General features: G+C 42.8%; 51 protein-coding genes and 1 pseudogene. 7 read left to right on the top strand and 45 right to left on the bottom strand.

Annotated elements, in window-relative coordinates:
- Positions 1–73: 73 nt before the first annotated feature.
- The 11 genes and pseudogenes from OCV61_RS12680 to OCV61_RS12730 all read right to left on the bottom strand — a co-directional run bounded on the left by OCV61_RS12680 (position 74) and on the right by OCV61_RS12730 (position 8,175).
- Positions 74–238, bottom strand: a complete 165-nt coding sequence (locus OCV61_RS12680; RefSeq protein ID WP_317258464.1) for an ORF6N domain-containing protein — start codon at positions 236–238, stop codon at positions 74–76.
- 176 nt (positions 239–414) lie between these two features.
- Positions 415–762, bottom strand: a complete 348-nt coding sequence (locus OCV61_RS12685) for a TnpV protein (RefSeq protein WP_158422094.1) — start codon at positions 760–762, stop codon at positions 415–417.
- 273 nt (positions 763–1,035) lie between these two features.
- On the bottom strand, positions 1,036–1,425 hold the full coding sequence (locus OCV61_RS12690) for a family 78 glycoside hydrolase catalytic domain (protein WP_262582953.1): 390 nt from the start codon (positions 1,423–1,425) through the stop codon (positions 1,036–1,038).
- A gap of 137 nt (positions 1,426–1,562) precedes the next feature.
- Entirely contained in the window at positions 1,563–1,805 is a 243-nt protein-coding gene (locus tag OCV61_RS12695) for a hypothetical protein (protein ID WP_158422095.1), read from the bottom strand.
- 195 nt (positions 1,806–2,000) lie between these two features.
- Entirely contained in the window at positions 2,001–3,236 is a 1,236-nt protein-coding gene (locus OCV61_RS12700) for a serpin family protein (protein WP_158422096.1), read from the bottom strand.
- A gap of 353 nt (positions 3,237–3,589) precedes the next feature.
- Positions 3,590–3,754: pseudogene (locus OCV61_RS18830) on the bottom strand (TnpV protein); the annotation flags it as partial.
- Between the two features lie 61 nt (positions 3,755–3,815).
- The gene (locus OCV61_RS12710; protein WP_158422097.1) at positions 3,816–4,418 is read right to left on the bottom strand and encodes a cytidylate kinase-like family protein; all 603 of its coding nucleotides are present in this window, start codon (positions 4,416–4,418) and stop codon (positions 3,816–3,818) included.
- A 13-nt stretch (positions 4,419–4,431) separates the two neighbouring features.
- The gene (locus tag OCV61_RS12715) at positions 4,432–5,799 is read right to left on the bottom strand and encodes an MATE family efflux transporter (RefSeq protein ID WP_158422098.1); all 1,368 of its coding nucleotides are present in this window, start codon (positions 5,797–5,799) and stop codon (positions 4,432–4,434) included.
- Positions 5,800–6,146: 347 nt separating this feature from the next.
- Entirely contained in the window at positions 6,147–6,437 is a 291-nt protein-coding gene (locus OCV61_RS12720) for a CarD family transcriptional regulator (RefSeq protein WP_158422099.1), read from the bottom strand.
- A gap of 28 nt (positions 6,438–6,465) precedes the next feature.
- Positions 6,466–6,687 carry a hypothetical protein gene (locus OCV61_RS12725; protein WP_158422100.1) on the bottom strand — a complete coding sequence of 74 codons (222 nt, stop codon included), beginning with the start codon at positions 6,685–6,687 and terminating at the stop codon, positions 6,466–6,468.
- A gap of 207 nt (positions 6,688–6,894) precedes the next feature.
- Positions 6,895–8,175 (bottom strand): hypothetical protein, encoded by a 1,281-nt coding sequence (locus OCV61_RS12730; RefSeq protein ID WP_158422101.1) that lies wholly within the window; start codon positions 8,173–8,175, stop codon positions 6,895–6,897.
- Positions 8,176–8,306: 131 nt separating this feature from the next.
- Between OCV61_RS12730 and OCV61_RS12735 the strand changes: the two genes are divergently transcribed.
- A complete protein-coding gene (locus OCV61_RS12735; protein WP_158422102.1) occupies positions 8,307–8,792 on the top strand; it encodes a GNAT family N-acetyltransferase in 486 nt (161 codons plus the stop codon).
- Between the two features lie 42 nt (positions 8,793–8,834).
- Here the strand turns inward: OCV61_RS12735 and OCV61_RS12740 are convergent, their stop codons facing one another.
- From OCV61_RS12740 to OCV61_RS12760, 5 genes are all read right to left on the bottom strand, one after another.
- Positions 8,835–9,872 (bottom strand): zinc-dependent alcohol dehydrogenase family protein, encoded by a 1,038-nt coding sequence (locus OCV61_RS12740; protein ID WP_158422103.1) that lies wholly within the window; start codon positions 9,870–9,872, stop codon positions 8,835–8,837.
- A 16-nt stretch (positions 9,873–9,888) separates the two neighbouring features.
- Positions 9,889–10,791 (bottom strand): alpha/beta hydrolase, encoded by a 903-nt coding sequence (locus tag OCV61_RS12745; protein ID WP_158422104.1) that lies wholly within the window; start codon positions 10,789–10,791, stop codon positions 9,889–9,891.
- 26 nt (positions 10,792–10,817) lie between these two features.
- The gene (locus OCV61_RS12750) at positions 10,818–11,783 is read right to left on the bottom strand and encodes an ABC transporter permease (protein WP_262582958.1); all 966 of its coding nucleotides are present in this window, start codon (positions 11,781–11,783) and stop codon (positions 10,818–10,820) included.
- Positions 11,784–11,846: 63 nt separating this feature from the next.
- Positions 11,847–13,340, bottom strand: coding sequence for a sugar ABC transporter ATP-binding protein (locus OCV61_RS12755; RefSeq protein ID WP_158422105.1), 1,494 nt, complete (start codon positions 13,338–13,340; stop codon positions 11,847–11,849).
- Positions 13,341–13,521: 181 nt separating this feature from the next.
- Complete coding sequence (locus OCV61_RS12760; protein ID WP_158422106.1) at positions 13,522–14,523, bottom strand: sugar ABC transporter substrate-binding protein; 1,002 nt, start codon at positions 14,521–14,523, stop codon at positions 13,522–13,524.
- Positions 14,524–14,939: 416 nt separating this feature from the next.
- Here OCV61_RS12760 and OCV61_RS12765 point away from each other — a divergent pair, with 416 nt between their 5' ends.
- Positions 14,940–16,073 carry an ROK family protein gene (locus tag OCV61_RS12765; RefSeq protein ID WP_158422107.1) on the top strand — a complete coding sequence of 378 codons (1,134 nt, stop codon included), beginning with the start codon at positions 14,940–14,942 and terminating at the stop codon, positions 16,071–16,073.
- Between the two features lie 94 nt (positions 16,074–16,167).
- Here the strand turns inward: OCV61_RS12765 and OCV61_RS12770 are convergent, their stop codons facing one another.
- Positions 16,168–16,755 (bottom strand): 50S ribosomal protein L25, encoded by a 588-nt coding sequence (locus OCV61_RS12770; RefSeq protein WP_158422108.1) that lies wholly within the window; start codon positions 16,753–16,755, stop codon positions 16,168–16,170.
- 380 nt (positions 16,756–17,135) lie between these two features.
- Here OCV61_RS12770 and OCV61_RS12775 point away from each other — a divergent pair, with 380 nt between their 5' ends.
- The 4 genes from OCV61_RS12775 to OCV61_RS12790 all read left to right on the top strand — a co-directional run bounded on the left by OCV61_RS12775 (position 17,136) and on the right by OCV61_RS12790 (position 20,280).
- Positions 17,136–17,663: a UBA domain-containing protein gene (locus OCV61_RS12775; protein WP_158422109.1), complete on the top strand. Its 528-nt coding sequence runs from the start codon at positions 17,136–17,138 to the stop codon at positions 17,661–17,663.
- A 9-nt stretch (positions 17,664–17,672) separates the two neighbouring features.
- Complete coding sequence (locus OCV61_RS12780) at positions 17,673–18,374, top strand: response regulator transcription factor (protein WP_158422110.1); 702 nt, start codon at positions 17,673–17,675, stop codon at positions 18,372–18,374.
- A gap of 3 nt (positions 18,375–18,377) precedes the next feature.
- Positions 18,378–19,637 (top strand): sensor histidine kinase, encoded by a 1,260-nt coding sequence (locus tag OCV61_RS12785; protein WP_158422111.1) that lies wholly within the window; start codon positions 18,378–18,380, stop codon positions 19,635–19,637.
- A gap of 109 nt (positions 19,638–19,746) precedes the next feature.
- Positions 19,747–20,280, top strand: coding sequence for a prolyl-tRNA synthetase associated domain-containing protein (locus OCV61_RS12790; RefSeq protein ID WP_158422112.1), 534 nt, complete (start codon positions 19,747–19,749; stop codon positions 20,278–20,280).
- Positions 20,281–20,322: 42 nt separating this feature from the next.
- On the opposite strand, the gene OCV61_RS12795 is transcribed toward OCV61_RS12790, so the two are convergent.
- From OCV61_RS12795 to OCV61_RS12815, 5 genes are all read right to left on the bottom strand, one after another.
- Positions 20,323–21,477, bottom strand: a complete 1,155-nt coding sequence (locus OCV61_RS12795; RefSeq protein ID WP_158422113.1) for a YibE/F family protein — start codon at positions 21,475–21,477, stop codon at positions 20,323–20,325.
- Positions 21,474–23,036 (bottom strand): purple acid phosphatase family protein, encoded by a 1,563-nt coding sequence (locus OCV61_RS12800; protein WP_158422114.1) that lies wholly within the window; start codon positions 23,034–23,036, stop codon positions 21,474–21,476. The genes OCV61_RS12795 and OCV61_RS12800 overlap by 4 nt, the downstream gene beginning before the upstream one ends.
- Positions 23,037–23,337: 301 nt before the next feature.
- A complete protein-coding gene (locus OCV61_RS12805) occupies positions 23,338–24,063 on the bottom strand; it encodes an HAD family hydrolase (RefSeq protein ID WP_158422115.1) in 726 nt (241 codons plus the stop codon).
- A 226-nt stretch (positions 24,064–24,289) separates the two neighbouring features.
- Positions 24,290–25,774: a S1C family serine protease gene (locus OCV61_RS12810; protein ID WP_262582962.1), complete on the bottom strand. Its 1,485-nt coding sequence runs from the start codon at positions 25,772–25,774 to the stop codon at positions 24,290–24,292.
- 183 nt (positions 25,775–25,957) lie between these two features.
- The gene (locus OCV61_RS12815) at positions 25,958–27,055 is read right to left on the bottom strand and encodes a CdaR family transcriptional regulator (RefSeq protein ID WP_158422116.1); all 1,098 of its coding nucleotides are present in this window, start codon (positions 27,053–27,055) and stop codon (positions 25,958–25,960) included.
- Positions 27,056–27,224: 169 nt separating this feature from the next.
- Between OCV61_RS12815 and OCV61_RS12820 the strand changes: the two genes are divergently transcribed.
- Positions 27,225–28,376 carry a glycerate kinase family protein gene (locus OCV61_RS12820; protein ID WP_158422117.1) on the top strand — a complete coding sequence of 384 codons (1,152 nt, stop codon included), beginning with the start codon at positions 27,225–27,227 and terminating at the stop codon, positions 28,374–28,376.
- A gap of 51 nt (positions 28,377–28,427) precedes the next feature.
- Here OCV61_RS12820 and OCV61_RS12825 read toward each other — a convergent pair whose 3' ends face one another.
- From OCV61_RS12825 to OCV61_RS12935, 23 genes are all read right to left on the bottom strand, one after another.
- Positions 28,428–29,258: an energy-coupling factor transporter transmembrane component T family protein gene (locus OCV61_RS12825; protein WP_158422118.1), complete on the bottom strand. Its 831-nt coding sequence runs from the start codon at positions 29,256–29,258 to the stop codon at positions 28,428–28,430.
- The gene (locus tag OCV61_RS12830; RefSeq protein ID WP_158422119.1) at positions 29,248–30,972 is read right to left on the bottom strand and encodes an ABC transporter ATP-binding protein; all 1,725 of its coding nucleotides are present in this window, start codon (positions 30,970–30,972) and stop codon (positions 29,248–29,250) included. The genes OCV61_RS12825 and OCV61_RS12830 overlap by 11 nt, the downstream gene beginning before the upstream one ends.
- A gap of 187 nt (positions 30,973–31,159) precedes the next feature.
- Positions 31,160–31,711 carry an ECF-type riboflavin transporter substrate-binding protein gene (locus tag OCV61_RS12835; protein WP_158422120.1) on the bottom strand — a complete coding sequence of 184 codons (552 nt, stop codon included), beginning with the start codon at positions 31,709–31,711 and terminating at the stop codon, positions 31,160–31,162.
- 183 nt (positions 31,712–31,894) lie between these two features.
- Positions 31,895–33,370, bottom strand: a complete 1,476-nt coding sequence (locus OCV61_RS12840; RefSeq protein ID WP_158422121.1) for a carbon starvation CstA family protein — start codon at positions 33,368–33,370, stop codon at positions 31,895–31,897.
- 202 nt (positions 33,371–33,572) lie between these two features.
- Positions 33,573–34,553: a LacI family DNA-binding transcriptional regulator gene (locus OCV61_RS12845; RefSeq protein WP_262582963.1), complete on the bottom strand. Its 981-nt coding sequence runs from the start codon at positions 34,551–34,553 to the stop codon at positions 33,573–33,575.
- 84 nt (positions 34,554–34,637) lie between these two features.
- On the bottom strand, positions 34,638–35,183 hold the full coding sequence (rpiB, locus tag OCV61_RS12850) for a ribose 5-phosphate isomerase B (RefSeq protein WP_158422123.1): 546 nt from the start codon (positions 35,181–35,183) through the stop codon (positions 34,638–34,640).
- A gap of 68 nt (positions 35,184–35,251) precedes the next feature.
- The gene (locus OCV61_RS12855; RefSeq protein WP_158422124.1) at positions 35,252–35,755 is read right to left on the bottom strand and encodes a heme-degrading domain-containing protein; all 504 of its coding nucleotides are present in this window, start codon (positions 35,753–35,755) and stop codon (positions 35,252–35,254) included.
- A 1-nt stretch (position 35,756) separates the two neighbouring features.
- Positions 35,757–36,626 carry a shikimate dehydrogenase gene (gene aroE / locus OCV61_RS12860; protein ID WP_158422125.1) on the bottom strand — a complete coding sequence of 290 codons (870 nt, stop codon included), beginning with the start codon at positions 36,624–36,626 and terminating at the stop codon, positions 35,757–35,759.
- Positions 36,627–36,694: 68 nt separating this feature from the next.
- Positions 36,695–37,690 carry a substrate-binding domain-containing protein gene (locus OCV61_RS12865; protein ID WP_158422126.1) on the bottom strand — a complete coding sequence of 332 codons (996 nt, stop codon included), beginning with the start codon at positions 37,688–37,690 and terminating at the stop codon, positions 36,695–36,697.
- 129 nt (positions 37,691–37,819) lie between these two features.
- Entirely contained in the window at positions 37,820–38,779 is a 960-nt protein-coding gene (locus OCV61_RS12870) for an ABC transporter permease (RefSeq protein ID WP_158422127.1), read from the bottom strand.
- Between the two features lie 16 nt (positions 38,780–38,795).
- Positions 38,796–40,277 (bottom strand): sugar ABC transporter ATP-binding protein, encoded by a 1,482-nt coding sequence (locus OCV61_RS12875; RefSeq protein WP_158422128.1) that lies wholly within the window; start codon positions 40,275–40,277, stop codon positions 38,796–38,798.
- A gap of 21 nt (positions 40,278–40,298) precedes the next feature.
- A complete protein-coding gene (locus tag OCV61_RS12880) occupies positions 40,299–41,390 on the bottom strand; it encodes a M24 family metallopeptidase (protein ID WP_158422129.1) in 1,092 nt (363 codons plus the stop codon).
- Positions 41,391–41,681: 291 nt separating this feature from the next.
- Entirely contained in the window at positions 41,682–43,547 is a 1,866-nt protein-coding gene (locus tag OCV61_RS12885) for an alpha-amylase family protein (protein ID WP_158422130.1), read from the bottom strand.
- A 36-nt stretch (positions 43,548–43,583) separates the two neighbouring features.
- Positions 43,584–44,678, bottom strand: coding sequence for a Gfo/Idh/MocA family protein (locus OCV61_RS12890; RefSeq protein ID WP_158422131.1), 1,095 nt, complete (start codon positions 44,676–44,678; stop codon positions 43,584–43,586).
- Positions 44,679–44,765: 87 nt separating this feature from the next.
- A complete protein-coding gene (locus tag OCV61_RS12895) occupies positions 44,766–45,662 on the bottom strand; it encodes an aldo/keto reductase (protein WP_158422132.1) in 897 nt (298 codons plus the stop codon).
- Positions 45,663–45,699: 37 nt separating this feature from the next.
- Positions 45,700–46,539, bottom strand: a complete 840-nt coding sequence (locus OCV61_RS12900) for a carbohydrate ABC transporter permease (RefSeq protein ID WP_158422133.1) — start codon at positions 46,537–46,539, stop codon at positions 45,700–45,702.
- 10 nt (positions 46,540–46,549) lie between these two features.
- Positions 46,550–47,449, bottom strand: a complete 900-nt coding sequence (locus tag OCV61_RS12905; protein ID WP_202188983.1) for a carbohydrate ABC transporter permease — start codon at positions 47,447–47,449, stop codon at positions 46,550–46,552.
- A 220-nt stretch (positions 47,450–47,669) separates the two neighbouring features.
- Positions 47,670–48,956 carry an ABC transporter substrate-binding protein gene (locus OCV61_RS12910; protein ID WP_158422134.1) on the bottom strand — a complete coding sequence of 429 codons (1,287 nt, stop codon included), beginning with the start codon at positions 48,954–48,956 and terminating at the stop codon, positions 47,670–47,672.
- A 262-nt stretch (positions 48,957–49,218) separates the two neighbouring features.
- Complete coding sequence (locus OCV61_RS12915; RefSeq protein WP_158422135.1) at positions 49,219–50,235, bottom strand: LacI family DNA-binding transcriptional regulator; 1,017 nt, start codon at positions 50,233–50,235, stop codon at positions 49,219–49,221.
- Between the two features lie 552 nt (positions 50,236–50,787).
- Positions 50,788–51,438, bottom strand: coding sequence for a DUF624 domain-containing protein (locus tag OCV61_RS12920; RefSeq protein ID WP_158422137.1), 651 nt, complete (start codon positions 51,436–51,438; stop codon positions 50,788–50,790).
- Between the two features lie 264 nt (positions 51,439–51,702).
- Positions 51,703–52,302, bottom strand: coding sequence for a cytidylate kinase-like family protein (locus tag OCV61_RS12925; RefSeq protein ID WP_158422138.1), 600 nt, complete (start codon positions 52,300–52,302; stop codon positions 51,703–51,705).
- A gap of 16 nt (positions 52,303–52,318) precedes the next feature.
- On the bottom strand, positions 52,319–53,674 hold the full coding sequence (locus OCV61_RS12930) for an ArsB/NhaD family transporter (protein ID WP_158422139.1): 1,356 nt from the start codon (positions 53,672–53,674) through the stop codon (positions 52,319–52,321).
- A 61-nt stretch (positions 53,675–53,735) separates the two neighbouring features.
- The gene (locus tag OCV61_RS12935; RefSeq protein ID WP_262582966.1) at positions 53,736–54,137 is read right to left on the bottom strand and encodes a hypothetical protein; all 402 of its coding nucleotides are present in this window, start codon (positions 54,135–54,137) and stop codon (positions 53,736–53,738) included.
- Positions 54,138–54,362: the final 225 nt, after the last annotated feature.

The following is a 54,362-nucleotide window of genomic DNA, read 5'->3' on the forward strand; positions in this document are numbered from 1 at the left end:
AAGAACAAGTGTTCTTTTTGCTTTTATGCAATTCATCTCCCACCTGTAGAGGAAGGAGAATTCTTGCTATATATTATGTTAAAGCTTTTGTTTCTACTTGATAAAGCATTGACAGATCACTATCCACCATGACTTGTTTGTTTCTTACTACATAAATCAGATTTTCAATGTCCGGTGGCATGATTTCAACTATTTGTGTTTCCACTGGTTCCATTTCTTTTGCTTTCTGATCCGCCATTCCATCTCCTCTATAACTCGAAATGCCAAACTGGCATTTCAAGTTACTTTATCGCACAATCATTTCTTATGAGTTCCCAAAATCCATGTTCCCATTTTATCCTATTTTTCTCATCCTGCCTACTGCTATTTTTCATACAATAATGAGGTCGCAATTCACGACCTCATCACCTTCATTTAAACATAAATCAATTCCTTGAGAATAATCTCTTCCGCAATCGCTCTGTGCTGATTAGCAGCTCTTACCCATGCCATCTGATCTTTCTCTTTATCCAGTAATGGTTCTTTTTCTTCCAACTGTTTCAGGATCACTTCTTCCCGTTCTCTGGCTGCCTTATCTACTTCCAGAAGATGTTCTCCAATTGTATCCTGTAAAAGCATCACCTGATAGGTTGAATTTCGATGGTTTTTCAGATAATCTCTGCGAAGAAAACCATACTTGCCAAGTTGCTCCATCTGCTCACCGGATTTATAGGTGAGATTCGGAATCAGATATCCATTTACATTCGTATACCTTATATAAATAGGACATTCGCAATCCGCTTTCGCTACTTGCTCATGAACGCAGTTGCTTCGCTGCCTGCGTTCATTTTATTAGCACTCTCCATTTCTCATCATTTTTGACCACAAATTTACGACATTTACGACAAATCTGACACTGCTTTACAATACCAGGCATAATGACTGATGCACCGGAAAGCCTATAAAACAGGCACTTCTAAGATACACAAGACAGGACAAAAATCGACTTCCATTATCAAGAAGTGAGTGCTAATTTTTATGAAGAATTTGTTATCGCTACAAGCCATGAAAAATAAGGAAGTTATCTCTCTGACTCCATATAATATTACTTTGCAGTTTATTTACTTTTATATTAGAACAGGGGAAATCACCTGTCTTTTCCATATCAGAATGTATCACACAGGCGAAAAACTGATCTGCTGTAAATTCTTCCATTCCTTCTACGCTGATATAACGGAATCCATGGAATGTAAAATGCGGTCGAAAAACCTGTTCTTCTCCATTACAGATAAATGTATCGATTGATTTTGCCTGACGAAGTGTCTCCGGATAGAAGTTTCCATCTTTGTCCAGTACCTCTGCATGACGGAGCACAATCTTCTGTCCTTTCTCGCCTTTCACATGAACCTCTACAACGCCAGTCACAATCTGTCCGAAGTCATTCAAGTCGAGCAGCCGCGAGACTTGGCGCGTGATTCTGCTCAGCGTAAGCTGACATATTCTTTGCAGAATCACTGTGCATCCTCGCGGAGCGTTTATCTCAGTCGGAGATTGGACTCCCACTAAGACTAACTTGCTGTTACTCACCACCTGAAAGAGGTGGGAGTCTTCTCGACTGAGATAAACTTTTCACCTTTTGATGTCACAATCAACTCTTTACCCACAATTTTCTCTGTGATACGAACAGGTTCATTCTCCTGTGCTGTTAATACTGCTTTGTCAAAATCTTTAACAATAACATTTCCTTCTGTGATTTCCGGCGCATCTGTATCGATTGTCGATTCTATTTTCCAGGAAAATCTTGGTGCTTTCTCTGTAAGCCCCATTGGATTTTCTCTGTATTCTGTCCAAAAAAAAGATTTGAAAGGTATCAGCCAGAAGGTTCTCACTGACAGCCTAAGATTAATGGAAGAAGATGGAATCTGCCCAATACCACCGCAGATACTGTCGGGGTCCATATGCACCCGGGCGTCAAATCCCACGAAAGGGCGGCCAGAGTCTTGATCGAATATTTGCCTGTATCAGGAAATAGATATTACTTTTCCAATGAACAGAATTTCATCATTGTTTCTGTCATAGATCAGAAATGCAAATGGGCGAGTAAGCTCCACGGTTTTGATAATCGGTTCATTTTCCACCGCAGCAGACATACATTCCATGGTAACTGCCGTCACTGCTGCTGCCTTCGTGCCGTTTTCATCCAACTCCAGTTTTGTTTTCTGCAGTATCGTATCCACATTTACATTTTGGTCTACAATACCGGAGAGATCAGAATTGCTGGAAAATAGATTGTCCAGCCCCATGCTTGAGAGCATATCGTTTAGAACAGTGCTCGTCTCAAAGTTAAGTTTTGGCATCTTGCAATCAACTTCATCATATTCTGGATTGGATTTCAGAAGTCCGCCAATATCCAGATCCTCAAGGTTGAAATCACCTTCATCATTTGGCAGGATGCCTATGAAACTTAGCCCGTTGGCATAATCCCTGCCAAAAGCAGTAGCCTTGTCATTTTCATAATACCTGTCTCCTGTACAGGTCATGTATTTTGTTTTTTCTTTTTTTCCAAAACTTTCTTCTGTATCAGAAACATTCCAAGGTTCCCCACTCCATCCGGACTCAAAATACAGGGAATTGGTCAGGCACAGTCCCGTATTGTCATTGATCAGATCCGGCGTAATGATCTTCGGGATCAGCCCTTCTGTATTTTTGTCACACCAGGAATTGATGACATCACATGTTTTCTCCGCGGCAGAAAAATCCACAGCTTCCACTTCTGCCCCAAAACTATCCGATACCGTATTCTTGAATTTCTCCTGAAGTGTTAACCCATTATCCAACCAAATCGCATCTGCTATCTTTACTTTTGACTGATATCCGTAACTCTCATCTTCAGTATTATATGCCTTAATTTTGTCCAGATACTCCTTTGCATAGGTGGCAAAATCATTGGTTCCCAGGTAATCATCCAAAATTTCTTTTGTCTCTCCTTTCGCACCTTCTGCAATCATGCCGAGTGCAAAGTTCAAACTTGTCGGACTGAACATGATGTTTTTACCGAAAGCTTCCGCTGAGAGCATGTCTGTCATTTTTACTGAATTTTGTAATACTGTAGTTTTGTTAATATTGGTTTCATTTTGCATGTATTCATCTGAAGTAAGGATTTCGCTGGCTGCTGCGGTATCAACATATACGTTGACGACTGGCATCACTGCTGCCATCGCTGTCATTATACCAGCCAGAAGTTGGTTTCTTCTCATAAGGCATTTCCTCCTTTGGCATTTCCTCCTTTGGCATTTCCTCCTTTGGCATTTTCTCCTTTGGCATTTTCTATAGTTTAACATGCTAGTCTTCTTGCTGTGTAATTTCGGAAAACCAAATATCTGAAGCCTGTTTCATGACAGCCGAAATTTAAGCCGAATCAAGTAAGTCCAACTTTCGGTGATGCGTTGACTGTATGTATTTCATAGGGTCTGATTCTGATGTTTCCCCAAGTCATATTTTATGTTCTCACAGCTGAAATATCCCCTGTCCAGAATGAATCCGATCTTCTTATAACCATATCCAAATGCTTTATCCAGCATGAACCGAAGCTGGGAGATATTTCAGGAAATTCACCAACACTATCTTGCAGGAACATTATCTGATACAGTGAATTTCTATGATTTTTCAAATAATCTCTGCTTGAAAATCCATACTTGCCAAGTTGTTCTATCTGCTCGCCCGATTTATAGGTGCGATTGGAAATCAGATATCCATTCACATTTGTATAAGTCAGTTTCCAGGATTAACTATCTTTTCTCAAAATTTAAAAATGTCTCAACACGCTTTCTTTAATATTATTTTGTCATTGGAAGTTTATTACATTCTATAATTATTTTCTCACATCTGTCATAACCAAGCTGGGAACTGTTCAGGCATAGCGTATAATTGCTGGCTTTTCCCCATTTCTGCTCTGTATAAAAGTTATAATTTGTCATACGTCGCTTATCTGTGTCTGCCATCATTTTGACTGCTTCCTTCTCCCCTACATTATATAAGCGAATAATGCGCTGTATTTTTTTCGGCATATTCCCATGAATAAACACATTCAGTACATCGTCCCGGTCTTTCAGAATATAATCTGCATTTCTTCCAATAATCACACAGGACTCCTTCTGAGCCAAATCAAGAATAACCTTTCTCTGTGCCTCGTATACCATATCCTCTACTGATTTTCCTGTAATGTCACGCCCGGCAAATGCATACGCAAATAGTCCTTTCTTCGGAGATAACTCAGCATTTTCCTGAATATATTCCGGTGATAAGCCAGATTTTTCTGCAATCTCATTAATAACATTTTTATCATAATAGGCAATACCCAGTTTCTTTGCTACCTCTTCACCGATAAAACGTCCGCCGCTTCCAAATTCTCTGCTGATCGTAATGATTCTTTTTGTCATCTCAGACTCCCCCTTAATTCAAAATATCCACTTTATTTTTCCTGATTTTCTTTAAAAATACATATCCCACCAGGCATGAGATCACCTCTGTAATCGGAAATGCCCACCAGATTAATGCAACTCCTGCCTGACCATTTCTGACAAACAGTGAAAAGATTCCAGCCAGCGGCAGAATGATAATAAGCTGTCTTAACAAAGAAATAACCAATGATTCCAAGCCGCCATTCAACGCCTGATAAATGCCCTGATAAGCAACATTAATTCCGGAAAACAGAAAACTGACAGAGATCACTCTCATCGCGCTGATAAAAAAGTCTCTTGACTGTCCCGCATTAAACAATGTTGCAAACGCTCCAGGGAAGATCTCTGTGATTGCAATTCCCAGAATCATTAATACAATGGTATAGATAAGCCCATATTTGATTCCATCCTGAATTCTCTTCTTGCTCCGCATTCCATAAGCAAATGCAATGATCGGTGTGATCGCATCTCGTAAACCAAAAGCAAGAAACAGAACAAACTGCTGAACTTTATAGAACAATCCATAAGCTGTCTGCGCAGACGGATTAAATTTCAGTATCAGATTCATCACATAAACCATAATAGACATCAACGCCTGTGCAATAATTGCCGGAAGTCCGATTGCATAGATTTCTTTTATAACCTTGGCATCTGGCTTCATATATTTCACCCCATGCTGGAATTCCTTATTCAGTTTGATATGAAAAATAAGCAGTAATACTGCGGATGCTACCTGCCCAATTACAGTCGCGTAAGCAGCACCTTTTACTCCCATTTCAGGGCAAGGTCCAATACCATAGATCATGATCGGATCAAGAATAATATTTACTAACGCACCAACAATCTGTCCGATTGTAGAATAAAAAGAACGCCCTGTTGCCTGTAATAACTTTTCAAATAATGAAAAGAAAACAATTCCAAAAGAAATCACACAGCATATTCTCAGATAACTAACTCCCATCTCAAGTACTTCTGCATCAACTGTTTGTGATGAAATATATACTCTCACACCAAAGATACCAAACAATAAGCAGAGCACATAAATGATCACTCCCAGAAACAGGCTGTTTCCTGCTACCTTTGCTGCTTTTTTACTGTTTTCCTGTCCAAGTGTCCTTGCAAGAAGTGCATTGGTTCCTACACCGGTTCCAACTCCCACCGCAACCATAAGCATTTGAACCGGAAATACCAATGTTAATGCATTTAATGCCGCTTCACTACCTACTCTCATATTTCCCACAAATGCACTGTCTACAATGTTATAAACCGCCTGCAATGCCATGGATAAGATCATCGGGATTCCCATTTGGATCATCAGCTTACTCACTGGCATCTCCTTCATTTTATTGCTTTCCGCCATTTTATTTTAGCTCCTCTCTTTTTGGCACAAAAAAAGTGTGCACCTTGTCATATAAGCTGGACTTACGCTAAAAGGCTACACACTTTTTCATGGCAAATATTATATTTTAACAAAAAACGAGCAGCTAGTAAACTGGATTTACGCTTACTCGCTACTCGTTTGGTGTAATTATATTTCCTGTTTTTCAAAAAGTCAAACAAAATTTTTCTTACATTTTTTTTGTAATGCCATAAGGAGGCCTTATGAATTCCAGAAACAAACTGGCAGAAAGGCCAATCCGACCTTTACTGTACACAATGGCAGTTCCTCTAATGCTGTCATTGCTTGTATTAATATGATCAGTGCAGCTATCCGCCAACTGATATTACTGGTTCCCTGCCTCTGGATTTTCGTAGAGATTTCTGACATTTCACATAGCTGGTATGCATTCTGGCTTCTTCTTTTGTCAGACACAATCTCAATCTTGCATCTGAGTTTGAGACAGGAACATATATTTTTTCTTTTTCATCTTCTACCGGCTTCATCAGATAATACAATTTGTTATTTTTTTCGTCCTGTGGATTCAAATATAAAATATTATCTATTTTGCATATACCTGTAACAGGCTTGCTGACAAGATCTCCAATTTCATATTTCACAAAATTCTCTCCTTACTGATTGGCACATTTATTCCGTAAAAGTATAACGTACAAAAGAACCATGATTATCTCCTGTCACTATTACAATATCCCCACTCTCATTACATGTGGATTCCAGAATTGGATATCTTCCATTTTCTTTTACATAGGCTTCCGGACTATCTGCTTCTGCCTCGATCAGAGTTTTTTTACTATACTGCTCTCCTCCACAAGGATTGATTTCCTCAATAAAGATTTCATACTCATGCATATACGATTCCTCCTGAAATAATTTTTATAAAATGAGCAGCGGCATATGTTGCTTTCCTGCACCATTGCGCTGCTCATCTTTATTTTCATTATAAAACTATTTCATTTTGATTTCAAAAGCGTTTTTTGCCAAAATGCCTGTTCTGTTTTTAGGCAGTATTACCTATGTATTTACACAGAGTCAGACTTCTTTACTGAGATAAAACTATCACTTATACCAAATTCTCAGGCATTTCACCTTGATATTCGATGGATCTGCTATTAGTTTTCCTATATTGAGAGTCATAGTTTTTGTCTTTCCAGGCTTTATATTTACTTTGAACGTCTTGGTACGGGTCATTGTTTCGTTGATGGTCATGGTAAACTTAAGCTTCACTTTGGTGATGGTAGATTTGGATTTGTTGGTAAATTTAGTCCTGTAATAGGTTTTACCGGAGGTTGGATAATATTTATAACCTGTCACCTTCACCTGCAGTTGTTTCAAAGTGGGCTTTGGTGCAGACTTTTTACCTACGATCACAGTAATCGTCCTTCGCTTGCCATTTACCAGAGCGCTTACCTTCGCAGTTCCGGGTTTCTTTGCTATAATAAATCCGCCGGCTGCATCAACGATCTTTTTATTGCTGGATTTTACTTTTTTGATCGTAATGCTTCCGCCACCTGTTTTGAAAACGTAACTGGAAAACATTGTTGTGTCCCCTACCTTAAGGGAAATGGATTTGGCAACTGTAATAACTGTTTTTGACACAGTAAAGGAAACCTTCCGGGTTTGATTGCCATATTTAAAAATAAGCTCTGCTGAACCGGCTTTATAAAAATAAACGTTTACATCAACACTATCACCAGATCCTGGAGTAATTCCTGTAACCTTTCCAACTGATGAATCTGAAATGCTTACAGAATATTTGGATGTGTCCTTCAGCGGATCTAATATATATGGATCATCCACTGTTACCAGAAATGTTCCTGTAGTTTTATCATAACTTTTTTCAGGCGGATAAATAGTTATGTCCGCATTTTTCCGATTTTCCCGAACATTAACTGTAATGTTGAAATCCACATACGACTCAGAAATATAGCTATCGTAATATGTAAATATTTCCATAAATTCCAGTTCATCCGATTCATTAAAAGTACCAGAACCCTGGAGTACATTGCTGCCATTTGGATATAAATATGTGCTGTTGTCACCCAGCCATACGCTTACCCGGCCAGGAGTCAGTTCAGTATTGGGGAAAGTCATAGTCACATCTACTCTGTAATCCATGGACTCCTCTGACGGAACCTGATATCCAAGATAATACCGAAATGAATTTCCACTTTGCACATCCATGGTTCCTGTCCCACTAAGCTTAAATCCGTCCTGGGTATTCTCCCTGATGATCGCCGCCTGTACTCGCTGCTGCCCAAAGCAAAGCAACATAAAGATTGCAATTACAAATACCAAAATGTATTTTTTCCATCTGGTTAAATTTCTTTTCATAATCATAAAAAATCCCCTCCCTTTTATCTTTACACAGACTATGATATTGCTTACAATCAGTGTATATAGTTGAAAGGGATTTTTCCATTAACCATTCGTTAGTTTTTTAAGAAGATTTAAAAAGGAGATTGTACAACATGAATATAAGAACTGCCACATTCAACGATCTTGAACAAATTTCAGAAGTAGAAGCTCAGTGTTTTCCTGCTGCCGAAGCAGCAACCAAAGAAGAATTTGCTGATAGACTCCATTATTACGGTGATCATTTCTGGCTGATGTTCGATCATGAAAAATTGATCGCCTTTGTTGATGGCTTTGTTACAGATGAACCGGATCTATATGATGAAATGTATGAAAAAGCCTCTCTGCATAACCCTCAGGGTGCCTGGCAGATGATCTTTGGGGTTAATACCCTTCCCTCCTATCGTTGCCAAGGTTATGCAGGACAGCTGATTCAATATGCCATTGACACCGCCCGGAAGCAGCACCGAAAAGGCCTTGTTCTCACCTGCAAAGACCGTCTGGTATCTTATTACTCCAAGTTTGGTTTTACAGACGAAGGCATCTCCGAAAAATCTGTACACGGAAATGCTGTATGGCACCAGATGCGCCTTACTTTCTAATAATTGAAACGGCCGGAAATCTCCGACCGTTTTCACCTAAAATTAATCCTGTGGATGTATCACCACTTTGATAGATTCACTGGACATCTGCATAAGAATAGCGTCTTCCAGATGCTCCAGATCATAATGATGAGTGATTAATTTTTCAATCTCCAGCCGTCCACTGTTGATCAGATTTACTGCTCTCTGGTGAGTATCCGGATTGATAATAGAACCACGCACAGTAAGCTCTTTTTTATAAACATCAAATAATGGAAGAGGTGCCGTTCCTTCTACTGGCGGTACGCTGAACAGCACTACAGTACCGCCTGCACCTGCCATTTCGATGGCCTGCTGTGCGATCTTTGGATTCCCCACACACTCGATGACACAATCTGTTCCTTCATTGCCTGTGATCTGAAAAATCGCCTGGGCCAGATCTTCATGGATAGGATCAACAGCTGCATCTGCCCCTACACTAAGACCAATCTTACGTCTCATCTCAATTGGCTCACTAAGGATTACGGTAGATGCGCCTTTTAATTTGGCCAGCTGGATCATAAGCTGACCGATAGCACCACCACCGATTACCAGTACTGTCTGTCCTGGAATAATATCTGTCCTGTCAATCCCATGGATCGCACAGGCCAGAGGTTCAGCCATGGCAGCCACATCAAAAGGAACATCTTTATTTAATTTGTAACATTGATTCTCTGGTGCTACAGAATACTCTGCAAAACCACCATTTACATTCACTCCAAGAGCAAATAAATGCTCGCAATTCTGCTTTTTTCCCATGCGGCATGGGCGACATTTCCCACAGTACATATTAGGATCCAGGGTTACATGATCCCCTACTGACACTTCTGTTACCTCAGATCCTACCGCAGTAACCACACCAGAATACTCATGTCCCAATACAACCGGAGGAGTTACATCTGCTGAGCCCTTTTCTCCATGATAAATATGTACATCTGTTCCGCAGATTCCTGCTGCCATATTCTGTATCATTACCTGATGTGGCTCCAATTCTTTAAATTCCATATCACGGACTTCAAACTTTTTTTCTTTGTCCGCTCCTAAAAAATATGCTCCTCGCATGTCCTAATACCTCCCATTACTTTAATGTTCTATGTAAATAATCCAGGATCAGATCCTTTACTTCAGTCTGTGAAAATGCTGCATCTGCATGGTCTACCCCATCAATCAGTACAAATTCTGTGGGAACACCTTCCTTTTCAAGTTTTTCATACAGAATATCACTGTGAAATACTGGAACCTGTGTATCTTTTGTTCCATGAAGCAGGAGAAATGGAGGCGTTTCCTCGGTAATGTAAAATCTTGGATCCATCTTCTCACCGATTGTCTTTTCATGGCGCAGGTGATTCACTCCTGCTGCCAGTGACTGCGGTTCCAGTTTCCCTCGTAACAAAAACTGCTCTTTTTCATCATAAGAATCCAGGCTTTCCCTGCCCTCAAAATTCATCATATCCACAGCTCCGTAGAAGATCACTGCTGACTGCACTGCCGAACTTTCATCCAGGTATTCACCTTTTTCAAATTCCTTACGATCTCCGGTGGCTGCCACAAGTGAAGCCAGATGTCCTCCTGCCGACTCTCCCATCACTGCAATCCTGTCAGGATCGATATTCCACTCACAGGCATGGGCTCGCAGGTACCGAATCGCCTGCTTCACATCCATCAGCATTTCCGGGAAAAACCAGGTTGCCGGAAGGCTGTAGGAAACACTTGCCACCACATAGCCTTTCTTTGCATAGTAAGACAACTCCGGAAGCCATACATTCTGGTCTACCTCTGTCCATCCACCGCCTGTGATCCACAGGATACAAGGCTGGGGCGCGGGCTTATCATCATATTCAAAAAATGCTCTCTGATGAAGAATGCTCATCTTTAAAGGAACTCTGGTTGCATTACACCAATAAGGTTTCTGGGAGAATACCAGATCTGTGCACTGAAGGATCACAGGTTCTTTTGTTTCTACTTTTATGATTCTCTTCACATTGACCACCTTCCCGTATTATGGTTTCATTCTTTTTCCACAACAGAAGCAGCATGTTTTCTGGAAGCATAATCCATACCAACTGCAAGGATCAGTACAACACCGTTCATTACATACTGCCAGTAAGTATCCAATCCCAAAAGTGTAAGTCCGTTATTCAGGATACCGATAATCAATACGCCAAATACCACTGAAAACAATCTTCCGGCACCACCGCTTACAGATACACCACCTAATACAACAGCTGTAATTACCTCGAACTCGAAGCCACGGCCTGTATTCGGTGTTCCGGACATCAGACGGGAAAGCATAAGAAGTCCGGCTACACAGGCAAACACAGAGCTCATAATATAGGCCATGATCTTTACTTTATCAACATTGATTCCGGAAAGTCTTACAGCCTCTTCATTTCCGCCAATAGCATACAAGCTACGCCCGAAAACGGTTTTCTTTAAAATAAAGGCACCAAGTACAAACATCAGAATCATGATCAGCGTAGGAATAGGAAGCATTCCAATATACCCCTGTCCCATAAGTGCAAATCCATCACTGAAGCCAAATACTGGCTGACCACCGGAGATCAGATATGCAGCGCCATAAAGGATATTCATAAAAGCCATTGTTGCGATCATCGGCGGGATATTATACTTTGTGATCAGGAAGCCATTACAAAAACCAACTACTGCAGACATAAGTAGACTGATCAAGATTGCCAAGATCGGATGCACACCCATTTTTACCATCATGGTTGGACAGAGTACATTTACAAGTTCAATAGTGGAACCAATGGACAAATCAATCCCACCGGTAAGGATGATCATCATCATTCCAACTGCCGCAATTCCACGAAAGGAAATCTGCCTGGTGATATTTAGAAGATTATTCAGGTTCAGAAATGCCGGTGACAAAATACTGAATACAATAAACAGCGCCACAAATGCAAATACAATAATATTTTGGTTCATCCATGATTTTACATTTTTCTTATTCATCTTTTATGCCCTTTTCTTTATAAAATTCTATTTAAAGGAATCATCTGAAAATATTATTCTGTCCTAACCCTGGGATGCCAGGGACATTACCGCCTCCTGACAGAATTCTGCTTTTGACAGTTCCCCTGTTACACGACCTTCGCAGAATACTACGATCCTGTCGGACATTCCCAGAAGTTCCTCCATATCAGAAGAAATCATGATAATGGATTTCCCTGCCTGTATTAGTTCATTCATGATCCCATATATTTCCTGCTTTGCCCCTACGTCAATACCACGGGTAGGCTCATCCAGTATGATCACATCCGGATTCTTTGCCAGCCACTTGGCAATAACCACCTTTTGTTGATTTCCACCAGACAAGTTTTTACAGATCTGTCTGTCGGAAGGTGTTTTGATTGCCAGTGCTTTAATGTATTCACCAACAATATTTTTTGCTTTTGTATAATCGATCACATCATGTTTCGAGATCTGAAGCAGACTGGGGAAATATATATTCTCCCCCACAGACATATGAAGCATCAGACCCTGCTTCTTTCTGTCCTCAGGTGCAAGAGCGATTCCCTGCTCAATGGCATCCTTTGGATTTTTAACCTTTAACTCTTTTCCTTTGTAAGTGATGGTACCGCCGGTTTTTCCTGTGATCCCGCAGACCAGCTGCACAGACTCAGTCCTTCCGGCTCCTACCAGGCCGCCAAATCCCAGGATTTCACCTTTACGAAGCTGAAAAGATACATCCTTTACACCTGGTCCTTTCAGATGCTGTACGTCCATCACAACTTCCGTCTGTTCCTGCTTGTCCAACTTTGGATACTGCTCCGTCAGCTCTCTTCCTACCATCATGGAAATCAGTTCCTGACGGTTGGTATCACAGGTGTTTACTGTTTTGATCATTTTTCCGTCCCTCAGGATTGATACCCTGTCTGTAATCTCAAAGATTTCATCCAACCTGTGGGAAATATATATAATGGTAACACCTGAGGCTTTCAGCTTTTTAATGATCTTAAACATGATCTCCACTTCATTGGTAGTAAGAGAAGCAGACGGTTCGTCCATTACCAGGATCTTAACCTTATGGGACAAAGCCTTTGCAATCTCTACCAGCTGCTGATAGCCTGTTGTCAGTGTTCTTACATTCGCCGTCACATCAATATTTATTCCAAGCTGTTCAAATATTTTCTGGCTTTCACTCACCATAGCTTTCATATCAATCATTCCGTGTGTGCGGATCGGACTTCCAAGGAAGACATTTTCCGCAATAGATATGTCGTTTACCAGATTGAATTCCTGGTAAATAACAGCAACTCCCTGCTCCTTTGCAATAGCAGGTGTCAAATTATTAGTATATTCTTTTCCATCTATCAGAATCGTTCCGGATGTAGGAATCACAGCACCTGTGGTAGATTTAATCAATGTGGATTTCCCGGCTCCGTTCTCACCGGCCAGCGCATGGACTTCTCCTGCACGGAACGCAAGACTGACATTATCAAGTGCCACAACACCTGCGTATTTCTTTGTGATATTTTTAAATTCCAATATATTTTTCGTACTTTCCATATGCCAACCTCTTGAATATCTTTTGCTCGTTGTAACTGTCCAGTACCCTTGTGAGATACTGCCTGCTGAATCGTTACTGCCTGTTGTCTTAAATTATGCAGGGACCTGCCTGAGGCTTCCTTTGCACGATATTCACCGTTGTTGCCTCTTCTGCCTGTACAGGTGCCCTGCATACACATGTTTACTTGCTGAGTTTACTCAGATCTATCTGATCTTCATATTTCCATTCTTTCAGCCAGTCTTCCATAGTATCAACAGTTACCAGCTCATTTGGTGTTACCTGATCTTTTTCTGTGATTCCATTATTCAGAGAATCAAGGATAACTTCTACGATACCATCTCCAAGCTGCCAGCCTGCGCCAAATGCAACTTCCGCTTTGATGGGGTCGCCGTTTGCCATCAGCTGAAGGGCTTCGATAGTACCGTCAACTGCAAAAATACCAAATCCTTCCTGCTTGCCGGCTGCTTTTACTGCCTGGTTAGCACCAATACCGCCGCCATCACCGATGGACATGATCACTTTCATATCCGGATATGTTTGCAGCCAGTTCTCTACGATGGTCATTGCCTTATCTGCAACTACACAGGAATCCTCAACAACAAGTTCTGCATCTGGAGCATTCTCTGCCAGGGCTTTTTTCATTGCCTCTCCACGATCTTTACATTCCTGGTTCTCATAGAAAGTAAGAAGACCAACCTGTGCTTTTCCGTCATAATTATCATTAATAAACTGAGCTGCCTGCTCACCGATCAACTGTCCTGCACCTGCATTATCATTTGTATAGGATACATCATATGTGTTGGTATGCACGCCGTAACACATAACCATGATTCCTGCATCCTGGGCATCTTTGATAGCACTTTCTACAGAATTGATATCAATTGCAGAAACGATAATGGCATCCTTTTTCTGCTGAATGAAATCCTCGATCTGTGCAACCTGCGTAGATGGATCATTATTAGCTGCAACAACGGTAAAGGTACTTCCCATTTCTTCACCCTTCTTCTGTACCTCGTCACAAACCTCTGCCCAAATTGGATTGGTCAGATCCGCTACTGTCATACCGATCTCATAGCTTTTTGCCTCTTCGCTCTTAGCCTCCTCTGCTGAAGCTGGAACTGCCAGAACAGATGTGCCGATTAACGCTGCTACTAAAGTCCCTCTCAATACATTACGTTTCATGAATGCTCCTCCTTTGTTTTATAAATATATTTTATAAATGTTTCTTGATATATTTGATGATATCATTGTATTTATTTACTGTCAATCATCGAATTGCCGATTCTATTTGTGCATATTTACCATATTTCTTTTTGTTTTATGTATTCTCAAAGCAGTTATTTTTACAAAATGCTTTATATATCTCTTTTCAAGCCACGGTTATAAGGTTTTATACATCACTTTTCTCTCATTTTCAGCCTTTCACAGATTTCTTTTTCGCTTTTTTACATGAGTTTTACATTTATTTACGATTATTTATATGATTCCTTCTTCTTTTTCACCTTATTTAGCTATATTTTCTTATTTTCCCTATTCACTTTTGTAAATATATTTGTTATAATTATAACAAAATCAAGATCTTTCACAGGAGATGTATTATGGGGATTACAACTTCAGAATTGAAGCAATTGAATTGCGATATGGTATATCGGATGATTTATGAGAATAACGGCATCACCAAGCAAATGATTGCCAAAGAGTTGAGATTTTCATTGCCTACAATTTCACAGAATCTGGGATATCTGCTGGAGCAGGATAAGATCCACTGCAGTTCCCACAGAGCTGCAACCGGCGGCAGACCGGCACAGTTATATAAATTTAACTATAATTCCAGAATCACTATTTCTGTAGAGCTTCTCGCCAACATGCTGAATGTGGCTGCAGTCAATCTGGCAGGGGAGATCATCGCCGAATCCAGCCTTGACCTGGTTTTTACAAATGACCCTCTTTATTTTGAAACCTTCAGTTCCTGGGTGAATCATTTTATTGCTTCACTAAGCTGCAGGCCTGAACAGATCCTGGGCATTACAATTGCCATTCAGGGTGTGGTTGATGCAGATCAGGAACATATTTCTTTCGGCACCCTGTTGTCTAGCAGTACTTTTGTAAGGACTGATTTTGCACAGCACTTTCAATATCCGGTGTCTCTGATCCATGATGCAGAAGCAGCTGGGATCGCTGAGAGCTGGCACAGTGCTCCGGATATGAATGCTATCTACCTTTCCCTGAATGCCAACCTGGGCTGTGCGGTGATCGTCAATGGTCAGATCATGAGATCCAGACATCTGAGCAGCGGTGTTATGGAGCATCTTACACTGTACCCCAATGGTATTCCCTGCTACTGTGGGAAGTGTGGCTGTGCAGAAAGCTATTGTTCTGCTAATACCCTGATCCGAAAATCCGGTCTGAGCCTGCCTTTATTCTTTCAGAAGGTTCGGGACAAAAATATCAAATACCTGCCAATCTGGCAGCGATACCTGCAAGATCTGGCACTTATGATCGATGATGTACGGATGGTCATCGGTGGTGATGTGATCATCGGCGGTCTGCTGACCCCATACCTTACAGATGAAGATCTGGATTCCATCAAAGACAGCGTATACTCTCTTACCACCTTTAAAAATGCAGACTTCACTATCAGTAAGGGTAAATATGGCAAGAAAGCCACTCTCATCGGTACTGCGCTCACCCGCATAACGGATTACCTGAAAGAAGAGCGCCTGGTTGACTGATCAGATACTTAAATTCATTTACGTAAAAAGACCGCCGCTGTACCTGGCAGCGACGGTCTTTTTACAACAACATTCATACATAAACAACGGCTCTTTATTCGGCAGCCTCTTCTTCCTTCGGCTCTTCTTCAGGAACAACATTGTGTACCTCGGAAACCACAACTACAGTAGCATTCAGATCTGTACGCAGATCTACATCCTTATCCTGTGCAATTGGCAGATCCTTAACTTTGATGCTGTCACCTATATGCATATCTCCAACATCTACCTCGATCTTCTCCACCAGTGCAGCCGGCAAAGCCTTATAAGCAATCTCTTCCAGCAAAAGCTGTACCACTCCATCTGTTACTTTATCATGGTTCAGAAGAACAACCTCTGCAACAGAATGTACTTTTTCATTGCTTACCAGAGCCTGGAAATCGATCTCATCTACCTGTCCTTTTAACGGGTTAAATTCCACGTCCTTAATCAGTACATCATACTTTGTACCGTCCACATCCAACATGATCTGGCTGCCCTTACTGCTTGTTTTCAGCAGCTTATCCAGATCCTTCTTAACGATCTTGACGGGAATGGATTCTTTTATTTCTCTTCCAAAGATATTACCGGTAACAAATCCTTCTCTTCTTAATTTTTTGGCTTTGACATCCATGCTTCTTTTTTCAGCTTTTAAAGTATTCATTTATCTTTTCCTCCAAAAATCTGATTTGCTCAATAGCCTTCACCCCGATCTTCCAGGGAGGTTTTATTAAGTAGCTTTCCTTTGTTACAATCGTATTATAACACCTATATCAATTTCAGATTCACCAATTTTATTTTTTTTCATCTGTAATTTTTGTCAGTTTTTAATCTTGTATTTTCCCGCCACCCTGCTTACGATTTTCTGCCACATCTCCCACGATTTTCTTTGTATTACTTTTGCTTTTGGTGTATTGTATTATTAAATGCAGCCACTTTATTTTTAATCTTATTTTAATCTTTCTTCAAAGTCACTTTAAGGAACCACTGGTAGATTATAACAGTCAACTGATACAAAACTTTGATTGAAAGGAAAAGGAAAATATGGACCAGTTAGAAAAAGTAGATAAGTTAAGAGAAAGAGCAAATGTCAGCTATGAAGAAGCAAAAGAAGCCCTGGAAGCAAGTAACTGGGATCTTCTGGATGCTATGGTATATCTTGAAAAGCATGGGAAGGCAGAGCCTCCTGAACAGGAAACCGCATCCTCTGCCTCCCAGGAAACTCCCCAGTATGTATCGGTTAAGGAAAAGGTAGAAGAACAGGAAAAAGAATCTTCTGAGGGGCTTCTTACCAAGCTGGCAAAGATATGCAAGGTGCTGTTCCGCATGAGCAAAGAAAACAGTTTCTGTGTGAATCGTCATGACAAAGAACTGATCCGCATACCCGCCTGGGTACTGATCCTGGCTCTGCTGTTTGCATGGAAAATAGTACTTCCGGCAGTGGTCATCGCCTTGTTCTTTGACTGCCGATATTCTTTCTCAGGAAAGGATGACCTTTCCCCGGCAAACAAAGCTATGGACAAAGCCAGCGAATTTGCCGGAAAAGTAAAAAGCGAATTTGAAAGCAGGTAAATTCTAATCATGAATGAACATATTCTAATTGTAGAAGACGAAGAAAAACTGGCCAGATTTGTGGAGCTTGAACTGCTCCACGAAGGCTACCAGGTCAGCAAATCATCCAACGGAAGAGAAGCCCTTGCCATGGCTGTGGCAGGGGATTTTGACCTTATCCTTCTGGATATCATGCTTCCAGGCCTGAATGGTCTGGAGGTTTTAAGGCGGCTTCTGCAGGATCATCCTACGCCTGTGATCCTGCTCACTGCCCGTGACGCAGTCATGGACAAGGTAGCCGGGCTTGATGCAGGTGCTGTAGATTACATTACCAAGCCATTTGCTATCGAAGAATTACTGGCAAGGATCCGCGTAGCCATAAAGCTGCACAGGAATTTTAACAAAGGAACTGTGCCAGAGGCAGAAGACGGTCTTCTTCGCTGGGGACACCTTACCCTAAATGAAAAGAAGCACCAGGTTACTTATGACAACCACCAGATCAGCCTTACCAACAGGGAATTCCAGATGCTGAAGGTTCTTCTGGAAAACCAGGATATTGTACTGACCCGGGATGTTCTCCTGGAGCGTGTTTGCGGATATGATTATGTAGGCGAAACCAATGTTGTAGACGTATATATCCGTTTTCTCCGTTCCAAGATCGATCAGGTTTTCCAGGTCAAAATGATCCAGACCGTCCGGGGCGTAGGCTATGTGATCAAATCGGAAGAGTGAAAAATGCAGAAAAATAATACTCAGACCAAACGTATGACCTCCATTGCAAGGAAGCTGCACAGGTCATTGATTCGGAAGAAGATCTCCATGTATACAGGCTTTGATTTTCTTCTTTTTGTGCTTCTGCTTGTTGGCTGGCTGGCCAGTCTGGAATACCACACCTTTGGTAAATTCATCCTGTCGTACAACCGTTATTTCCATATTCCATCTGGAAGTACGCATTGGTTTCGGGATCTTGTTTACATTGTATCCGATCAAAAAGAAAAGATCCTGCTGAAGGTTCCCCTTGCGGATCTGATCATTGTGCTGTGTATCACAACAGGTATCCTGTTTTTACTACAGCTTCTGTTTATATGTTTTTCATATGCAAAAGAAAGCAAAAAAATCCGTCGGATTCTGGCTCCCATTAATGAAATTGCCCTGAAAGCAGATGAGCTGAGCCGTATGGCTCTTTCCGGTGACAAATACCAGCAGATCGAAGATGCTATTTCCCACCTTCATCCGGAAGAGGCTGAATTGCTTTCTTTTGGTGATTCCGATCTTCAGGGGATCGAAGCGGCAATGAACAACCTGCTTCTGCGTATGCGGGATTCTCAAAGACAGCAGGCCCGTTTTGTCAACGACGCTTCCCATGAGCTGCGAACCCCTATTGCAGTGATTCAAGGCTATGCCAATATGCTTTCCCGTTGGGGCAAAGATGATGAAAAAGTTCTGGATGAGTCTATCACTGCTATCCAAAATGAATCTGATCATATGAAGCATCTGGTAGATCAGCTTCTTTTCCTTGCAAGAGGTGACAGCGGAAAAACACAGCTTTCTTTGGAACTGGTTTCCCTTAATGATCTGATGAATGAAATATATGAAGAATCCCTGATGATTGACGAAAATCACTTATATCGTTTCCGGCCTGGGGATTCGGTGTGCCAGGTACAAGCTGACCCTGCCCTTCTAAAACAAGCTGTGCGTATTCTTGTTGATAACAGTGCCAAATATACCCCTGAAGGAGCTGAGATCCTTCTTCGTACCGGGCAGACTGATGAGGGAAAGCCTTATCTGGAAGTACAGGATTCTGGGATCGGTATGTCTCCCAAAGATGTTTCCCATATGTTCGAGCGTTTTTACCGTTCTGACGAAGCCCGCAGCTATCAGGGCACAGGGCTTGGGCTTTCTATCGCCAGGTGGATCATTGACCGGCATAATGGACGTTTTGAAATCCTTTCCCGTACAGAACTTGGCACCAGGATCAGGATCATCCTTCCCTAATATTACTTACCCTCTGGATTTTATCGCTTTACCATGATACAATGTTCGTCAGACAGTGCTGCCAGGCCTGGTGGTTCTGATTATGAATTTACTGCAAGGAGATACTGATATGGAATTATTTGAAGGAAGACCCACCGACTGCCAGGGGCGTCTTGCAAAGGAAATCCGGGTTTATGATTTTCTTGATTCACTTGGGATCAAATATCAGCGGATTGACCATGAAGCCCTGATGACCATTGAGGCCTGCCAGGAAGTCGATCAGCTACTGGGAGCTATGATCTGCAAGAATCTGTTTCTCTGCAACCGCCAGGAGACAGACTTTTACCTGCTTCTGATCCCTGGGGATAAGAAATTTAAAACAAAAGATCTGTCTTCCCAGATCGGGTCTGCAAGACTTTCTTTTGCAAAAGAAAATTATATGGAAGAATTTCTGGACATTACTCCAGGCTCTGTAAGTATCTTGGGGCTGATGAATGATAAAGACCGCAAAGTACGTCTTCTCATCGACCGAGATGTGGTAAAAGAACCATATATCGGCTGTCATCCCTGCATCAACACCTCCAGCCTTCGGATCAGCACCAATGACATGCTGGAAAAGATCATTCCTGCCATGGGACATGAGCTTACATATGTAGAATTGTGATATGTTTTTTAGAAAAAGAGACCGTGGCACAGCCTGAAATGGCTATGACACAGTCTCTTTTTTATGGAAAAGGAATGCACAGATCAGCACAGTCAGCGGCACGCAAAGAACGATTCCAAAACTACCTGCCAGTCCCTGCATAATGGCAATTCCTATATTATTTGAATTAATGATCTGCTGATAAGGCAGAGCGTATGCATAATCCAGAAGGAGCATGCTCACACTGCTTCCGGCAAAAGCAAGGATCAGCGTATTGCTGTCTGTTCCCATCATGTCACGGCCTACACGCATCCCGGCCTTAAACAATTCTTTTCTGGTAAGCACAGGATTCTGTCTGTAAATCTCATCAATGGCACTGCAAATAGACATAGACACATCCATCACTGCCCCAAGACAGGAGATCAGAAGTCCTGAAAACAACAGTCCTCCCACCTGAATCCCATTGGTATTCCATAAAGTCATTAAAGTCTCGATATCTGATACATTATATCCGGTGATCCCGGAAGCTTTACTGAAACACCAGGCTGCCACACCAGCCGTCATAACTCCCACCAAGGTTCCCAGTGTGGCCGCTATAGTCTTTCTCGAAGCCCCACCGATCAGGTACATGGTCACAAGAGTGGTGATAAAACAAATAAATACCCCACACCAGAATGGAGAATAATTCAAGTATACCAGCGGAAGATATACAAAGATCACGCAAAAAAAGGTAAAGAGCAGTCCCAGACACCCTTTGATTCCCTGCCATCCTCCTATAATGCAAAGAGCAAGAAGATATAAAGCGGCAAAAATATAGATCACCCATTCCCTGTCCTGGGAATATACACTTGCCACCGTTGAATCGCCTGCAATACTTTGCATAACGATCACTTTCATTCCCGGACTGCAGGCTGCGCCGAACAAATACCCGGAGCTGCTGGTAATATCTAATTCTTCTCCTTTTCGCACACCGGTAAGCATACGCACCCGCACTTTTTGCTCTCCTACACGGGTTCCGTTGTCTTCCAGATTGTCCTGAAGGATCTTCACTACTTCTGCTTTTTCAAATGTCTGCCCTGTACGGACTACCAACTCTGTTTTCTCCACCTGATTCAGACGGATCACAAACACAGCGAACAGACAGACAAGTACAAATCCTATAAGATACCGGGCTGCTTTTTTCTTTTGAAACAGCCCGGCAGATCTTAATTTACTCATTTCGTTTTTTCAATGGTAAAGGTATCATCTATCGCTTCTGCTTTTCCATCATCGGTAATCTGATATGTGTCAATGGAAAACTGATCTGCGGTCATTGTGATCACGGAGTAGCTTGGAAGCCAGTTCTGGCTGCGTGCTGCAATGTAATCCTGCTGTGTGGGAACCAGTTCATAATATTTAGATCCGGATGCAGAATTTGCTGTCATGTAAAGGATTCCCTGAGGATCTGTTACTGTATTGCCTTCTACATCCTCAATGGTGTAGCAGTTATTATCCTGTTTGAAGGCATCCAGTGCAGCCTGTGCGTCTGTATCTCCATCTTCCGGAGCCAGTGTGATCTGTTCCTCGGTATCTACGTTTGTTGCATGATCCCAGTCATAATCAGAACCATCCTCATTCAGACGAAACTCATATTTTCCATGGGTCTGTCCATCACCGTAAAGCATTTTGGAGCGGCTGTAAGTATGGTCATGTCCCTGAAGTACCACATCAATATCATTGCTGTCAAATACAGGGGTAAGCTGTGTACGAAGGATCATGCCATCTGTGTCAGAATGATCCAGGCCTGAACCGTAAATATCCTGATGGATGGTAACTATACGCCATGCTGCATCTGGATAAGCAGCTACTGCCTCTTCAATAGTCTTCTGATGCTCTGCCACATTATAATTATTTGTATTCAGTACGATAAACAGGCCTTGGCCATAGCTGTAATAATAATCTCCGCCAGCTGCTGTTTTACCATTCTCTGTGTTATTCGGATTATTGAAATGATAAGCATAATCTGCATTCAGGGAATCATGGTTTCCAATGGTAGTTGCAACCGGAAGGGAAGTAAGTGCTTCTGCGCTTAAATAAGATGCATACTCTTCTTCCTTTGGTTTTCCTGTTTTATTTACCTGGTCGCCTGCAGAGATCACAAAGTTCAGATCCGGATTTTCTGCAAGTGCTGTATCCAGTGTACGTGACCATGCAAAGCCATCGTTCTTTGCCGCTGTATTAGCTGCTCCATCCTCAGCGGATAACTCTGCTCCGTCCTGAGTCTGTCCTTTGGAAGCACCAACCTGGGGATCTCCTACATACAGGATCTTTACGCTGTCTGTTCCCTTTGTGGTATACTCTGTTACTTCTGTCTGCTCACCATTTTTCTCAACTGTATAATAGTAAGTAGTGTTTGGTTCAAGGCCGGTAACTGTTACATGATTATATTCATAAGCCTTGTCACCTGTCAGATCCTGATCTACGTCTCCGCTGGTTCCTTCAAAGGTTTCCAGATTATCTTTGTCTGTTCCGAAATGTACCACAGGTGTTGCCTGGCTGTCTGTCTTTTCACTGTACCATGCAAAATTTAATTCTGTATCATCTGCTCCAGGTGTAAGGGAAACTTTTGTAAAATCTGCTGCGGTTGTTTCCCAGCTGGATGACCACTCAGCCCAGCCATTATCCTTTCCTACTACACTACTATCTGTATAATGATCTGTGGAAGCAAATGCTGCTGCCGGACATACGGTTACTGCACTCAGGGCAAGGATAAGACCTGCAACTAATTTTTTCTTCATAATAACTCCTCTCCAGTAAATGGAATTTTAATATCAAATCAAGTCTTTTTTATTCTCAGCAGAAAAAAGTCCCGGGCCCGTCAGGCTTTCTCGCTTACGGGATGGAGTATAGCACTGTAATTTTTGTAAAACAATATGGTTTCCAATGTTTTGCCGCACATTTTACCATGCCTTTACAAAGCAAAAGCGCCTGGTATGATTTCTTAACCCAAAAGAAACAAATTTTTCCTTGGAGAAACATACCAGGCGCTGCTGATTGCTGCTTAAGCAGACATGTTTATTTTTATATAATAATTAAACGCTAAAAAGGCCGCAGATCCCCCAATCCTAGGATCACATCCCGTAATTCTTCCTGTGTTTCCACCTGATAATCCGGTCTCTTTGCCCCTTCTGGGAGCTTATACCCGTGGTAATTCACCCAGATGGTTTTCCATCCTGCATTCATTGCTCCTGTCATATCATTGGCGATGGAATCTCCGATCATATAAACAGTCTCATCAGTAATCCCCAGCCGCTGTTCTGCCATCCGGAAGATTTCACTTTCAGGCTTGGCGCATCCAACTCCTTCTGAAACCAGCACATGTTCCATTGGAATCCACTGTTCCAATCCCATAATATGACATTTATCCTTTTGATGCTGATCTGGACCATTGGAGATCACACCCATCCGTATCCCTGCAGATTTACATCTTTCCAATATTTCCGCCAATGCCGGTGAAAGCTTCAGGTTCTGCTGTTTTTCTTTGTATCTGCGCTGAAAATCTTCTGCCATTTCTTCTGTAAAAGGAATCTGCAGGTCTTCCATTGTTTTCATAATGCGGCATATCCTTGACTGGTGAAGTTCCATTCTTCCAGCCGAACTTTCCAGGAACATTTCGTAGCTTCTTTTCCCAAAAGTCTGATAAAACAGTTCCGGATCCGGCAGCTTTTTACCGCCCATTGCTTCTTCACAGGCTGACTGAAGCAAATCGATCTGGCGGTATAATGTATCATCAATATCAAAAACCAATGCTATTTTATCTGTCATCAAATGTTCTCCCTTCCCATTTCCGTATCATACGATTATATTATACTCTTCCACAAACAGCAATTCATTTATTTGATGCGCTTCTGCACCTACAGAACCTGCCACCGGCAGCTTCTTACGGATGCCTGGCAACAAAAATACCGCACCGGCTTCCTTTCCCGAAACCGATGCGGTATTTTATACCAGGTGCTTTACCTGCTTCATATTCTTTTCAATTCAGAAAGTCTTAGTTCACGCCATCACCGAACTGAAGTCCGCTTCTGCCTCCCTGTTCAAAATCATCAAACAGGTTATCGCCGCCCTGGACATCATCGCCCTGATCATCACTGTTCTGTACATCGCTGTCCTGGTCCTCATTATTCTGATCCTGGTCCTCACTGGAGCCAAGAGTAACTTCTACTGTACTCTCTTTGTAACCGCCCTTACTAAGTGTTGCGATCGTAACCTCTACCTGTTCTTCTGGCTCGTAATACTCAAGCATATCTACCAGATCTTCAATAGAAGTAACAGTCTTGCCATCAAACTTTGTGATAATGTTCTGTTCCTTAATACCAGCAGCCTCTGCAGCACCGCCTTCCGTTACTTCTGCAACATAAACGCCTTCCGGAATACCATAATACTGGCTTGCTTCATCACTAACTGTACGTCCAATGATACCAAGTACGCCATGGCTTCCCTCTACTTTATCTCTTGTCTTTGAATTCATCAGATTCTCAATATCATCTGTAACATCAGAGATCGCAATTGCATAACCGATACCTTCAACCTCAGTAGATGCCAGCTTTGCGGAATTGATACCAACAACCTCACCCTTCATGTTAAGAAGAGCACCGCCACTGTTACCAGGGTTGATTGCTGCATCTGTCTGGATCAGATTGATGCCGCTCTGGTTATCTTCATCATCACTCTGAACCGTCTGCTGGGAATAATCGGAATTTGCTCTGCGGTTCTTTGCACTGACAATACCAGTTGTAACAGACTGTCCATAACCAAGTGCATTACCAATAGCAATTACCTGTTCGCCAACCTTCAGATCATCAGAGCTTCCGATGGTTGCAACAGAGATTGCATCCATGGTATCATCGGAAATATCATCCAATGATACGGATACAACTGCCAGGTCATTTGCCTTATCATATCCTTTTACTTTTGCTTCATAAGCATTGTTATCAACAAAACCAACGGATAATGTATCTGCGCCCTCCACTACATGATAGTTGGTTGCGATCAGAAGCTCTGTATCGTTCTTCCCGATAATAATACCGGAGCCGCTGCCTTCAACCTCTCTCTCCTGTGGTGCATATCCGTACTGACTGAAGATCCCGTAATAATCCTGCACCTCCTGTACAGACTTGGTACTGATGGATACTACAGAAGGCATTGCCTGCTCTACAATTGCAGATACATCCACACTTCCTGCAGATGCTGTATCTTTTTTGTCAGAATCATCGGAGTTTGACTTCTTAGCTTTCAGAAGAGTAAGTGTATCGCCACTCTCTGCAGCCTGTACATTGCTTGCTGTATTCCAGTTGTTCAGATAATTAAATCCGTGATAAGAGCCTGCTGCAAGTCCTCCTGCAAGCACTGCACAAAGGCTGATGCTTAAACCTTTCTTCATCATTTTCTTTTTCTGGTTTTTCTTTTCTGCTTTTTTGTTATTTTCATTCTCATTCATTTCATCCATCTCATTAAGTTCATTAAAATCCTTCATGATATATACCTCCTTAAAGACTCATCGTCTGTTTCATTCTTAACGATTTGCTGCATTCTTTAATGATCTGCTACATTCTTTAATGATCTGTTGCACTCATTAACATCTGCTTCATTTCCTTTTGATGCTTCACAGTATAGGGGTTATTTGTGTTTACTTTGTGGGAAAAATGTGTTCAATTTGTTAAAAATCATTTTTCTGTTTTTCGTCCTTTTCTGCCTGCACGCACACTGCTGTATACAATGAAACCCCCTCCCTGAACCTTCTCGGGTCATATCCACAAATCTCCCGAATACGGTTCAGCCGGTACTGAAGAGTATTTTTATGCATGTTCAACAATTCACAAGTTTTCTGCAAAGACATATCCTGGCTGTAATAGACTTTCAGTATTTGAAGATCCTCCGATGCCAGACCCTGCAGAATTTTCTCTGTATACTGAGTTTTCACTTTTACAGATACATTTCCCAGAAGCATTTCAAATCCCAGTTCTTCATACAAGCAGAATCCTTTGCGGCCCTGTACACATCTCTGAGCCAGCCTTGCCTCCTGCCAGGATTGGGAAATATGTGAAAGTTCCTTAATCATTCCCATCCCTGCAGTAATCTCTGCTTCATGAACCCTGGTCAGTTCCTGCAGCAAGCGAATGGCTTTGCCTGTATCACTATCTTTCAACAATAATACATATTCTCCCGGATATTCATATGTATACCAAGGACTGATCTTTTCAAAAACACGAAGCACAGGATTGGTCATGCCTTCCGCAAAAACATCTGACCTTACATTTACAAAAACCATCCTGTACTTTCCAGATTCCCTAATTCCATTTTCTTTGAAAAAAGCTTTCAGTTCGGTATAGTCTGTGATGTCCTGTCTGATCAATGTCCGAAGCATATAACTGATCTTGGATCTCTTTTGGCTGCCTCTGGCTTCCAATTCTCTTTCCCTCAAAAGGATCGTGGTGATTTTCTGTGCCAAAGCTGCATATTTTCTTGCCTCTTCCACATCACCGCTGATCCCTACTGCAGCAATCACTTTTCCATGATAAAAAACCGGAAGATTTACTCCTTTTTGAACACCCCAAAAGCTTTCATCGCCTGAAACTTCTTTTGTATCTCCCTGGGTTACTACCTGATAGCCGATCTCATGAAAGGAATCTACCCGGCTGTGGTCTGTGCTGGCAATAATAATCCCCCTTGCATCAATATAATTAATATCTTTTCCACATACACTCTTTACTGTATCCACAATATACTGGGCTGTTTCCCTGTCAATGATCTCCATGTTTTCACCCTCATTATGCTTTTATAAATTTATATGTTCTTTATAACATATATTTCTTGTTTTTTTAACCATATTTTATTATTTATACCATTTTTTCATGCGATAAAACTGATAAAATATAAACAAAAGTAAGATTTGATTCGTAAGCCCAAGAAAAGGAGATCTAACCATGAAGCTTGTAATTGCCATTGATTCATTTAAAGGAAGTATGACTTCCAAGGAAGCCGGTATCGCAGCTGCCCAGGGTATCCGAAAAGTTTTTCCAGATGCTGATATCTGTATCCGCCCTCTTGCAGATGGCGGCGAAGGCACAGTGACTGCCATCACAGAAGGTATGGGCGGCTCTTTTCGTACTGTTACAGTGATCGGTCCAGGCGGAAAACCAGCTCGCTGCCGCTATGGTATCCTTCCTGCCGCCCACACTGCCGTGATTGAAATGTCAGGTGCTGCAGGCATCACACTAGTACATGGAAAAGAAAAAAATCCTCTGCATACAACCACTTATGGTGTAGGTCAGGTGATCCTGGATGCAATCTCACAAGGCTGCCGTAAGTTTATCGTAGGTATTGGAGGAAGTGCCACCAATGACGGCGGTGTAGGGATGCTACAGGCATTAGGCTTTGATTTTCTGGATGCTGCAGGGGATCCTGTCCCTTATGGAGCCCAGGGGCTTTCCCTTCTGAAAACCATTGATAATGCCCATGTACTTCCGGAACTAAAAGAATGTACCTTTCGCATTGCCTGTGATGTGAGCAATCCACTTTGCGGTCCTGAAGGATGCAGTGCCATCTTCGGACCACAGAAGGGTGCAGACAGCGAAATGATCGCTCTTATGGATCCATGGCTGGCACATTTTGCAAGCCTTGCTGGTAAAATATATCCGGATGCAGATCCAGACTATCCAGGCTGCGGTGCGGCAGGCGGCCTTGGCTTTGCCTTTCGTACTTTTTTGAATGCTTCTTTGGAATCCGGGATCAAGATCGTGCTGGAAGAAACACACATGGAAGATTATATCAAAGATGCAGATATCATCCTGACCGGAGAAGGCCGGCTGGATGCACAAACTGTTATGGGCAAAGCCCCCCAAGGTGTAGCACAAATGGCAAAAAAATACGGAAAACCGGTTCTGGCTTTTTCAGGATGCGTAACCCCTGACGCTGTCATTTGCAATCAGTCCGGTATTGACGCATTCTTCCCTATTCTCAGATCCCCGGTTTCCCTGGAAGAGGCTATGGATAGTGAAAATGCCAAAGCAAACATGTCTGCTTCTGTGGAACAAGTTTTCCGTGTAATAAAAACATTTATTGTAAGTGCTCAGTAATCATCCTCACAGTTACAAGTTTTTCCCTCAAAATATCCTTTAGATCGTCTCTTATTTGAAAGGATTATAAAATCGTCCAAAACGCAGGGTAATTCCAAGGCTGATTCCAAATAGCACAACTCCCAAGGCAAGAGCCACAAAATCCCTGCGGGCAAATGGACGTTTCATATACCAGGTACGCTTTTTATCCTTTCCAAAGCCTCTTAGTTCCATAGCATTGGAAATGGTATTGATCCGATTCAGGCTGGTAAGGATCAGCGGCATCAGGATGCTGACAGAGTTCTTCAGTCTGGCAAAAAACGGCTCGCTTTTTCCCAGCTCAACCCCTCTGGCTTGCTGTGCCTGGCTGATACTGTGGTAATCTCTCTGGATATCCGGAATATAGCGGAGGGCAATTGCCACAGAATATCCAATCTTGTAGGAAACACCAATGCTGTTCAGGCTGGCCGCAAATTCGCTTGGATTGGTAGCAGAAATAAACAAAATCGCCACCGGAAGCGCCACAAAATACTTCAGAGAGATATTCAGCATATAAAACAGCTGCTCCTGGGTGATATCATACCTCCAGAACAAGTGAAAAAGCACATGGCGGGTCCCATACAGTGTGGTGCCCTGGTTAGGATCAAACAGCAAAATAAACAAATTATTCAAAAGGAGAAATACCAGCATAAAGATCATCATAAACCGTACTTCCCGAAAATGGATCCGGCTCAGTTTAAAAGCAAAGAGACTAACCGCCAAAAGTCCTAAAAGTACCCATGTATTATAGGTGATCATACTTGCAAAAGTAAACAGAAGAAAAAATGCCAGCTTGGTGGTACCTGTAAGCTTATGCACCACACTTTCCCTGGGAAGATAATTTAATACTGTCTTAGCAGCCATGACTGCGCACCTCCCTGTCCGTCTCTATAAATCGTTCTACAAAAGCTTCTGCTGGAGTGATCCCACACCGGTTCGCTAATGTAAAAAGACTGGTTTCCTTTAATGCTGCCTTTTGTATCAGCTCCGGATCACAAAGAACCCCTGCCGCACTTCTGTCTGCGATCAGCTGTCCGTTGCAAAACACCAGGGCTCTTGGTGTATACTCCAGCATCAGATGCATATCATGGGTGATCATGATCACAGTTACACCTTGTCGGTTCAGTCCCCGCAAAAATTCCATAATATCCGTGTAATGTCTGAAATCCTGGCCTGCCGTAGGCTCATCCAGGATGATCAGTCTTGGATCCTGCACCAGCACACTTGCTATAGTCACCCGCTTCTTCTGTCCAAAGCTTAATGCAGAAACCGGCCAGTTTCGGAAAGGATATAAGCCGCAGATCTTCAGGGTAGACTCCACCTTCTCCCTAATCTGTGTCTGATCCATACCACTTCCCTGAAGTGCCAAGGCAACCTCATCAAAAATCATATTCTTAGAAATCATCTGGTTAGGATTCTGCATTACATATCCAATATATTTAGCTCTTTTCCGGATATTTTCTCCGGTAATGTCCCGTCCTTCAAAAAGTATCTTGCCCTTCTCTGCCTGTTCAAAGCCGCAGATCACCTTGGACAGTGTAGACTTCCCTGCACCATTCTGCCCTACAATGCTGATCATTTCCCCTTTTCCAATAGAAAAGCTTACGTTATGCAGTGTCTGCCGCTCTTTTGTATATCCGAAATTCAGTCCCTCTACCTGCAGCAGAACCTGCGGATCTTCATTTGACTGTGGCTGTGGTCTGGATTCAAACCAGTCAGAAATCTTCAGGATGTCCTGTTCGTCAAGCACTGTATGATCCACATGAGAAGGCCTCTTCTGTGGTGTGATCTGAACCCCCGCATACCGCATGGCGGTTACATACAAAGGCTCACGGATCCCATTCTCCGCCAAAAGGCTGGTGGCAAGCAGTTCATCTGGATGCATATCCGCCAGGATCTTCCCTTCATTTACCAGAACGATCCTATCCACATTTCGCCACAAAACATCCTCCAGCCTGTGCTCAATGATCAGCACTGTAGTATCTGTCTTCTCCTGGATCTCATCGATCAGTTCGATCGCCTGCTTGCCAGTAGCCGGATCCAGATTGGCCAGTGGTTCATCAAATAAAAGGATCTTTACTCTGTCCACCATCACACCAGCCAGAGAAACTCTCTGCTTCTGACCGCCAGATAATTCATGGGGCGCATACTCTAGATGTTGCCGGATCCCTACCAGGTCCGCCACATGTTCTGTGATCTTGTGCATCTTATCCTGTGGGGTGCAGCTGTTCTCCAATGCAAAGGCAATATCCTCCCCTACTGTCAGACCGATAAACTGTCCGTCAGGATCCTGGAGCACAGTACCAACATGTGCAGAAAGTTCAAAAATACTGCTGTTTGGTGCATCCACACCATCTACCATCAGACTTCCAGTGCACTTTCCTGGATTTGAGAATGGATTCAGACCATTCACGCAGGATGCCAGCGTACTTTTACCACTGCCGGAAGGACCGGCGATCAAGACTCTCTCTCCAGGATAAATATCAAGATTGATTCCGGTCAGTGTAGGCTTTTTCTGTGCCCTGTACTGAAAGGAAAAATCCTTAAATGAAATAATAGGTTTCTTCAGTTCCCTCATATGTATATACCTCAGTTAAATGATTCAAACATAACATATTTGATTATAACATAAAAAAGGCTCTTCCACACCCCTAAAGAATGTGGAAAAGCTTTCTTCTTGAAATCTGTGCAGTTATTCCCTGCACTCACAGTTACAAAACTGATTAAAATTAGTATTTCTGATTTTTACGAAGCACTCTGTCTGATTATTCCTGATCCAGAGAGCCTTTTTTTGCAATGGTCTTGGTATATGCGATCACAAGCAGGATACCTACGATCACAGCTGTAAGGATATTAGAGACAGCAGCAAATGCGCCCTGTGCAAAAACCTTGTTGGCAGGCTCTGCATAAATAAGAATATCAAGAACCGGTGCTACTACGATCCAAGCTATCAAATGTGCAACAACATTGGAAATTGCAAATGTGGCAATCTTGCCCTTGCCAAAATCACCTTCCTGGATATCCAGCTTCTTAGCAAACAGGCCAACTACAATACCAACAAATGTGGATGCAATTACCCAGCTCCACCATGGGCTGCCACCCCATGACAAATCAATCAATGTATGGCCAATGAATCCAATCAGTCCGCCTGCAAATGGTCCGTACATAGCAGCAAGTAATGCCAGTACTGCATACTGCAGACTGATATTTGTGTTAGGTACCGGACTTGGGATCGCAACAAAACGTCCCAGCACAAAAAACAGTGCTGCACCGATACCAACAGCTACAACTGTCTGAATACTGTTGTTTTTCTTCATAACTCCGTCCTCCTGGAAATGTAAAAGTATTTTGTATGTAACTGTAATGATATAAAACAGTTACTTTTGTCTTTACTGTAAAGACAGTGTTAGTATACTCCCGTTTTTCGGAACCTGTCAACGTATAAATCCCCAGGCCTGCAACAACCCGGGGATTTGAAAATTTCAGAGGATACTAAATAGTTATGCTTTTTCTGAGTTCTTCCGAGATGCGAAGTAGGCTCTCAGAGAATTGATCACGATAGTAAGTCCAAGAATGATCAGCAGTATGGCAATGATCAGCTGGAGCCCTTCTACCAGAAAAGTAGCAGAACCTGCTGCAATTGCCTTCACCAGACCAATCGTCCGCTCTGCCAGCGCAGTGCCGGTTACCAGAAGCATGATGATCAGCGGTGGAAACAGCATCTTATTACTTCTTCCTGTAACCTTCATAAATACACACAAGGTGACAAGTGCCAGTGCAGATACACACATGGTCATAAAGCACTGTGCCACGTAAACAGGCACGCCAAACATTTCAAAGAAGCCTGCTACTCCACTGGAAAAAATCTGAAATGGTGTACCAGCTGCCGGGGTACCATCTGCAGCAGCTGCAGCACCGGCTACACAAAGAGCCAGGACAGCCAGCAGACTTTCCAGTACCATTGCACCATATCCCACCTTCAGCATATCCTTTTCGTTGGCAACTGTTTTTGAGGATGTACCGGAAGAAACCAGACTGTGGAATCCGGAAACTGCACCACAGGCTACTGTAACAAACAAAATCGGGAACATATCTCCCAATGCATCATTGTGAAATCCAGTAAATGCCGGAAGGTTCATAGAAGGATGTGCTACCAGCAGTCCCAGAGCTGCACCTGCGATCATACCTATAAACATATAAGTAGTCATCGCGTCACGAGGCTGTTTTAACAGCCACATAGGTAATACAGCAGCAAAGAAAATATATACAAATGTAAGATAAGTCCATGTATCTTTCCCTGCTATTATGGGAAGCATCATACCAATGGCCAGTGCAGCAACTGTACAGATCAGCCCGGTTACAGTTTCTTTCCAGCCATGGAAATTCATTTTTTTCTGAATCAAACCGAAAATCATTGCAAATCCGATAAACAGAAGAGAAATCGTTCCGGCAGCTCCATTTGTCCTGGCTGCATCTGAAAGAGATGCAACACCATCCGCAACAACATAAGCATTAAAAGTACCTGCAACCATATCTGCAAATGCGGCAATTACAAGTAATGTGAAAAGCCAGCAGAAAAGCAGAAACAGCTTTCTCCCCAGCTTTCCGATATATTTTTCAATCAGGAGTCCCATAGATTTGCCATCATTCTTCACACTTGCATACAAGGCACCAAAATCAGTAACTGCACCGAAAAAAACACCTCCGATCAGCACCCATAAAAGCACCGGCACCCAGCCAAATACAGCAGCCTGGATAGCACCTGTCACAGGCCCTGCACCTGCAATAGAGGAAAACTGATGACTGAAAACAGTCCATCCATCTGTTGGGACATAATCCTGTCCATCTTCAAATTTACGCGCCGGTGTTTTTGCCTTCGGATCAATCCCCCATTTGTTGGCAAGCCAGCGTCCGTACAACACATAAGCAGCAACTAACAAAACTGCAGCAACTAAAACAATAACTAATGTATTCATCTGTCTTTCTCCCCTCTGTATCATACAGGTAAGATAACGGCTCAATGCCCTTACAGTTACCAGATAAGATACAATTGATGTAAAAATTACCATTGTTTTAGTCCCAAACAATTCAATTGTCAATGCTTTTTTGCGTATTTCATCACTTTACACTAAAAAAGAGTTAAAGTAAAAAAATTTTTAATGATTTTTACAAGCTATTTTAACAGGTTTCTCTTTCAATAATATATGGTTCCATAAGAACACATTTTTCCTGTATCTTTTCTTTGCGGATCAGTCGCATCAGATACTCAACAACTGCTTTTCCCAAAGCCTGTTTGGGCTGGGCAACCGCTGTCAGCTCTTTTATGGACAGCTTCCCCATGTCGCTGCCATCAAACCCAAGTATAGACACCTGTTCTGGCACCTGGTACCCATGTTTGATCAGTGCATTCATTGCACCAATTGCAAAATAATCCACGCAGCCAAACACTGCGTCATAATCAAACTTATCCTGCAAAAGCTTCTCCACCCTGTCCATTGCGCATTTAACGGAACGCTCTGGCAGAATTTCATAATGAATCTCATCAGATAAACCGGCAAGCTCCATTGCCTTTTTGTACCCCAGAAGCCTTTTCCTTGCAAAATCGAAATCCAGGTCATATCCTAAAAACAAAATTTTCCTGCGGCCTTTGGAAAGAAGATATTCAGTTCCCATCTGCCCACCTGCAACACTGTCTGACTGCACAGTAAGAAATGCTTCGTCAGCCGCACGATCAATACAGACAATCGGTATCTGTGCGTTCCGGTAGCTGGATAATACGTTGTTTCCACTACCCATCAGGATCAGACCGTCAATATTCCGAGCCAGCAGTCTTCGCAGATTCTTTTTTTCCTTTTCAGGGCTCTGATCCGAATCACATACGATCATACAATAGCCGTACTTGCAGATTGTATCTTCCATCACACGAAGCACTTCAATGGAATAATTGTTTTGCATATCCCACATCACAACCCCTATGGTTTTTGATAGATTTGTTTTTAAACCGCTGGCCAAAAGATTGGGACAGTAATCTACCTGCTTGATAGCATCCTGTATCCTTTTCAGCGTTTCCGGACGGACTGTTTTCTTGCCGCTCAGAACATAAGATACGGTACTTACGGAAACCCCGGCGATCTCAGCTACGTCTTTTAATGTTGACATATCTTCACTCCAGATTATTTCTAATTTTATGAAAAGGGCACCCAATATACTTGGCATGCCCTTTACCGATCAATAACTATATCATCAACCCTTGCTTCTATCAAAGATTTCTGCGTCTGCTAAAGGACCTGTGGAAATCTTTCTTGGCTCTTCATTCCATACTTCGTCATTCATGGTAAGGTTCTCAATATCTTTTATCAGATCCAGAGATCCGTCATGGAAACCTCCATCATAAGGGGTGTTCAGAAAAATCTCAAGCATCTCAATAGCTTCCCACTCACCAATGGTCTTTCCACCCATGCACAGAATATTTGCATTATTATGACGTCTGGTCATCTCAGCCTGATACTGTGTACTGCATAGACCTGCACGGATGCCTTTAAATTTATTTGCTGCCATGCTGATACCGATACCGGTTCCGCAGATCAGTACGCCGCATCTTGCCTCGCCGGAACGAACTGCATTTGCCACCTTTGCTGCAAAAAACGGATAACGGGTTGCCTCAATATCCGGATTATCATCAGATCCACAATCTACATAAGGAATCCCTTTTCCTTCCAGATACTCGATACATTTTGATTTCAAATAATAGCCTGCTGTGTCATTTCCAAGATATACTTTGTCTCCCATATCTGTGTCTTCTCCTTTATATTTAATAATGCCAATCCCTTGCTGTCAGCATCTTCCCCGGCATTCTCTTATGACTCTGCGTGAATCAGCTTAACCTCTTTGCCCAGGAATTTACAAATCCCATATACTGCAGTATTGTGATCTTCGTGATGTTCCAGTCCTGATACTGAAAGTACGCCTACTACACCAACACCATTTACATAGATAGGAAATCCGCCGCCCATCATACTGTACTCATCCGGATCCAGATGTCCATCGACAAACAGATCATCCTGCCCTACAGACTTCATATAATGAATTCGCAGCGTGCTTCTGTGTATCATGTTTACAGAATTGATCTTTCTCTGAAGCCAGATCTCATTAAATCCGTTGGTTCCTGCAAACCCATACCTAAAAACCTGATACCCATTGATCTGAATATCGATTGCAATGGGTAGCTTATCCTCTTTTGCCTTTTTCACAAGAATCTTTCCAAGCTTCCATGCATCATCATTATCAAAATGCTCAAATCGAAGCTCCTCTTCCTGTTTGCAGAGAATGTCATATTTTTCTTTATCACTTAATTTTCCCATATCAATCCTCTAATTCTACTCCGTATTCTTTTGCCAGTGCCTCTTTCATAACCTTTGCATTACAGTCACGGCCGGTCCAGAATTTAAAACTGATCACAGCCTGATTAACCAACATGCCAAGACCATCAATAGTCTTTGCACCGTTCTTCTTTGCCTCTTTCAGGAACATTGTATGTGGATGGTTGGGAATCACATCACATACTACCATCTCAGGCTTTACGGTAGCATAATTAATATCTGGTTTCTGATCTACATTCGGATACAGGCCGATATTTGTAACATTTACAAGAATATCCACATCTTCCGGAACATCCAGGGTATGATCCCAGCAAATGTATTTTGCATTGGCAGATGTTTTCTCATTTACAAGCTTTACCAGTTCCTCTCCTCTGCCAGAACCTGGACGGTTGGCAATAAGGATCGTCTCTGCACCTGCATTTGCAAGCTCCACTGCGATGGCACGGCCGGCTCCTCCAGCTCCCAGCATCATAACTTTCTTGCCCTTCATCTCTACATTTTCATCCTGAAGGGATTTGATAAATCCTTTACCATCTGTGTTCTCGCCATATAATTCACCATCTTTTACCCATACGGTATTAACAGCGCCCATAATGGCTGCATCTTCAGCCACATGGTCCAGATATTTTAATACCTCCACTTTATGTGGAATGGTAAGATGGATACCTTTCATATTCAATGCTGGCAGTGCTTTCATTGCATTCTCAAGATCTTCCGGTTTTACCAGAATGGTAAGATAACGGTAAGGAATCCCCAGGTCTTTAAATGCTGCCTCTGCCACTACTACTGTAGGGTTCTCGTCGATCGGACACCCAAATACACCCACAAGCTCTTCTCTATATGATTTGCCCATAAATATTCTCCCGTTTTTTCAAAACACCGGGGATGTATCTCCCCGGTGTTGCATTTTGAACGAATTACTTACTCAGCGTCTGTTGTCTCTGTCTCTTCCTCTGTTGTTGCCTCTTCCTCTGTTGTTGCCTCTTCCTCTGCTGTTGCATCTGCATCTACATTATCAGCTGTTACAAGCTCAACCTCTGTACCGATAGAAGCTTCAACTTCCTCGCCAGCTGCGATCTTTCCGCAAACCTCTACTGCAGTCTCTCCCATAAGAGCCGGAAGCTGACGAACAGTTGCAGCCTGTGTACCAGCCTTGATTGCATCCAGGTTATCTGCATCTGCATCAAATCCAACGATAACGATGTCATCTCTGTCTGCCTGCTGGCAAGCTTCGATAGCTCCTAATGCCATCTGATCATTGTGGCAGAATACAGCCTTGATATCCGGATTAGCTGTCAGAGCATTCTCCATAACACTCATAGCCTCAGAAGAAGACCAGTTACCTGTCTGAGAAACAACAACTTCAAATTTGTCATTGTCATCCATAATGTTGTGGAAGCCTTCTCCACGCTCGTTGGTAGCACTTGCACCAGCCTGGCCCTGGATCTCAACAACCTGTCCGCCATCTGGAAGCTGATCTACGATGTACTGAGCTGCGATCTCGCCGCCATATACGTTATCAGATGCAATGTGGCAAACAATATCACCACTGTTGGCAGCACGGTCAACTGTAACAACCGGGATACCTGCATCATTTGCCATTGCAACAGCATCACCTGCAGCATCGGAATCAACCGGATTATAAACGATAACATCCGGGTTTTGTGTCAGCAGGTCTTCCATGTTTGTAACGTCCTTTGCAGCGTCATTACCGGAAGAAAGAGAGATCACTTCATACCCTGCATCTTCTGCTGCTTTCTTGAAAGCATCCTCAAGGGTGGAGAAGAACTGGTTTGTGTTATCAGATAACATAAGACCAAGTGTAAGATCCTGTTTCTCGTCAGCAAAGACTGCGGCTGGTGTCACTGTTCCAAGTACCATTGCTGCGGTTAATGCTCCTGCGATAAGTTTTTTCATTTTTTTGTCCTCCCATGACATTATATATTTTATACAGCTTCTGCTGCATAAGTACGGTTTTATATAAATTTCTATTATTGAAGTAGTGCAAAATTTACTTCGTAAATATTCGGGTCCCTTCAATTTTGCTTAGTTGTTACTTTTTCTGTCCATAAGTACAGCTGCCAGGATAACAACACCTTTTACGATAGTCTGCCAGTAGCTGGACACATTCATAATGTTCAGGATATTGTTGATCATACCAATGATAATGGCACCAACAAGTGTCATTGCAATGCGGCCTTCGCCACCTCGTAAGGATGTACCACCAACAACGCAGGCTGCGATAGCATCCATCTCATAGCTTTCACCTGCAGTAGGCTGAGCAGAACCAACACGAGCACACATAACTGCACCTGCAAGACCTGCAAGGATACCACAGATCACATGACACATTAATTTGATCTTGCGTACATTCAAACCTGAAAGATAAGCAGCATCCTCATTGCCACCCACTGCATACATATGGCGTCCGAAAGATGTTTTGTTCTGAACATAGTACACAACAATAAATACAAGTGCCATGATCAGAACCGGCATGTACAGGAATCCAAAAATCCTGCCAGATCCAAGGAATTTAAAGGAAGCAGCACATGCACCCTTTGACATTGCTACTGTTGCACCATTTGTAAATACCAGGGTAGCACCTCTGAATACAGACAGTGTTGCAAGTGTTACGATCATTGGCTGCAGATCAAAGTATGCAATAAACACACCATTGATCAGACCTGCTACAGCACCGATAGCCAGTGTTGCCAGAATAACAACAACCAACGGAATATCTCTGACAACCAAAGCGGCTGCAATGGCACCGGTAAATCCTACAACTGATCCGATGGAAATATCGATACCGCCCAGGATGATGGCAAAGCTCACGCCTGCTGCCAGAATCGCATTGATAGAAACCTGCTTCAGTACGTTGGTAAGATTACCAACAGAAAGGAATCTGCTGCTGATCAGTGAGAAAATAATGATCTCTGCCAGCAGAATAATAACCTGGCGATAATTGTTTATAAATTTTAATCCTTTATTTGTTGTCTTGCTTTCCATTTCTCTTGTTCTCCCTTTAACTAAGAATCTTATCCATGATCTTCTCTTGTGTTGCCTCTTCTCTGCTCAGTTCTCCCTTTTTCTGACCTTCATGGAGAATCATAATACGATCACTCATACCCAGAATCTCCGGCATTTCTGAAGAAATCATAATCACTGCTTTTCCCTGCCTGCGAAGTTCATTGATCAGAAGATAAATTTCTTTCTTTGCTCCAACATCAATACCTCTTGTAGGCTCATCAAGAATCAGCACCTTGGGATCAGACATCATTGCTTTTGCCAGAATGACCTTCTGCTGATTGCCGCCTGAAAGATTTCTTGTTTTTTGGAAAACAGACGGTGTTTTGATACGCATCTTTTTCACATAATCTTCTGCATATTCTCTGTCTTTTTTCTCATTGATATGACCGCTGCTAGTAATCTTGTCTGATGAAGAAAGAGAGATATTCTCCTTTACATTCATGATCAATACAAGACCGTCACCCTTTCTGTCCTCAGTCATATAATAAATGCCATTCCTGATGGCATCACTTGGGTTTTTGGGATGGATCTGCTGTCCATCCAGCTCCACGGTACCCTTGTCGTAATGGAAAACACCATATAAAGTCTTGGCCAGCTCTGTACGTCCTGCACCTACAAGACCTGCCACACCCAATACCTCACCGGCCTTGACATCAAAAGAAATATCATGTACATAATCATTACTCAGATTCTTCACGGAAAGGACTGTCTTACCAGGCTTCATTGCCTCATAAGGGAACTGATTCTCCAGCTTACGCCCAACCATCATGCTGATCAGTTCATCATAGGTAAGCTCTGAAACTTTCTTCTCACCGATGAATGCGCCGTCGCGGAGGATGGTGGCCCTGTCACAGATCTCAAAAATCTCTTCCAGTCTGTGGGAAATATAAACAACTGCTTTCTTCCTGTCCCTAAGATCATTGATGATCTTAAACAGGCTGACTACCTCTGAATCGGTAAGTGCATCTGTAGGCTCATCCATAACGATCACCTTGGTATCCAAAAGAAGGGCCTTAGCGATCTCAACCATCTGCTGTTGTGCCACAGATAACTCACAGATCTTCTGATCAGGCTTCAGATCTACATTCATGGACTTCAGCATCTCTGCTGTCTTATTGTACATCTGCTTAATATCGATCTTGCCCATCTTATTCTTAAGCTCTCTGCCCAGGAAAATATTCTCATATACTTTCATCTTAGGAATCAGATTAAGTTCCTGGTGGATAATGGAAATCCCGTCATCCTGTGCCTGCCTGGCATTGGTATAATTGATCTCTTTTCCCTTGAACTGGATAGAACCGGCATCACGCTGATACACTCCTGTCAGGCATTTCATAAGTGTACTTTTGCCTGCTCCGTTCTCTCCCAGAAGTGCCATAACCTCGCCTTCACGTACTTCCAGATCCACTCCGTCCAGAGCCTTTACACCTGGGAACTCTTTGCAGACACCCTTTAATTTCAAAACAACTTCGCCCATTTGTTTCTCCTTAATTATTCTTTATAAAACCAAGATACCCGGTCTTAAAATATGCTGCCCTTTGTATGTTACATCTTCGTATACCCAGCTGCCTGTATGAGAGATCACTTCCGGCTTCCCGTCTATCACAATAAAAGTATCCTCTGCCTTAACTCCGGCAATAGTAGGATTCCAAGAAAAAGCCTGATGCTCCAGTACTGTCTCTGTATTGGAAAAGTCTGTACAATAATCCCTGGTAGGATAACCAAGAGCGCCGCCCTGATGGTGAAGATGGAAATCTTCCCCATATCCCTCTTCTTCATAAACCTTCTTACCAGCCTCCAGTACATCCTTGGCCTTAACACCGGGTACTGTAGATAAAATATATGCTGCATCTACTTTAAGCACTGCATCCAGCCGTTTCTTCTTGTCCTCATCCACCTGGCCAAAAGAAACCAATCTGGTAAGAGATACCGTAAGGCCATATTTCTGTGGACAAATGGCAACCATCATATATTTCTCTACACGATTGTCTGTAGGAATGGGGTGGCGGTATTTCTTAAGACGTTCATCTGCTGCTACCAGCGTAACCGGCATCTGATATCCTTTTGCAAAAAAAGCACCGTTCACCATACCGGCTACTTCCATCTCAGAGTCACCCTTCTTAATCTGTCGGCAGCAATCCTCAAGAATCTGTGCTGCTTCAGGTCCGATCATGCGGAAACGGGCAACCTCTGCATCTGTAAGCACGTAACGCAGGTGCTGGATATCTGTTCCAATATCCTCCCCATAGCATCCATTGTCGCTGGCTACCTTCTTACCTGCCAGATACTGTTCCAGAACCTTTGCCTCACTTTCATGCCAAAGGTATGGGATCAATTCAAATGTACCATCTGTCAACTCCTCATCCATTACACGGTATCTCTCACTTGAATTACAAACCACATAATTCTGTTCTGCAGTGATCATGATCTTGGATGCCGCTGGTCCTGACTTATCTACAAAAGCGCTCTTACCACCGGTAATCCAGAAAAAATTCTCGTTCTTAGAAAGCAGGACCACATCCAGGTGCTTCTCCTTCATAAGTCCTCTCACTCTGTCAAGCTTAACCTGAACTTCATCTGTTATGCTCACTCTCTACTCCTCCTCTCTTATAAGCAGCCTGCGTAACTGCGAAACTGCCTGATGCCTTAGCTGTTATAAGACAAAAGCACATCTGGCGGCTACTAATTTGCACAATAAATACTTTTATCAATCGTTTGACTATGTACTGATTATATAAATTTTATTCTCTTTTGTCAATCGTTTGACTTTAATTTTTATCAACTTTGTGTAAGTAACACAAATTAAAAACCGCATATTTAGTAATTAATACCAAATACGCGGTTTCATCATTAAGAGGGCGTTATTTTTTAATGATTATTTTTAATGATTGTATTTTCTGTAAAACCAACGGCATCCATAGCCAGAAAGATGATTTCCTGCTGCTTCCATGGTCATGCCGCTAAGCAGGTCTGTATATTTCCTGCCTTCATCCATTGGCATCCATACCTCATCCAATTCATACTCGCTGAAATTGAAATATGCACGGATCTCTTCCCCGTCCAGGTAACGGCCGATACCAAGCACATGGGAATAGCCTGTGTCAAATGTCCACACATCCGCTTTTCCGTTAAATACCGGATGCTGTTCACGAATCTCTTCCATTTTGCGGAGTGTATGGAAAATCTCCATGGAAACCCTGTAATTCTTATCTGTTTTTTTCAGCTTTTCCCACTGAAATTTTCCCCTGTGCAGATAACGGCTGTCTGCACATTTATCAGGATTTTCTTTATAGCTGTAGTCATTCAACTGACCAACCTCATCCCCACTGTAGAGGACGGGAATTCCGCTCTGGATCAGAAGATATGCATGCAGCATCAGATCACAGGCAACTGCCCGTTTCACTTTATCCGGATTGTTTTCGTACAAGGCAGTCTCCAGTCCACACAGAGAAGCAGTTGTTCCGCACAGCCGGGCATCCCCCAGCCTTGGATCGTCATTATAAAGCTCACCTCTTGCATCTGAGTCATACCCTCTTCCGGTAAGCACATCGTTCAGATACTTTTTATGTGGCACTTCCTCAATGCCAAACTGCTTCAGCCAATCATAGTCCAGCCCCCATCCGATGTCATCATGACATCTAAGATAATTCAGGAAAACATATTCCTTTGGAAGAGCACATACCTGATCCATCTGTCTTCTAAGAAGACTCACATCCTTTGTGGCAATGGTATTCCAGGTACTTGCCATAGTTGTAACATTGTAAAGCATATGGCATTCCGGTTTATCAACGCTGCCAAAATAAGGCAGTACCTTGGCAGGCTCCATCACCACTTCTCCCAGAAGCAGTACTCCCGGGCATACAATCTCACTAACCAGGCGCATCATACGTACAAGAGTATGGACCTGTGGCAGATTTCTGGATTTTGTTCCCAGTTCCTTCCATATATAGGGTACTGCATCCAGACGGATCACATCGATTCCGCAATTGGTAAGGAACAGCATGTTATCCACCATATCATTAAATACCATGCAATTTGCATAATTAAGATCCCACTGATATGGATAAAAGGTGGTCATCACTACCTGGTTGCAATCCGGCAGCCAGGTGAAATTCCCAGGTGCGGTGGTTGGAAAGACCTGGGGTGTTGTTTCTTCATACCGGTTTGGAATATCCCAATTATCATAAAAGAAATACCGGCTTCTGGCCTGTGGATCTCCGGCTCTTGCTGCTTTTGCCCAGGCATGGTCTTCACTGGTATGGTTCATTACAAAATCCAGACAGCAGCTGATTCCCTGCTCATGGCATAAAAAAGTCAGCTCCTTCAGATCTTCAATGGTTCCCAGCTCCGGCTTTACCTTTCTGAAATCAGCCACAGCATATCCTCCATCATCTCTGCCTTTCGGGCTTTCCAGCAAAGGCATCATATGGAGATAATTTACACCACAGGATTTTACATAATCCAGCTTTTCCTTTACCCCCTGCAGCGTACCTGCAAATGCATCTGTGTACATCATCATACCCAGAATATCATTGCCTTTGTACCAGCCGGGATCTTTCTCCCGCTTCCGGTCAATTTTCCGTAATGGTACAGGGCGTTCCACATAATTCTGATACATACGCTGTATCAGATAAGCAAAGCCTTCCTTTTGTCCCGGATACAGCTGCTCATATAAAGATCTCAGTTCCGCCTCCCGGCATTCATATCGATTTCTAAATTCCGGTTTCCACTTCATAGAGTCAGACATTTTTCACACTCCTATTTCACTGGCTCTTTTTTGCCATCAAATCTTTAAAGCCGCATCCCAGGGCTGTTTCTCAGTTACCACAGGCTTATAAGGATCAGCCATTGCCTCTTCCATTTTCAGGCAAAGATACATATCCTGAAGCGCATCTGCAAGAGAGTAGATCTCTTTTCCGCTCTTTACATACTCTGACATACCAAGGAGCAGGCTTCCTACAGCAATCTCATCATCATTCAGTCTGGCATTAACAAATGGTGTCTTATAAAGGAATTTTTCCCCAAGCATAATCGCAAAATGGGACCACTCCTGATTACCATAAACGCCAAGGTCGATCCTGTTCAGTTCCTGTGTTACAGGGATATTCTCTGGTGTAAGATAACGAATGGTAAGATCATCGATCTCTCCTCTGTCTCCCTGAACGGACAGCTGACGGGTACGGATAAAGGAATGATACTGTGCCGGATCAGAGAAATCAAAAAATGCCACCTGTCCGTTTTCAAATTCCAGAGTCACACGATCTCTTGGGCATACAAAGGTTTCTCCATCAAAAGCCATTCCCTCACGGCCATAAGTCTCTGTCACAGAAAAATGATATCTTTTTCCGTACATGGTACATTTCTGTCCCTTTGTGCCAAGCATCCATCGGATCATGCTGATCCCGTGATATCCATGCAGTGCAGAAATATTAATATTTTCCACATTTCCGATCAGTTTCATATCTGCAATGGCTTTATGCCAGGATGCATACAGCGGCTGCAGGAAATACTGCTCTGCCACCTGGATTTTAGGCTGATATTTCTCATAAGCACTCCACAGCTTCTGCAGATCCTCCTGACTTTCTCCAGGAGGTGTTTCTGTAAGTACAGGAATACCTTTTTCAAACAGTTCAAGCAGATAATCTGTTACGCAGCCACGTTTGATTGCCAGAACAACAAACTCCGGCTCATCTTTCATCAAAGTATCAACTGTATTTACTACTTTGACGCCAAATTTTTCACTGAACTTTCTGCCTTTTTCTTCATCTCTTATCAAAACAGCTGTCAGATCAAATTTTTCCGGAACAGCCTTTGCAATACGGATATAAAATTCGGCACGCCATCCGGAACCAATTACCGCATATTTTACTTTTCCCATTTTATGTCTACTCCTCTTTTCGTTTAGGCAGCACGAAAAGGGACTTCTCCCTTTTCGTACAATCTTATCCTATACAAGAATCTATGATCACGGCACATCAAATCCGCGGGATGCAGCCAGGATCGCATACCACTCATCATAGGTAAGCTCAAGCTTCAGTGCATCCACTGCATTTTTCACACGATCCAGGTTCATGGTTCCGGTGATCGGCATGATCTTAGCCGGATGACGAAGAACAAATGCATACATAACCACATCCATGCTTACCTGATGTGCTTCAGCGATCTTCTGGATCTCTGCGCGAAGACGTACAGACTGCTCATCCTCACCCTTGAATACGCTGCCGCCGCCAAGCGGGGACCATGCCATAAGGCCTGTCTGGTTCATCTGTGCATTGTCTACAACACCGTTGAAGAAATTGTAAGTAGCTTTTACAGAGAACTCCATCTGGTTTGCAACGACCTTAACCGGCAGGTATTTCTGAAGTGCTTCCAGCTGTGCAGGCTCATAGTTGGATACACCAACATTGAGGGCTTTTCCTTCTTTTACGATCTGTGCCAGGGCCTCAGCAGTCTCCTGTGGATTGCTCAGCACATCCGGACGATGGATCAGAAGAAGATCTACATGGTCTGTACCCAGGCGCTCCAGAGATGCATCCATCTCAGCCAGGATATTTTCCTTTGTGGAATCATAATAAATATGGGAATTTCCCTTCTGTCCCGGTAAAATAATACCTGCTTTTGTAACGATTTTCATTTTGTCACGAAGAGAAGGATCTTTTCTAAGTACCTCATCTCCGAAAATTTTCTCACATTTGCCAGCTCCATATACCGGTGCATGGTCGAATGTATCAATACCCAGGTCCATGCAGCCATGAACGAAAGCACGAAGCTTATCACCGTCCATCCCTGCATCCAATGTACGCATGCAGCCTGCGATAATGCGGCTGAATTCCAGTTTTTCTGTCAGTGCGATATGTTCCATTATATTATTTTCCTTTCTACTGAATAGTTTCCAAAAATCAACCTTTCATACCACCAGTTGTCAGACCTGCTACAATGTTCTTCTGGAAAATAAGTACCAGTGCGATCAGTGGCAGTGTGCAGACAATGGAAGCTGCTGCCATATCTCCCCATGGCAGCTGATAGTTGCTTGGGAAAAGAGCAATTCCAACAGGTACTGTTCTCATTGCATCTTTGCTCATAAATGTAAGTGAATACAGATACTCATTCCAACAGTTGATAAATACCAGAAGTCCTACAGAAAATGTAGCCGGTTTGATCAGCGGAAGCATGATCTTTACAAATGTCTGGAAATGACTGCATCCGTCAATTGCTGCTGCTTCCTCAAATCCTTTTTCAATCTGGGAGAAGAAGTTGGTCATCAGCCAGATTGCCATTGGAAGGGAAAATCCGATATAAGTAAGGATAAGTCCCTGGTAGGTATTCAGCAGGTTCATATTTTTCAGGATCAGATACAGTGGTGACAATGTTGCAATGGTAGGGAACATGGATACTCCCAGGATCACCATCAGTAAAACAGCCCTGCCTTTAAAATGAAGGCGTGATAATGCATAAGCAGCTGATGCGCCGATCAGCAGACTGAGCAGTGTGGCAGAAGTTGCCACGATCAGACTGTTCAGCATATATCGTGCAAACGGATGCTTTGTAAATACATTCACATAGAACTGGCCATGGAAATAGCTTGGGATCCATTTCGCAGGCATCTCTGCAATCTCATTTAATGGTTTCACGGAAGTCAGGAACTGCCAGATAAAAGGAAGCAGCAGTAAAACAACGAATGCTGCAACAAATATATAAAATGCAACCCATCCTACTGTACGTTTTGTTTTCTTACTCATAAATACACCTCTACTCTGCAGTCAAATCTTTCTTCAGGAAGCACATGTAAATCAGACTGATTCCAAATACAATAATAAAGATCAGAATGGCAAGTGCTGAACCATAACCGAAATTCAGGAAGGTCATCAGCTGCTTGTATGCATACATGGCAATACTCTCTGTACCATTGGCACCGCCTGTCAATACGCTTACAAGGTCGAATACACGGAATGCATCCAGTGTTCTGAACAGAAGTGCAACCAACAGGGATGGCTTTACGATGGGCAGCGTGATCTTGAAAAATCTCTGGAATACATTTGCACCATCGATTTTTGCCGCCTCATACAGTCCCTCGTCAATAACCTGCAATCCGGCCAGAAGCAGCAGCGCCATATACGGTGCCGTTTTCCATACATCCGTGATCACCATAGCCATAAAGCTTCCGCTCCTTGTACTGAGCCATGCTTTATATCCGTCAATGATGCCAAGTCTGTAAAGAATATCATTAAACATACCATACTGATCATTGTAGATAAATTTCCACATCATAGCAGATACAGATGTGGGAATTGCCCAAGGCACAAGGATCGCTGCACGTACCAGACCTCTTCCCTTAAATGCCCGGTTCATGATCAGAGCTGCTGCAAAGCCGATGATCAACTCCAGTGCCACCGTTGCAATTGTAAATTTCAGTGTGAACATAATGTCCTCACCGGCACGGCTGTCGGACAGGATTTTTGCATAATTTTCAAGTCCGATCCATGGAAATCCTGTCTGTGGCCTTTTCAGGTTCATCTCATGAAAGCTGAGCCAAAAGGTACGCAGAATAGGGTATGCCTGGATCACTCCCAGAACAACAAGGGCAGGAGCAAGCATAGCCCATGCAGTTCTTGCCTCCTTAACCTGCGATTTCATCTTTTTCGTTTTCAAGGTTTTATTCCTCCATTGCCTGTCTCAAAAACAGGGCTGCTGCAATAAACAGCCGCTGTGAATAAATATGCATTTTATTCATCAGTGCGTATTTAGTGCAGCAGCCCCGGTAATAACTATCTTGTAAAGCGGAAATTTGCAATCCGCTCCGCTACTTGCTCATGAACGCGGTCGCTTTGCGATCTGCGTTCAAAATTACTTTCCGGTCAGACTTCTATAATTACTGAAGTCCTTCTGCCTCTTCCTGAAGTGCATTTAATGCGTCTTCTACAGGGGTCTCTCCAGTCAGAGCTGCATGTACGTTTCTCTGGATTGCATCAGATAATAAGGAGTAATCCGGAGTAGATGGACGGCCTTTACCAGTCTCGATGATTGAATAGAAATCTGTGTAGAATGGGATCTGCTCAAGTACATCTGCATCAGAGTAAACAGCTTTTACTGTCGGCGGCTGAGAAGAGCTGAGGCAGAATGCTTTCTCTTCTTCCTCAGAAGATAACCATTTGATGAATGTCTTAGCTGCTTCTTTGTGCTCGTCGTCAATGTATGTATTTACAGCAAGGTCAAGACCGCCAAGGCAGCTGTGTGCTGTATCGCCTTCATTGTATACAGGAAGCATTGTCATACCAACTTTTCCTGCAACTTCAGACTGCTCTGCATCGTTAAATGTATTCCATGTACCGGACCATGTACGGCATGTGAGAGCTTTGCCCTCCTGGAATACCTGCTGTGACTCTGTCTCAGCATATGTGGTTGTTCCTTCCGGAGCATATGTTCCAATGTAATCATGCATCAGCTGTGTAGCATCGATTGCTTCCTGAGTATTGCATGTAGGATTTCCGTCCTCGTCAAGTACACTTGCGCCGAAGGATGCAAGGAACTCAACCCAGTTGCAAACCATAGCCTCGCTCTGTGCTCCCTGGTAGCAGAATGCATAATCAATACCGGAATCTTCGCCAAGCTTCTCATATACATCGATCCATCCCTGATATGTGGTTGGAACTTCTGTAATTCCCAGATCCTCAAGTACATCTGTACGATAGAACAGTGCAGATGCGTTTGTGAACCATGGTGCTGCATAAAGCTTACCATCGTATTTTGCACCTTCTACTGTACCATCCAGGTATGCGCTCAGCTCATCCTCTGTGTACAGATCATCCAGTGCCTCGACCCATCCGGCAGATGCAAACTCTGCTACGTAAACAACATCAAGTGCCATAACATCGATGCTTGTATCCTCAGATACCATCTTGTTTACAAAATCATCATGAAGGTTGTTAGCGTCCTGTGGAAGATGATAGGACTGAACCTCGATCTTGTCCTGGCTCTCGTTGAATGCCTTGATTGCTTCTTCTGTAGGAGTGCCAACGCCCTCATCAAAAGCAAAAGTAAGTGTGATCTTGTCGCCGGATGCGTTTTCCTCATCTGCAAAGACGAAAGCAGACTGAGATGCAGTCATAGCTGCGATCACGCCAAGTGCTGTAGCTCTTCGTAACATTGTTTTTTTCATGTTATATCCTCCTTAGATATATGATTTTTTATCTTGCACCCTTTCGGGAACAGTTTCTTAAATTTTTTCTGAAAAAGGCCGCAGTTTTCCCGTAGGAAAGCGCTTACCCACTTTCTAAAAAAGTATCCTGCCTGATAACAGCTGATGTTACAAAGCAGGATGCCTGTGCTCATCAGAAATGAACAAATCTTTCTATTATTACTGCTTAACTATGATACCTGTGGATTATTTCATACTTTATAATCTTACAATTCTTGTATCATCAAATCTTTTTAACGCTGAATCTGCGGATGATCTTGTGAGGAACATATGTAAGCTTCTCAGTGGTTTTCTCCTGGTTTTCAATCAGGGAAAACAGCTCTTCGGCTGCTTTCTTGCCCTCATCATAATAAGGAATCCGTACCGTAGATAATGCAGGGGTCACATACATAGAAACCTCAGAATCGTCGATCCCCATAACGGAAATGTCTTCCGGTACCTTCATGCCAAACTTGGCAATGCACGCCTGAGCGCCAACCGCCGTCATATCACAGCAGGCAAGCACAGCTGTAGGAAGTACCATGCTCTCCTCATAGATCCGCTGCATAGCCTTTACTCCACTGTCGTAGGAGAAATCACCGATGGTAATATAGGACTCCGGTATCTCCAGTCCTAACTTATCTACTGCCTCGCGAAAGCCCTGAAGCCTTAATGTCCCAGAAGAATAGTCCTCCTTAGGTCCACTGATATAAGCGATGCGCTTATGTCCATTGGCTGCCAGAAACTCTACCGCATCGATCACAGCTTTCTTATTGTCATGGATCACTGTATTGATCTTTGTTTTTCCGTCAGAAGCCTGCTGTGTAAGAAGTACCACAGGAAAATCCAGATCCAGCATCCATTTCACACAGTCACTGTCAATGTTCATACCTGCCAGCAACACTCCGGATACCCTCTGCTCCTGCATTCTCTCAAGCAGCACCTTTTCTTTCTTCCTGTCTCCGTCCGACTCACAGATCATTACTGTAAAGCCTTTCTTCTGACAGACACGGTTGATTCCTTTAATGCTTGTAGAAATAACCGAATTGGAAACGTCCCGCACGATCACGCCAATGATATTGGACTTATCTGTTGCCAGTCCTTTGGCAAATGTGTTGGGTTTGAACCGGTTCCTTTCTACCGCATCCAGAACTCTTTGTTTCAGTTCCGGGCTTACCGCCTTTGTATCGTTGATCACTCGGGATACGGTAGCGATGGAAACCTTTGCCTCGTTTGCAATGTCTTCAATCGTAACTGCCATGCCTTATTCCTCCGCTTATCAGGAAAGCCCTTTCCTTGATTAAGAAGTTATCACTCTTTCCTGTTTTTGTCAATAATATTCTAAACTTTTCCTTGCTTTTTGATCGTTTTCGTCACTATGCATAGTTTTGAATGTTTGTTTTTGGATACTTTTCCGGCTTTTCCCGCTGTTTTAGGTAAGCGTTTTCTTCGCTAAGGCCTTCTATGCTTTTCTGTACACTTCTATTCTTATCATATTGGATCAAAAGCCCACGGCTATGATACCTGCAGATTGCTTCATACTATGCACTCCCATAATCCTACCCTATATTCGCATATCACAGGAAATTCAAGAATGCCTCGGCATTCTTGCTGCGAGGTGCGCGTCATGCAATTGCATGACTTACTTCTCCTGCGCACCTCTGCAATCCTGCCGGAGGCTATATCAGCTGGGGGATTGACTCCCACCACTGATACCAGCTTGTTTCTCACCACCTATAGAGGTGGGAGTCATCTCCCAGCTGATATTCCACTTTTATGCTCATAGTCTATGTCTTGCCTCATATCCTTGTTTCTAATCTTCCTCGCTGAACAGCTCCGGAAGCAGCGGCTTCAGTGCCCTTCTGTGTAATCCTACACAGACGTAGGCAGGACAGGAAAACCAGAAGAGAAGAATCAGCGGCAGCATACGCAGCATTAGTGATACAGACATCATAAGTACCGAAAGAACTGAAGCAGTGAGAAGTGTAGTCAGGATCACCAGAGGAAATTTGGCCAGAGCCAGCAGAAAACTGTTTTTCAACTCATCTTTATTCCATTTTTCTGTTTTAGCTGCAATAAATGCTGAATACTGAAAGATACCTGACAGGATCAGGAAAAGTACCACATAAATCCCGCAGAATAAGATACGTCCTGTCCCTTCCATGGTTTTCAAAACATAATTCACATTAAAGCCAAGCCCAATGCAGCATACCAAGATCACGGTCCCGATCGGAATCATAGGCTTCAGGCTTTTTTTGAACACCTGGAAGAACCGTTTTGCTGAAAAACAACCTTCACCGTGAACATGCATTTCATTCATACTGTCTGTCATGGCTGCGTAGGAGGCTCCCATGGTCACAACCGGCAGGGAGCATAAGATGAAGAGCAGATTGATCTCTGCCAATTCCAGAAGGATGGTCATAAATCTGAACAATGGGGAGTCTGTACCAAAAAATCGTTTCATTGTCTTTTCCTCTTTCTTGTGTATTTTCCTAGTTGAACATTTTTATAATGGAATGTGATAACAGCCAGGAAAGTGCTTTCCCGATTATCTTATATCTATATTTATCCAATTCCCGGTATGTTGTCAAGCCCTAACCTTACCGCACTTTCTGTTTCAATGAAAATAGCGCAGCCTTTTTAAAGACTGCGCCATTTCCTGATTGGCATTTTTTGGTTTATTACTTTTATTGCTTTTATTACTTTTATTATTTTTATTGTTACAGGTTTATTTTGTTCCTTTCATGCGTCTGTCAATGTAGTCTGCCAGGAAATCCACGCTTCCCTCAAGTCCTAACTTACTGCTGTTCAGGCTCAGATCATAAGTATGGGAATCTGACCATTTTGATTTACAGTGACTGTCATGGTATTTCTTTCTTTTTCTGTCTTTTTCTCTAATGAATCTTTCAGCTTCTTTCTCGCTTTTTCCATAAAGATGCTGCACACGGGCTACTTTACTTTCCATGTCACCAATGATAAAGACAGAAACCAGTCCTTCATAATCTTTCAGAATGGTTTCAGAGCAACGGCCTACGATCACAAAAGACTGGCCTTTCTCTGCTTTATCCAGAAGAAAGTTAAACTGCATGTTTGCCACATTGTCGGCCGGTGAACTGCTCATCCCATTGATAGAGCGGTACAAAAATTTGTTGTGCTTCATTTCGTCATATTCCTGAAGCTCCTGGCTATCCATATTATGACTGGCAGCCACTTCATCCAAAAGATTGTGGTCATACAGCGGCAGTCCATAACGCTTCGCCAAGCGCTCTGCGATCTCATGTCCTGCACTTCCGAACTCTCGTCCGATTGAAATAATTAACTGCTTCATCTTCTCTTCCCTCCCATCACGGTAAATAACGTACATATATCATAACCATGGAGATCAGAATCACAAGTATGGTCGCCGGAGCCATAGATTTGCAATATCTTCCCCACTTGATCATATGACCGCTCTTTGCTGCTGTGGCAATACCCACAACATTGGCAGATGCTCCGATTGGTGTGGCACTTCCTCCAATATCGGTTCCCATAGCAAGTGCCCATGCAAGGACGGAAATCTCAATCCCCTGTGTAGCTGCCAGACTGTTGATCACTGGGATCATGGTAGCAGCAAATGGAATATTATCAATAAATGCACTTGCAATTGCAGATACCCAGATGATAATGGCAATCATTACTTTCAGATTACCTCCACTGACATTTCCGATAAAGCCAGCCAGCAGCGTAAGGATTCCGGTCTTTTCCAGACCTCCTACGACGACAAACAGTCCTACAAAGAACAGAAGGGTTTTGTAATCTACTTTCTTCAGAAGATCAAGTGCATCTCTTCCTGCTGTAAGCAATGTGACAAGAGCAATGAATACTCCAATGCAGGATACGGTAAGTCCAGTCTGGGAATGTGTTACCAAAAGAACCACTGCACACAGGAAAATGATCCAGCTGATCACAAATCCGCCTTTACTGGTAATAGCCTCTGAAGGATCCGGATAATCTGCCGGATTCTTTGTGACGGTATTAGATGTCAGTTCCTTTCTGAATACCAGATAGAAATAAATCACAACTGCAACAAGAGATACAATTGCGATCAGACCTGTATTGGTCACAAAGTCAGAAAATGACATTCCCAGGGATGTTCCAATGATAATGTTTGGCGGATCTCCGCACATAGTAGCCGATCCTCCAAGATTTGCACAAAAAATCTCAGATAGGATCATTGGCACAGGGTTAAACTTTAATAGCTGGGACAATTCCACCGTAACAGCTGCCAGGAACAGGATCACGGTAATGCTGTCGATAAACATTGCAAGTACAAAGGAAAGTACCATAAATGTGATAAAAATCGGGATAATCTGGTATTTGACCATCTTGGCGATCTTCATACACAGCCAGCGGAAAAATCCGGATTTGGCCATACCTTCCACCATAATCATCATTCCGGCAATAAATACGATGGTTTCCCAGTTAATACCGCCAGAGGATTCACTGGCCTGTCCGGTTGTGTGCCAGAATGCTTCTGTGAAAAAGGTTTTCAGGTTCAAGGTATCTATAATCGCACTTGGGCTACGCATACAGATACCAAAAGTAACTACCAGGGTCAGAAGAGCACATCCCAACGTCACAATGTGTCTTTCCCAAACTTCTGTAATAATTAAAATGAACATTGCCAGAAAAATTATTACAGCCAATATCTGTGATATCATTCTCTCTTTTCCTCCATATATGTATCTTAGATATCATTATCCTTTTTCCGTATACAGAAGATCAGTGCTTTCTTCCATCCTGCTGATGTATATATCTTATGATCTGACTTCGTCCACCCACATTGCAGAGAATGCAGAACCGTCTTTTCTTTTCCATGTAATGAAAATTTACCAAAAAACAGATTGCCGCCAAAACGATCAGGCATACCGCAATGCCGTTCCTTTGCAGATAACGTCTTGCCTCTTCCAGGAACTCACAAGCCTGGCGAAGACCGGAAAGTTCTTCTGCGGTGTCCTGATTACTTCTTGCGAGTTCCGGTGACATCAATGAAACTAAAGCCGGGCTCTGTTCCAGACGTCCAACTGCTTCGGCCTGCACATCTGCAAAGTACGCCCCTGCAATGGCCATAATGATCCCCAGTGCGAAGCATATGAACTTTTGTATAATAGCCTGTCTGTTCATTGAACCCACCTCTGTATCCCGAAAAATTGCTTCGTATATCATAGCACAGGAAAAAACTTGTTTCAATTCTTTTTAGAAGGTGAAAACGCTGAAAAAAGCGCCCATTACTACGGGTAAAATGAACAGTAGTGACATGCTCCCACCACTTAAATCTCTAATTTTGAAGTGGGGGCTTCTTGCTCAATGGCTCTACTGAGCCAAGTATCTACAAGCTATCCTCGCGTG

The organism is Blautia ammoniilytica (assembly GCF_025566965.1).
Taxonomy (GTDB): Bacteria; Bacillota; Clostridia; order Lachnospirales; family Lachnospiraceae; genus Blautia_A; species Blautia_A ammoniilytica.

Coding starts and splice junctions, on each gene's coding strand:
- OCV61_RS12680 (WP_317258464.1), bottom strand. CDS start 238: ATGGCGGATCAGAAAGCAAAAGAAATGGAACCAGTGGAAACACAAATA.
- OCV61_RS12695 (WP_158422095.1), bottom strand. CDS start 1,805: ATGGGGCTTACAGAGAAAGCACCAAGATTTTCCTGGAAAATAGAATCG.
- OCV61_RS12700 (WP_158422096.1), bottom strand. CDS start 3,236: ATGAGAAGAAACCAACTTCTGGCTGGTATAATGACAGCGATGGCAGCA.
- OCV61_RS12710 (WP_158422097.1), bottom strand. CDS start 4,418: ATGACAAAAAGAATCATTACGATCAGCAGAGAATTTGGAAGCGGCGGA.
- OCV61_RS12715 (WP_158422098.1), bottom strand. CDS start 5,799: ATGGCGGAAAGCAATAAAATGAAGGAGATGCCAGTGAGTAAGCTGATG.
- OCV61_RS12725 (WP_158422100.1), bottom strand. CDS start 6,687: ATGCATGAGTATGAAATCTTTATTGAGGAAATCAATCCTTGTGGAGGA.
- OCV61_RS12730 (WP_158422101.1), bottom strand. CDS start 8,175: ATGATTATGAAAAGAAATTTAACCAGATGGAAAAAATACATTTTGGTA.
- OCV61_RS12735 (WP_158422102.1), top strand. CDS start 8,307: ATGAATATAAGAACTGCCACATTCAACGATCTTGAACAAATTTCAGAA.
- OCV61_RS12740 (WP_158422103.1), bottom strand. CDS start 9,872: ATGCGAGGAGCATATTTTTTAGGAGCGGACAAAGAAAAAAAGTTTGAA.
- OCV61_RS12750 (WP_262582958.1), bottom strand. CDS start 11,783: ATGAATAAGAAAAATGTAAAATCATGGATGAACCAAAATATTATTGTA.
- OCV61_RS12755 (WP_158422105.1), bottom strand. CDS start 13,340: ATGGAAAGTACGAAAAATATATTGGAATTTAAAAATATCACAAAGAAA.
- OCV61_RS12760 (WP_158422106.1), bottom strand. CDS start 14,523: ATGAAACGTAATGTATTGAGAGGGACTTTAGTAGCAGCGTTAATCGGC.
- OCV61_RS12765 (WP_158422107.1), top strand. CDS start 14,940: ATGGGGATTACAACTTCAGAATTGAAGCAATTGAATTGCGATATGGTA.
- OCV61_RS12770 (WP_158422108.1), bottom strand. CDS start 16,755: ATGAATACTTTAAAAGCTGAAAAAAGAAGCATGGATGTCAAAGCCAAA.
- OCV61_RS12775 (WP_158422109.1), top strand. CDS start 17,136: ATGGACCAGTTAGAAAAAGTAGATAAGTTAAGAGAAAGAGCAAATGTC.
- OCV61_RS12780 (WP_158422110.1), top strand. CDS start 17,673: ATGAATGAACATATTCTAATTGTAGAAGACGAAGAAAAACTGGCCAGA.
- OCV61_RS12785 (WP_158422111.1), top strand. CDS start 18,378: ATGCAGAAAAATAATACTCAGACCAAACGTATGACCTCCATTGCAAGG.
- OCV61_RS12790 (WP_158422112.1), top strand. CDS start 19,747: ATGGAATTATTTGAAGGAAGACCCACCGACTGCCAGGGGCGTCTTGCA.
- OCV61_RS12795 (WP_158422113.1), bottom strand. CDS start 21,477: ATGAGTAAATTAAGATCTGCCGGGCTGTTTCAAAAGAAAAAAGCAGCC.
- OCV61_RS12800 (WP_158422114.1), bottom strand. CDS start 23,036: ATGAAGAAAAAATTAGTTGCAGGTCTTATCCTTGCCCTGAGTGCAGTA.
- OCV61_RS12805 (WP_158422115.1), bottom strand. CDS start 24,063: ATGACAGATAAAATAGCATTGGTTTTTGATATTGATGATACATTATAC.
- OCV61_RS12810 (WP_262582962.1), bottom strand. CDS start 25,774: ATGAAGGATTTTAATGAACTTAATGAGATGGATGAAATGAATGAGAAT.
- OCV61_RS12815 (WP_158422116.1), bottom strand. CDS start 27,055: ATGGAGATCATTGACAGGGAAACAGCCCAGTATATTGTGGATACAGTA.
- OCV61_RS12820 (WP_158422117.1), top strand. CDS start 27,225: ATGAAGCTTGTAATTGCCATTGATTCATTTAAAGGAAGTATGACTTCC.
- OCV61_RS12825 (WP_158422118.1), bottom strand. CDS start 29,258: ATGGCTGCTAAGACAGTATTAAATTATCTTCCCAGGGAAAGTGTGGTG.
- OCV61_RS12830 (WP_158422119.1), bottom strand. CDS start 30,972: ATGAGGGAACTGAAGAAACCTATTATTTCATTTAAGGATTTTTCCTTT.
- OCV61_RS12835 (WP_158422120.1), bottom strand. CDS start 31,711: ATGAAGAAAAACAACAGTATTCAGACAGTTGTAGCTGTTGGTATCGGT.
- OCV61_RS12840 (WP_158422121.1), bottom strand. CDS start 33,370: ATGAATACATTAGTTATTGTTTTAGTTGCTGCAGTTTTGTTAGTTGCT.
- OCV61_RS12845 (WP_262582963.1), bottom strand. CDS start 34,553: ATGTCAACATTAAAAGACGTAGCTGAGATCGCCGGGGTTTCCGTAAGT.
- rpiB (WP_158422123.1), bottom strand. CDS start 35,183: ATGGGAGACAAAGTATATCTTGGAAATGACACAGCAGGCTATTATTTG.
- OCV61_RS12855 (WP_158422124.1), bottom strand. CDS start 35,755: ATGGGAAAATTAAGTGATAAAGAAAAATATGACATTCTCTGCAAACAG.
- aroE (WP_158422125.1), bottom strand. CDS start 36,626: ATGGGCAAATCATATAGAGAAGAGCTTGTGGGTGTATTTGGGTGTCCG.
- OCV61_RS12865 (WP_158422126.1), bottom strand. CDS start 37,690: ATGAAAAAACTTATCGCAGGAGCATTAACCGCAGCAATGGTACTTGGA.
- OCV61_RS12870 (WP_158422127.1), bottom strand. CDS start 38,779: ATGGAAAGCAAGACAACAAATAAAGGATTAAAATTTATAAACAATTAT.
- OCV61_RS12875 (WP_158422128.1), bottom strand. CDS start 40,277: ATGGGCGAAGTTGTTTTGAAATTAAAGGGTGTCTGCAAAGAGTTCCCA.
- OCV61_RS12885 (WP_158422130.1), bottom strand. CDS start 43,547: ATGTCTGACTCTATGAAGTGGAAACCGGAATTTAGAAATCGATATGAA.
- OCV61_RS12890 (WP_158422131.1), bottom strand. CDS start 44,678: ATGGGAAAAGTAAAATATGCGGTAATTGGTTCCGGATGGCGTGCCGAA.
- OCV61_RS12895 (WP_158422132.1), bottom strand. CDS start 45,662: ATGGAACATATCGCACTGACAGAAAAACTGGAATTCAGCCGCATTATC.
- OCV61_RS12900 (WP_158422133.1), bottom strand. CDS start 46,539: ATGAGTAAGAAAACAAAACGTACAGTAGGATGGGTTGCATTTTATATA.
- OCV61_RS12910 (WP_158422134.1), bottom strand. CDS start 48,956: ATGAAAAAAACAATGTTACGAAGAGCTACAGCACTTGGCGTGATCGCA.
- OCV61_RS12915 (WP_158422135.1), bottom strand. CDS start 50,235: ATGGCAGTTACGATTGAAGACATTGCAAACGAGGCAAAGGTTTCCATC.
- OCV61_RS12920 (WP_158422137.1), bottom strand. CDS start 51,438: ATGAAACGATTTTTTGGTACAGACTCCCCATTGTTCAGATTTATGACC.
- OCV61_RS12925 (WP_158422138.1), bottom strand. CDS start 52,302: ATGAAGCAGTTAATTATTTCAATCGGACGAGAGTTCGGAAGTGCAGGA.
- OCV61_RS12930 (WP_158422139.1), bottom strand. CDS start 53,674: ATGATATCACAGATATTGGCTGTAATAATTTTTCTGGCAATGTTCATT.
- OCV61_RS12935 (WP_262582966.1), bottom strand. CDS start 54,137: ATGAACAGACAGGCTATTATACAAAAGTTCATATGCTTCGCACTGGGG.